53 protein-coding genes and 1 pseudogene (1 of these 54 running past the window's edge) are annotated in these 57,671 nt (G+C 65.8%); 25 read left to right on the top strand and 29 right to left on the bottom strand.

Features of this window, described 5'->3' with window-relative positions:
- Positions 1-90, top strand: partial view of an ABC transporter permease gene (locus DB30_RS21315; protein WP_338082204.1) — the final stretch only. It extends 642 nt beyond the left edge of the window; the window shows 90 of its 732 coding nt (coding positions 643-732); its start codon lies beyond the left edge, outside the window; the stop codon is at positions 88-90.
- A gap of 3 nt (positions 91-93) precedes the next feature.
- On the opposite strand, the gene DB30_RS42380 is transcribed toward DB30_RS21315, so the two are convergent.
- From DB30_RS42380 to DB30_RS21290, 5 genes are all read right to left on the bottom strand, one after another.
- A complete protein-coding gene (locus tag DB30_RS42380) occupies positions 94-1,158 on the bottom strand; it encodes a hypothetical protein (protein WP_240480295.1) in 1,065 nt (354 codons plus the stop codon).
- 114 nt (positions 1,159-1,272) lie between these two features.
- Positions 1,273-3,015, bottom strand: coding sequence for an ATP-binding protein (locus DB30_RS21305; RefSeq protein WP_146659948.1), 1,743 nt, complete (start codon positions 3,013-3,015; stop codon positions 1,273-1,275).
- A gap of 417 nt (positions 3,016-3,432) precedes the next feature.
- Positions 3,433-4,179: a lysoplasmalogenase gene (locus tag DB30_RS21300; protein WP_165703872.1), complete on the bottom strand. Its 747-nt coding sequence runs from the start codon at positions 4,177-4,179 to the stop codon at positions 3,433-3,435.
- A 13-nt stretch (positions 4,180-4,192) separates the two neighbouring features.
- Positions 4,193-4,936 carry a ketopantoate reductase family protein gene (locus tag DB30_RS21295; RefSeq protein ID WP_052551845.1) on the bottom strand — a complete coding sequence of 248 codons (744 nt, stop codon included), beginning with the start codon at positions 4,934-4,936 and terminating at the stop codon, positions 4,193-4,195.
- Positions 4,933-5,862: an alpha/beta fold hydrolase gene (locus DB30_RS21290; protein ID WP_052551844.1), complete on the bottom strand. Its 930-nt coding sequence runs from the start codon at positions 5,860-5,862 to the stop codon at positions 4,933-4,935. The genes DB30_RS21295 and DB30_RS21290 overlap by 4 nt, the downstream gene beginning before the upstream one ends.
- Before the next feature lie 101 nt (positions 5,863-5,963).
- On the opposite strand from DB30_RS21290, the gene DB30_RS21285 reads away from it, so the two are divergent.
- Both DB30_RS21285 and DB30_RS21280 read left to right on the top strand, forming a co-directional pair.
- Positions 5,964-6,530, top strand: coding sequence for a thioredoxin family protein (locus DB30_RS21285; protein ID WP_240480294.1), 567 nt, complete (start codon positions 5,964-5,966; stop codon positions 6,528-6,530).
- 97 nt (positions 6,531-6,627) lie between these two features.
- Complete coding sequence (locus DB30_RS21280) at positions 6,628-8,661, top strand: TonB-dependent receptor plug domain-containing protein (protein ID WP_052551842.1); 2,034 nt, start codon at positions 6,628-6,630, stop codon at positions 8,659-8,661.
- Here the strand turns inward: DB30_RS21280 and DB30_RS21275 are convergent.
- Together DB30_RS21275 and DB30_RS21270 are read right to left on the bottom strand one after the other, a co-directional pair.
- A complete protein-coding gene (locus DB30_RS21275; protein ID WP_052551841.1) occupies positions 8,655-9,221 on the bottom strand; it encodes an HmuY family protein in 567 nt (188 codons plus the stop codon). The two genes, DB30_RS21280 and DB30_RS21275, sit on opposite strands and share 7 nt — an antisense overlap.
- Positions 9,218-9,454 (bottom strand): hypothetical protein, encoded by a 237-nt coding sequence (locus DB30_RS21270; RefSeq protein ID WP_165703871.1) that lies wholly within the window; start codon positions 9,452-9,454, stop codon positions 9,218-9,220. Before DB30_RS21270 ends, DB30_RS21275 begins: the two co-directional genes overlap by 4 nt.
- Positions 9,455-9,607: 153 nt before the next feature.
- On the opposite strand from DB30_RS21270, the gene DB30_RS21265 reads away from it, so the two are divergent.
- The 3 genes from DB30_RS21265 (at position 9,608) to DB30_RS21255 (ending at position 12,096) form a co-directional block, all read left to right on the top strand.
- A complete protein-coding gene (locus DB30_RS21265; RefSeq protein ID WP_052551837.1) occupies positions 9,608-10,255 on the top strand; it encodes a DUF3501 family protein in 648 nt (215 codons plus the stop codon).
- Positions 10,240-10,842: a peroxiredoxin gene (locus DB30_RS21260; protein ID WP_052551835.1), complete on the top strand. Its 603-nt coding sequence runs from the start codon at positions 10,240-10,242 to the stop codon at positions 10,840-10,842. Before DB30_RS21265 ends, DB30_RS21260 begins: the two co-directional genes overlap by 16 nt.
- 144 nt (positions 10,843-10,986) lie before the next feature.
- Positions 10,987-12,096: a TFIIB-type zinc ribbon-containing protein gene (locus DB30_RS21255; RefSeq protein ID WP_052551833.1), complete on the top strand. Its 1,110-nt coding sequence runs from the start codon at positions 10,987-10,989 to the stop codon at positions 12,094-12,096.
- A 9-nt stretch (positions 12,097-12,105) separates the two neighbouring features.
- Here the strand turns inward: DB30_RS21255 and DB30_RS21250 are convergent, their stop codons facing one another.
- Positions 12,106-13,083, bottom strand: a complete 978-nt coding sequence (locus tag DB30_RS21250) for a hypothetical protein (RefSeq protein WP_052551831.1) — start codon at positions 13,081-13,083, stop codon at positions 12,106-12,108.
- A 150-nt stretch (positions 13,084-13,233) separates the two neighbouring features.
- Between DB30_RS21250 and DB30_RS21245 the strand changes: the two genes are divergently transcribed.
- On the top strand, positions 13,234-14,007 hold the full coding sequence (locus DB30_RS21245) for a lysophospholipid acyltransferase family protein (protein ID WP_052551829.1): 774 nt from the start codon (positions 13,234-13,236) through the stop codon (positions 14,005-14,007).
- Between the two features lie 42 nt (positions 14,008-14,049).
- On the top strand, positions 14,050-14,856 hold the full coding sequence (locus DB30_RS21240; RefSeq protein WP_052551828.1) for an SDR family NAD(P)-dependent oxidoreductase: 807 nt from the start codon (positions 14,050-14,052) through the stop codon (positions 14,854-14,856).
- A gap of 263 nt (positions 14,857-15,119) precedes the next feature.
- Here DB30_RS21240 and DB30_RS21235 read toward each other — a convergent pair whose 3' ends face one another.
- From DB30_RS21235 to DB30_RS21195, 9 genes are all read right to left on the bottom strand, one after another.
- Positions 15,120-15,587: a hypothetical protein gene (locus DB30_RS21235; protein WP_146659939.1), complete on the bottom strand. Its 468-nt coding sequence runs from the start codon at positions 15,585-15,587 to the stop codon at positions 15,120-15,122.
- Positions 15,588-15,675: 88 nt separating this feature from the next.
- Positions 15,676-16,608, bottom strand: coding sequence for a TerB family tellurite resistance protein (locus DB30_RS21230; RefSeq protein ID WP_146659937.1), 933 nt, complete (start codon positions 16,606-16,608; stop codon positions 15,676-15,678).
- 68 nt (positions 16,609-16,676) lie between these two features.
- Positions 16,677-17,510 carry a Smr/MutS family protein gene (locus DB30_RS42375; protein WP_240480293.1) on the bottom strand — a complete coding sequence of 278 codons (834 nt, stop codon included), beginning with the start codon at positions 17,508-17,510 and terminating at the stop codon, positions 16,677-16,679.
- Positions 17,507-17,731, bottom strand: coding sequence for a hypothetical protein (locus DB30_RS21220; protein ID WP_052551823.1), 225 nt, complete (start codon positions 17,729-17,731; stop codon positions 17,507-17,509). Before DB30_RS21220 ends, DB30_RS42375 begins: the two co-directional genes overlap by 4 nt.
- A gap of 48 nt (positions 17,732-17,779) precedes the next feature.
- On the bottom strand, positions 17,780-19,447 hold the full coding sequence (locus tag DB30_RS21215) for an FG-GAP-like repeat-containing protein (RefSeq protein WP_146659935.1): 1,668 nt from the start codon (positions 19,445-19,447) through the stop codon (positions 17,780-17,782).
- A 230-nt stretch (positions 19,448-19,677) separates the two neighbouring features.
- The gene (locus DB30_RS21210; RefSeq protein WP_052551819.1) at positions 19,678-21,168 is read right to left on the bottom strand and encodes an FG-GAP repeat protein; all 1,491 of its coding nucleotides are present in this window, start codon (positions 21,166-21,168) and stop codon (positions 19,678-19,680) included.
- Positions 21,169-21,448: 280 nt separating this feature from the next.
- Positions 21,449-23,353: a DUF3604 domain-containing protein gene (locus DB30_RS21205; protein ID WP_146659931.1), complete on the bottom strand. Its 1,905-nt coding sequence runs from the start codon at positions 23,351-23,353 to the stop codon at positions 21,449-21,451.
- A 26-nt stretch (positions 23,354-23,379) separates the two neighbouring features.
- Complete coding sequence (locus DB30_RS42820; RefSeq protein WP_052551814.1) at positions 23,380-24,522, bottom strand: HupE/UreJ family protein; 1,143 nt, start codon at positions 24,520-24,522, stop codon at positions 23,380-23,382.
- 7 nt (positions 24,523-24,529) lie between these two features.
- Positions 24,530-25,354: a peptidylprolyl isomerase gene (locus tag DB30_RS21195; RefSeq protein ID WP_052551812.1), complete on the bottom strand. Its 825-nt coding sequence runs from the start codon at positions 25,352-25,354 to the stop codon at positions 24,530-24,532.
- A gap of 670 nt (positions 25,355-26,024) precedes the next feature.
- On the opposite strand from DB30_RS21195, the pseudogene DB30_RS43430 reads away from it, so the two are divergent.
- Positions 26,025-26,177, top strand: a pseudogene (locus DB30_RS43430) (transposase zinc-binding domain-containing protein); the annotation flags it as partial.
- A 1-nt stretch (position 26,178) separates the two neighbouring features.
- Here DB30_RS43430 and DB30_RS21185 read toward each other — a convergent pair.
- Positions 26,179-26,700 carry a transposase gene (locus DB30_RS21185; protein ID WP_052551810.1) on the bottom strand — a complete coding sequence of 174 codons (522 nt, stop codon included), beginning with the start codon at positions 26,698-26,700 and terminating at the stop codon, positions 26,179-26,181.
- 877 nt (positions 26,701-27,577) lie between these two features.
- Here DB30_RS21185 and DB30_RS43140 point away from each other — a divergent pair.
- The gene (locus DB30_RS43140; protein WP_146659929.1) at positions 27,578-29,362 is read left to right on the top strand and encodes a reverse transcriptase domain-containing protein; all 1,785 of its coding nucleotides are present in this window, start codon (positions 27,578-27,580) and stop codon (positions 29,360-29,362) included.
- A 7-nt stretch (positions 29,363-29,369) separates the two neighbouring features.
- Here the strand turns inward: DB30_RS43140 and DB30_RS21175 are convergent, their stop codons facing one another.
- The 8 genes from DB30_RS21175 to DB30_RS43425 form a co-directional block, all read right to left on the bottom strand.
- Entirely contained in the window at positions 29,370-30,182 is an 813-nt protein-coding gene (locus tag DB30_RS21175) for a hypothetical protein (RefSeq protein ID WP_146659927.1), read from the bottom strand.
- 451 nt (positions 30,183-30,633) lie between these two features.
- Complete coding sequence (locus DB30_RS21170) at positions 30,634-31,653, bottom strand: serine/threonine-protein kinase (protein WP_052551807.1); 1,020 nt, start codon at positions 31,651-31,653, stop codon at positions 30,634-30,636.
- 139 nt (positions 31,654-31,792) lie between these two features.
- Positions 31,793-32,662, bottom strand: coding sequence for a hypothetical protein (locus DB30_RS21165; RefSeq protein WP_052551804.1), 870 nt, complete (start codon positions 32,660-32,662; stop codon positions 31,793-31,795).
- A 48-nt stretch (positions 32,663-32,710) separates the two neighbouring features.
- The gene (locus DB30_RS21160) at positions 32,711-33,289 is read right to left on the bottom strand and encodes an ExbD/TolR family protein (RefSeq protein WP_146659922.1); all 579 of its coding nucleotides are present in this window, start codon (positions 33,287-33,289) and stop codon (positions 32,711-32,713) included.
- A gap of 96 nt (positions 33,290-33,385) precedes the next feature.
- Positions 33,386-35,095, bottom strand: coding sequence for an FG-GAP repeat domain-containing protein (locus DB30_RS21155; RefSeq protein ID WP_052551799.1), 1,710 nt, complete (start codon positions 35,093-35,095; stop codon positions 33,386-33,388).
- A gap of 40 nt (positions 35,096-35,135) precedes the next feature.
- Positions 35,136-36,137 carry a HAMP domain-containing sensor histidine kinase gene (locus tag DB30_RS21150; RefSeq protein ID WP_165703869.1) on the bottom strand — a complete coding sequence of 334 codons (1,002 nt, stop codon included), beginning with the start codon at positions 36,135-36,137 and terminating at the stop codon, positions 35,136-35,138.
- A gap of 158 nt (positions 36,138-36,295) precedes the next feature.
- On the bottom strand, positions 36,296-36,967 hold the full coding sequence (locus DB30_RS21145; RefSeq protein ID WP_052551797.1) for a response regulator transcription factor: 672 nt from the start codon (positions 36,965-36,967) through the stop codon (positions 36,296-36,298).
- 6 nt (positions 36,968-36,973) lie between these two features.
- Positions 36,974-37,516 (bottom strand): periplasmic heavy metal sensor, encoded by a 543-nt coding sequence (locus DB30_RS43425; RefSeq protein ID WP_146659918.1) that lies wholly within the window; start codon positions 37,514-37,516, stop codon positions 36,974-36,976.
- A 247-nt stretch (positions 37,517-37,763) separates the two neighbouring features.
- Here DB30_RS43425 and DB30_RS21135 point away from each other — a divergent pair, with 247 nt between their 5' ends.
- The 3 genes from DB30_RS21135 (at position 37,764) to DB30_RS21125 (ending at position 41,650) form a co-directional block, all read left to right on the top strand.
- Positions 37,764-38,519, top strand: coding sequence for a GAF domain-containing protein (locus DB30_RS21135; protein WP_052551793.1), 756 nt, complete (start codon positions 37,764-37,766; stop codon positions 38,517-38,519).
- A gap of 241 nt (positions 38,520-38,760) precedes the next feature.
- Positions 38,761-40,383, top strand: coding sequence for a peptide MFS transporter (locus DB30_RS21130; protein ID WP_052551791.1), 1,623 nt, complete (start codon positions 38,761-38,763; stop codon positions 40,381-40,383).
- A 64-nt stretch (positions 40,384-40,447) separates the two neighbouring features.
- A complete protein-coding gene (locus DB30_RS21125) occupies positions 40,448-41,650 on the top strand; it encodes a peptide-N-glycosidase F-related protein (RefSeq protein ID WP_146659916.1) in 1,203 nt (400 codons plus the stop codon).
- A 16-nt stretch (positions 41,651-41,666) separates the two neighbouring features.
- Here DB30_RS21125 and DB30_RS21120 read toward each other — a convergent pair whose 3' ends face one another.
- Positions 41,667-42,620, bottom strand: a complete 954-nt coding sequence (locus tag DB30_RS21120; protein ID WP_052551789.1) for a DUF808 domain-containing protein — start codon at positions 42,618-42,620, stop codon at positions 41,667-41,669.
- A 138-nt stretch (positions 42,621-42,758) separates the two neighbouring features.
- On the opposite strand from DB30_RS21120, the gene DB30_RS21115 reads away from it, so the two are divergent.
- The 3 genes from DB30_RS21115 to DB30_RS21105 all read left to right on the top strand — a co-directional run bounded on the left by DB30_RS21115 (position 42,759) and on the right by DB30_RS21105 (position 44,935).
- The gene (locus tag DB30_RS21115; RefSeq protein WP_052551788.1) at positions 42,759-43,661 is read left to right on the top strand and encodes a DUF4349 domain-containing protein; all 903 of its coding nucleotides are present in this window, start codon (positions 42,759-42,761) and stop codon (positions 43,659-43,661) included.
- A 17-nt stretch (positions 43,662-43,678) separates the two neighbouring features.
- Positions 43,679-44,134 (top strand): serine/threonine protein kinase, encoded by a 456-nt coding sequence (locus DB30_RS21110; RefSeq protein ID WP_146659911.1) that lies wholly within the window; start codon positions 43,679-43,681, stop codon positions 44,132-44,134.
- Positions 44,135-44,212: 78 nt separating this feature from the next.
- Positions 44,213-44,935 carry a hypothetical protein gene (locus tag DB30_RS21105; RefSeq protein ID WP_052551784.1) on the top strand — a complete coding sequence of 241 codons (723 nt, stop codon included), beginning with the start codon at positions 44,213-44,215 and terminating at the stop codon, positions 44,933-44,935.
- 66 nt (positions 44,936-45,001) lie between these two features.
- On the opposite strand, the gene DB30_RS21100 is transcribed toward DB30_RS21105, so the two are convergent.
- Together DB30_RS21100 and DB30_RS21095 are read right to left on the bottom strand one after the other, a co-directional pair.
- Positions 45,002-45,181, bottom strand: coding sequence for a hypothetical protein (locus DB30_RS21100; RefSeq protein WP_052551782.1), 180 nt, complete (start codon positions 45,179-45,181; stop codon positions 45,002-45,004).
- The gene (locus DB30_RS21095; RefSeq protein WP_146659909.1) at positions 45,178-46,527 is read right to left on the bottom strand and encodes a hypothetical protein; all 1,350 of its coding nucleotides are present in this window, start codon (positions 46,525-46,527) and stop codon (positions 45,178-45,180) included. The genes DB30_RS21100 and DB30_RS21095 overlap by 4 nt, the downstream gene beginning before the upstream one ends.
- 435 nt (positions 46,528-46,962) lie before the next feature.
- On the opposite strand from DB30_RS21095, the gene DB30_RS21090 reads away from it, so the two are divergent.
- From DB30_RS21090 to DB30_RS21050, 9 genes are all read left to right on the top strand, one after another.
- The gene (locus DB30_RS21090; protein ID WP_052551778.1) at positions 46,963-47,457 is read left to right on the top strand and encodes a hypothetical protein; all 495 of its coding nucleotides are present in this window, start codon (positions 46,963-46,965) and stop codon (positions 47,455-47,457) included.
- Positions 47,432-48,322 (top strand): DNA topoisomerase IV subunit B family protein, encoded by an 891-nt coding sequence (locus DB30_RS42815; protein ID WP_146659907.1) that lies wholly within the window; start codon positions 47,432-47,434, stop codon positions 48,320-48,322. The genes DB30_RS21090 and DB30_RS42815 overlap by 26 nt, the downstream gene beginning before the upstream one ends.
- A 128-nt stretch (positions 48,323-48,450) precedes the next feature.
- Positions 48,451-50,052, top strand: coding sequence for a hypothetical protein (locus tag DB30_RS21080; protein ID WP_052551775.1), 1,602 nt, complete (start codon positions 48,451-48,453; stop codon positions 50,050-50,052).
- The gene (locus DB30_RS21075) at positions 50,049-52,187 is read left to right on the top strand and encodes a phospholipase D-like domain-containing protein (RefSeq protein WP_052551773.1); all 2,139 of its coding nucleotides are present in this window, start codon (positions 50,049-50,051) and stop codon (positions 52,185-52,187) included. The genes DB30_RS21080 and DB30_RS21075 overlap by 4 nt, the downstream gene beginning before the upstream one ends.
- Positions 52,184-54,646, top strand: a complete 2,463-nt coding sequence (locus DB30_RS21070) for a helicase-related protein (protein WP_052551771.1) — start codon at positions 52,184-52,186, stop codon at positions 54,644-54,646. Before DB30_RS21075 ends, DB30_RS21070 begins: the two co-directional genes overlap by 4 nt.
- The gene (locus DB30_RS21065) at positions 54,640-55,107 is read left to right on the top strand and encodes a hypothetical protein (protein ID WP_052551770.1); all 468 of its coding nucleotides are present in this window, start codon (positions 54,640-54,642) and stop codon (positions 55,105-55,107) included. Before DB30_RS21070 ends, DB30_RS21065 begins: the two co-directional genes overlap by 7 nt.
- Positions 55,108-55,413: 306 nt before the next feature.
- Entirely contained in the window at positions 55,414-56,133 is a 720-nt protein-coding gene (locus DB30_RS21060; RefSeq protein ID WP_165703865.1) for a DNA alkylation repair protein, read from the top strand.
- 143 nt (positions 56,134-56,276) lie between these two features.
- The gene (locus DB30_RS21055; RefSeq protein WP_146659904.1) at positions 56,277-57,041 is read left to right on the top strand and encodes a hypothetical protein; all 765 of its coding nucleotides are present in this window, start codon (positions 56,277-56,279) and stop codon (positions 57,039-57,041) included.
- A gap of 21 nt (positions 57,042-57,062) precedes the next feature.
- Positions 57,063-57,227 carry a hypothetical protein gene (locus DB30_RS21050; protein ID WP_153258380.1) on the top strand — a complete coding sequence of 55 codons (165 nt, stop codon included), beginning with the start codon at positions 57,063-57,065 and terminating at the stop codon, positions 57,225-57,227.
- Positions 57,228-57,671: the final 444 nt, after the last annotated feature.

Raw genomic sequence — 57,671 nt, 5'->3', positions numbered from 1 at the left:
CTCGCCGAGATCGCCCCCGCCTGCGCCGGCTTGCTCGCGCTGGGCGGCGTGTCGCTGGGCGTGGGCGCCCGCGCCGTGAAAGATCTCTGAGGGTCACGGGAGGACGTTGTAGTTGGGCACGGAGATCCCGATGTTCGACGGCATCGCGTCCGCGACCCGGGCACCAAACCGAAACCGAACGGCGCCCACATAGAACGGGGTGTCGGTCTGAAATTCCAGGTCCCACGCCGCGGCGTCCGGCGAGCTCTCGAAGTAGAGCTGCCCGCCCTGCTCGCGCAGCTGCCAATAGCGTGGTCCGGGTACGTACATGGTCGTGCTCGAGAAGATCGTAGCGTTGCCCTCGAGGATCTCCGCGAAGAACACGTTGGCGCCATCAAACCCATACTCGATCGCGTCGCCATCCGCGTTGCTGACCGACATGAAGAACCGAATCGGCGGGTGAAAGTTGGTGATCGCCGGCACATCGAGGACCACCCGCGTGTCGATCAACGAGTAGACGTCACCGGTCGTGAGCGTGCACGCGCACGCTTGGTCCCCGCTCAGGCCAAAGCGCATCGCGCCGCCGGACTCCTCGATCGTACAGCCAGCGCTGCACGCAGGCGCGGACCACTCTGGGCCGATCTCGCCATCCTCGAAGTCATCGACGAACGAGTCGATCGGCGGGCCGGCGGGCCCATCTTCGCCGGTCTCCGTCTCCGTCCCATCGCCGCTGTCCGCCTCCATCCCATCGCCGCTGCCCGTCGCCATTCCATCGCCGCTGCCCGTCGCCATTCCATCGCCGCTGCCCGTCGCCATTCCATCGCCGCTGCCCGTCGCCATTCCATCGCCGCTGCCCGTCGCCATTCCATCGCCGCTGCCCGTCGCCATTCCATCGCCGCTGCCCGTCGCCATTCCATCGCCGCTGCCCGTCGCCATTCCATCGCCGCTGCCCGTCGCCATTCCATCGCCGCTGCCCGTCGCCATTCCATCGCCGCTGCCCGTCGCCATTCCATCGCCGCTGCCGGTCCCCTTTCCATCGCCGCTGCCCGCCACCGAGGTCCCATCGTCGCCGGCCTCGAACAGTGGATTGATCGCGAAACACCCGGCCAGCACCCCGGCCAGCACGGGAGCGAGCAGACCCAGCGACCGTCGCTCACGCCATCGTGTCGTGCCGGGCATCGAGTCCAGAGTAGCGAATCGGCAGATCGCGGACGTGGCCAGCGTGGACCAGAACCGAGCGGCGCAAAGATTTCGGCGAGGCGGACGAGCCACCCCCTTCGCCCGCGCAGATCGTCAGGACCCCGAGCGCGAGAGCAGCTGCTGCATCTCGGTGGCGAGCTCTTCATCGACCTCGCGCGCGGCAGCCTGCTCGAGGAGCGCGCGGCCACCTCGTGACTCACCACCCTCCGCGGGGACGGCCTCGAGCTCACCTTCATCCGCCCACGCGATCAGCACGCGCAGCGCCCCGCGACGCACCCGCGTGACGGGCGATCGCAGGGCCGTGTCGAGCAGCTCGAGCCCGCGACCTGGCTTGTCGACCAAGCTCTGCACGACCATGAGCAGCGTGTCGTGCACATCGAACTCGCGGCTGAGCCCGACCTCTTCGGCCGGACCCGTGGCGATCTCGTGCAGCGGCAACAGCTGCTGGGCGAGCTGCAGCGCCTGCGTGTAGCGGCCCTCGTCTTCGGTCTGCACCAGGCGAAACCACGACGGCGAGCTGCGCGGGCTGGCCTGGACGCGCCGCAAGTGGTGCGACCACGCGTCGATGCCCAGCAGCTGCGCGGCCGCGTCGGCCTGGTGAAAACGCTCGAGCGACTCGGTCTCGAGCCCCTCGAGGACCAGGCGCGGCCACTCGGGTCGGGCGACCACGCGCGCGCACATGTCCAGCACGACGCGGCGGATCTCCAGGGTCCAGCCGAGCTCGCGCAGGGTCTCGTCGTCCTCGAGCTCGTCGCCGACTGGCCCGATGAACTCGCGCAGCTGCTCGACGACCAACAGGTGGGCGAGATCGAGGGTGCGGTGCTCGGGCCGCCGGGCGAGGTGGCGCAGGTAGGCCGCGGCCGCGCGCGGCGCTTGTTCATAGTCCTCGATGTCCTCCGCGGGCCCGCCGTTGAGCAGCGCGGCGAGGATCCCCGCCGCGCCATCGAGCAGCGGGTCATCGACGATGTCGGCCTCGAGCGCGCCGGCGAGATCACCCGCGATCGCGCAGGTGTGGGCCAGGTACTCGTCCATCACTTGGTTGCGGAACCCCTCGCGGACCAACCACGCCCGGATCTCTGGATCGCCGGTCTGGGCCAGGCGCTCGACCGCGTGGATCCGACCCCACCCGCGCACCCCCTTGGCGAGCTGCCACAGCTCGTGGTCGGCGTCCTCCAACGTGCTGGCCAGCGCGACCACGCAAAACAGCGTGAATTCTTCGTGGTGCCCGATCGTGAGCAGCGTGTCCCGCTCGTCGCAGCCGACCAGCACGCCGAGCATGCTGATCCCCAGCTTCACGACTTCACGATCGGGCGCGCCGCGGACCAAGAACAGCGCGAGCGCGTGAAAGCGATCGGGATCGAGCTCGCCGTTGCCGACCAGCTCGCCGAGCACGTCGTCGAGCACACCCAGCACCGGCGCGCGCGTGAGCAGCCGGGTCAGGTGCTCGAGGTGCGCGGGCCTGGCCGCCCCGAGCAAGTCGCGGACCGCCTTGACGATCTGCTTGGCACGCAGGCGCTCGTCTTCGACCTGCGCGTGGCGACCCATCACCCCATCGAGCGCACCCGCGGCCCAGCGCAGCCCGCCCCGTTCGTGCTGCTCGTCGTCGGGCAGCGCGAGCTCGAGGCCGTCGTGATCCGATTGATCTAGTTGGTCAGGTTGGTCAGGTTGGTCAGGCTGCGCGAGCCCGTCAGCGCTTGGCTCGGGCGCGTTGGCCTGGATCTGGCGCAACGCCGCGAGCTCGCGCTCTACATGCTCGAAGATCGACGGCCGCCCGGCCCACACGCGCGGGGCGTCTAGCTTGTCGACAGACCAGAGCTGAAGTTGAGACGAATGCATCCGCGCTTGCGAGTCCGGGATCCGCGGTCGTCGCGGTAGCCCGAATCGTTCACTAGGCCGCTTAGGGTGCGGGTTTTCGCGAGGCCAAGCAAGCCACGCGCAACGACTTCACACGAGAAAGCCCACGCGCGCGCGAACGCGGCGCTGTTCAGCCGGCACGTCCGTACAGATCAACGCACCCGATCCACGAGCGAGTACCCTGCCGCAGTGAATTTGATGGTTTGAGGCTAGTTCCTGACGCCCCTGGCTTTGTCGCTCGTCAGTCGAGTGTGCCCGACACACTCCTTCCTCGCTTCGCGCCAGGGACGCCAGGCCCGGCGCCTCAAACCATCAAATTCACTGCGGCAGGGTACTAGGGGCGCGGCGCAGGTGGCAACGCACCCGCCGTACGTGCAGGCTGAACGAAGAGCCGGCCCGTCACCCGTGCGGGAGCACCGACAACGCGAGACACAGCTGACCTAGGTAGTAGGCGGGCAGACCCCACAGCCGGTTGAGAAAGTCGCGGCGCACGAACCGATCGCTCGCGACCGAGAGGTCAGACAAGTAGAACGACACGGCGCCGAGCAACAGCAAGTGCGATCCGCCCCCCCGCCACGCGGCGATCGCCAGCGTCAGCATGATCGAGATCACCACGATGTACGCCCGGACCGGCAGCCGCATGCCCGCCTGCACGTGATCGCGGAGCCAGCGATCGACGACCAGCGCCGCGATCAGCACGACCGGCGCGACCGCCAGCGCGACGCGGGTGTCAAAGCCGTGGGTGACGAAGGCCACGCAATAGCCGACGTGTCCCAGCAAGAACGCGACCAGGCCAGCGAGGAACATCGACCGCGCGCGGGCCAGCAAGAACGCGTCGCCGCACCACGAGAGCACCAGGCCAACGAAGATCCAGCGCCCCCACTCGGACCCGAGCGCGCCCGCGTGGATCGCCGTGAACAGGAACCCGGTCGACGCGATCAGCTTGGTGATCGCGAGAGACGCGGGCCGGCTGGGCGTTGCGTCATCGTCCTCAGCCCGCCCCCTCCCGGACCCAAATGAGCTGCGATACTCGACGAACAAGTGCAGGCCGAGCGCCGCGATGGTGACGGCAACCCACACGCTCGCGAGTTGGGTCCCCCCGGACAGCTCGGGCCCACTCCGACCCAGGACATCGGCGACTGACATCGCCAGCATCGTCTCAGCTCCGACCGACGGCTGCCAGCAGTCGATCGTGCGTGGGCGTGGCCACGCCCCGCTCGCGGGCGGTCAACACGAACCAGCCGTTGCGCCACGGCCACTCTTTGACCGCGCCTTGGTAGCTGGGGATCGAGCGCGAGTAGGCGCACAGCCGATCCACCAAGGGCTCGAGCTCCACGTCCAACGCCGGGCCGCCAACCGCGAGCAGCTCGGCCACCAGCGCGCGCAGCTGCTGGGCGTGATCCAAGACGACCGTGCCCACGTCGCAGTTGAACGCCTCGCAGCACAGCCCAAACGCACAGTTCCAGATCAGCTTCTCGAGCTCGATCCCCGCGAAGTCCTGCGCGCTCACGACCGCCGCTGGCAACCCCACCCGGGTGAACGCCCGGACCATCGCCTCTGCGTGGGGCCCGAAGAACGGGCTCTCACCACCCGGCTCGATCGCGGCGCCGCGGGTCGGCACGGCCATGAACAGCAGGCCGCGCGTCACCTGGGTCAGCCCGTGCTCGCGCAGCCACGGTCGCAGCATGCCGTTTTGCGCGATCACCAGATCCGCGCGACGCCGGGCCGGCACCCGCTCGAGGACCGCGAGCAGATCATCGTTGCGGACCGCCAGCAGGATCGGCGAGCCGGGCTCGGCCTCGAGCAGCTCCCAGCCATGATGGCGATCGACGAGCGCGAACTGATCGGGATCGCGCTGGTGCAGCGCCCCGCCGATCCGCCCGGCCCCCACCACCACGATCATGACGCCGCCCCCCCACCAAAGTGCTCGCGCAGCGCCTGGTTGACCCGCGTCGGCGCCTCTTGCCCGGGGTAGTGGCCAACGTCCTCGAGCAGCACACGATCGAAGCGCTCGACCCAGTCTTCGTAGAGGCTGGGCTCGGCGAACCACGGGCCCAAGGCCGGATCGCGCAAGCCCCAGATCAACCGGGTCGGCGTGGTGATCGGCGCGAGTCGACGCAGCAGGTGCAGCGGCGCGGCGCGATAGTAGTTGATGCCTGGCATGCCGCGCTCGCGCAGCTGGCGAAGATAGGGCTCGAGTCGCTCGCGCGAGAACGGCTCTTGGTTGACGGCGTTGGCCCTGAAGCCCTTGGCCACCATCAGCTCCGGGTTGCTGCGCAAGCGCTGCTCGGGCAACCACGGCAGCTGGAAGAAAAAGAAGTACCAGCTGCGGCGCAGCTGATCGAGGTTCCGCAGCTGCCGAACCATGATCTGGACCGGCGGGCAGTTGATCACGCTCAGCGTGTGCAGGCGATCGGCGTAGCGCTGGGCCACCTCCCACGCGACCGCCCCACCCCAGTCGTGGCCAACGAGGTGGACCCGGTCGACCCCAAGCGCATCGATGAGCTCGACCACGTCCCGCGCCAGAACATCGACGCTGTAGTCACGGACCCGGCGTGGCGCGTCGGTGCCACCGTAGCCGCGCATGTCTGGGGCGACCACGCGAAAGCTGTCGGACAAGCCCGCGATCTGCTCGCGCCAGCTCACCGCCAGCTCGGGGAACCCGTGCAGGCACAGCACCGTGGGGCGGGCGCGGCGGGAGCTCTCGCTGGCGTCGTCATCGTCGAAGCCTTCGGCCGGTCCGCGCTCGTACCAGCGCACCCGCAGACCCGAGCCCAGACACCCCACGAAGGTCTGGGTCCCAGGTGGAAAATACGCGAGGTCATCCATGCCTGCTACGAGTACCCCGAGCCACGGGCTCGGTCCACACAGCCTGGACGCAGACCCAACGGACGCAACGCGTGCCGCGAGCAACGTATGCTGCGGCGGTCGTGACCACTCGCTCGACCTCACCGTCATCGTTCGTCCGTCCGCCCCGTGGCTTGCTCGCGCTGTGGACGTTCACGCTGCTCACCGCGTGCCCCGCGACGCCCGCCCCCCCCACTGACACGGGAGCGCCTGCGTTGGCATCCGGTCCCGCACCTGCGCTCGCTGGAGTCGGCCCAGAGTTCATCCTCGCCCCGGAACAGGGCGACGTGATCGAGCTCGTGAATGCCGAGCGGGCTCGCGCCCAGACCGACGATCGTCAGCTCTTGGTCTACGTCGGCGCCAGCTGGTGCGAGCCGTGCCAGTACTTCCACGACGCCGTCGACGGCGGCTCGCTCGACCAGGTGTTTCCCAACTTGCGACTGCTCGAGTTCGACCTCGACCGCGATCGTGATCGGCTCGCCGCCGCCGGCTACAGCTCCCAGATGATCCCGCTGTTCGTGGCGCCGGGGCCAGACGGACGCGCGGGCCCTCGCCGGACCGAAGGCGGGATCAAAGGTCCGGGGGCCGTCGACAACTTGCGACCGCGGCTCGAAGCGCTGCTGGCTGCTGCGCGGGCGGATCAGAACTGACCGAGGTTGGCTCACGCGGACGCCGCCGGACCCAACTTGAAAATGACTCTCATTTTCTAGAAAGTCCAGTGCCCCGCCGCAGGTGTGTCCCCCTCTCGTGTCTCTATTCGGTTGGTATCTCCTCGGCCTGACGCTCCACGCCCCCGCGAGCGACTCGACGGCACCCGACGCCTCGGTCATCGACGACGACGATCACGACGATGATCACGACGATGTTGGCGACGACGAGCCGCCCGGGCGAGCCGAAGGGCCGACACGACGCGCCCGCCGACCACCGCGCGGCGAGGCTCCGGTCGCGGCGCAGACGATCATCGTTTCGACCGGAACGCGAACCGCCCATGACGCTAGCACCGCCCCCGTGGCCACGACCTTGGTGACCCGGCAGGACATCGTCGACTCCGGAGCCGAGACCTTGGCCGAGGCCCTCGAGCACCAAGACTCCAGCATCAGCTTGACCGAGGGCGTCGGCGGGACCGAGCTGTCGCTGCGCGGCTTCGATCCCGAGCAGGTCTTGGTCCTCATCGACGGCCAGCGCGCGACCGGACGCATCGACGGGACCATCGATCTGAGCCGATTCACGGTCGAGAACGTCGAGCGGGTCGAGATCGTCCACGGCGCGGGCTCGGTCGTGTACGGCTCGGACGCGGTCGGCGGCGTCATCAACATCATCACCCGCGATCCAGATCCGGGCGTCCAGTCCGACGCGCGCGTGGTCTACGCCAGCCGCAACACCGTCGACGCCAGCGGGCGCGTCGCCGGAGGCATGCGTCGCTGGCAACTCGCTGGCTTTGGCGGCTACCACCGAACCGACGGCTGGGACGCCACGCCGTTTGACGAGGCCACGACCGGCGACCGCGTTGATCAGTGGAACGTTGGCGCGGGCGCCAAGCTCCAGCTGCCGAGCGAGGTCCGCATGAGCCTCGACGGCAACGTCCAGCAGCGCCTGTCGCAGGGCGTCGATCGAGCCGACGACGGCTCGCTCGTCGATCGGGCCAACTCGACCTACACCGGCGACCTGACCTATGCCGCGACCTGGGTGGGCGACAGCAGTCAGCTGCGCGGCACGGCCCACTACAACGTGTTCAAGGATCTGTTCGTCCAGGATCAGCGCGAGGGCGAGGCCTTCGATCAGCGCCAGCCAACCTGGGACCACATCGGCCAGTTCAGCGTCCAGCTCGACCAGCTCGCCGGTCGCCACCTCGTGACCAGCGGCGCCGACGTGCAGCTCGAGTGGCTGGTCAGCGAGCGCGTCGTCGCCGAGTCCGGGGCCAATCGCAGCGACCGCCAGCGAGTCGCGCTGTTCATGCAAGACGAGTGGACCCCGACCACGAGCCCGCGGGTCACCGTGCTCCCGGCCCTGCGCGTCGACTACGACTCACGCTTCGGTCTGTACCCGACCGGTCGCCTGGCCCTGCTCGTCGCCCCGATCGAGTCGCTGACCTTGCGCGCAGCCTACGGCCGCGGCTACCGGGCGCCAAGCTTCCGCGAGATGCACCTGGCCTTCGTCAACGCTGGCGTCGGCTATCGCGTCACGGGCAACCCCTCGCTGGCGCCCGAGCAAGCCTGGACCGGTGACCTTGGCCTGACCTGGACCCCGAGCAAGAACTATCGCGTCGAGCTCGGGCTGTTCGACAACCAGCTGCGCGACCTGATCACCGTTGACGTCGTGGCGAACGCCAACGAGCTCGGACTCGACACCTTCAGCTACGTCAACGTCGGCTCGGCCTTCGTCCGCGGGGTCGAGGCCTCGGGCTTCGTCGGCTTCCTGCGCCACTTCGAGGCCGAGGCCGGCTATACCTTCTTGCACGCCCGCAACAAGCTCACCCGCCAGCCGCTGCCCGGCCGCGCTGCCCACCAAGCGACCTTGGCCCTGCGCTTTCACCAGCGCAGCTGGGGCACGCGAGCCGTCGTTCGCGGGCGCGTGACCGGACGCCGAGCGTTCTCGGTCAGCCCCGATCTGCCCGTCAGCTTCGCCGTGCCCTTCGCGTCGATCGACGTCCGCGTGAGCCAGAGCTTCCTTCGCTACTTTGGCGCCTTCGTTGGCGTCGAGAACCTCCTCGACGCTGGCGACGCCACGACCAACCCGATCGCGCCGCGCTCGTTCTACGGCGGTCTGAGCTTTCGCTACTGAGACATCTCGACCCAGCGAAAGGTCGGGTGGCGCGACGCCCCGGTGTAGTCGTAGTAGCTGATGAACTGCATGCCGTAGGTCGTGCCGTCGGCGAGGCGAACGAAGTAGACGCGCGGGCGAATCTCGATGACGTGGCGGCCGATGTCGTAGGCGTACCACTTGTTCTCACGCTCGAACGCGAGCTGTGCGTCCTCGTCGGTGAACCACCCGTCAACCGGGACGTCCTCGGCCTCGAGCTCGACGAGGCTGGCGCCGTCGAGCATCGCTACTTCGACGCCCGCGTCGCCACTCACGCCGCCGTTGACGGTGATCGTCGTGCGCGCGAAGCCAAGGATCCACGCGTCGGTCTCGACCGGGTCATCTGGACTCGAGAACGCGTAGAGGGTCGAGACGTCCTTGTCCGGGGCGTTCACCACGCTGATGAACATCCCGGTCTGCTCCTCGACGACCGTGCACACGGTCTGGCCCGGACACTGCGGGAGCTCCGGGTTCGACCCCGGACCACAGCCCGCAGCGAGCACGGCCAGCACGGCCACCGCGGCCAGCGAGCGCCGCTTCAATTCACCAGCCCCGTCGGCTCGCCGTCGAGCTCGGCCGTGCCCAGGTTGGACTCCCGCGTCTGAAGCTGGCGGCTCGCGTGGTCGAGCACCTCGGCGAGGTGAGCGAGCGCGCCCGGTCGGAGTCGCAAGGTCACCGGACCCACCTCGACGTGGACGATGTCGCAGCAATCGCAGATCAAGACGCGGTAGCCACGCTTGGTCGCCAGGAGCTCGTGGGTGTGACTCGTCTTCACGCCCAAGCTCTTGCCAAATTTGAAACTTATTTTCAATATCAATTTTTGACACTCGCTGAGGCATCCCCGGCCCCATGTGGACCACTGGGTGGGCGTGAGCATCACGTCTCCGACCGACTTGAAAATGAACATGACTTTCACTATTATTTTTCCATGTCTCCCACCCGCGGCTCTCGACCTGCGATCGATCTCAGCGACCTGCGCCCCCGCGAACTCCACGAGCAGGCTCGGGAGTCCTGGGGGGCGAAGCTGCGGCGCGACAAGCGGGCGCGCCGCGTCGAGATCGGCCACCTGTGTCTGCTGTTCGAGAGCCGCGAGACGGTCCTGTGGCAGATCCAGGAGGTCCTGCGCGTCGAGTCGCGCTCGAGCGCCGCCCACATCCAGCGCGAGATCGACGAGTACACCTGCCTCGTCCCCCAACCCGGGCGACTGACCGCGACCTTGATGATTCAGTCGGGTGGCGCCGAGGTCGGCGCGCGGCTGTCGAGGCAGATCGATCGTGGCCTGCTGAGCCTCGAGATCGGGGCCTGGCGCTGCCCGTGCCAGCAGCTGCAACCGCGCGACGATGAACCGGCCGCCGTCCACTACGTGGGATTTTCGATCCCGGAGCCGGCGATTCGAGCGATGTCCACGGCTGCGGTCTGGCTGCGCGTCGACTCGACCCTCGACCACCATCGCGTGGCCCTACCGCCGACGACGCGCGCGTCGCTGATCGCTACCCTCGCCGAAGCCGAAGCGAACCAATCCGCTGCTTTCATCCACTCCAACCAAGCAAGGAAATCGACATGTCTATCCTGGTAGGAAAACCCGCCCCCAACTTCCGCTGCTCCGCGGTCCTCGCAGACGGCAGCATCGATGAGGAATTCGAGCTCGCGTCCACGACCAAGGGCAAGTACGCGCTCGTGTTCTTCTATCCCCTCGACTTCACATTCGTGTGCCCCTCGGAGCTGGTCGCGCTCGACCACCGCATGCCGCAGCTTCGCGAGCGCAACGTCGAGGTCATCGCCGTCTCGATCGACTCCGCGCACACCCACGCTGCGTGGCGCAACACCACGCTCGCCGACGGTGGCATCGGCGAGGTCTCGTACGCCCTCGCGGGCGACATCAAGCACGAGATCGTCCAGGCCTACGGCGTTGAAACACCGGACGGTGTCGCGCTCCGGGCCGCCTTCATCATCGATCGCGAGGGGATCGTCCGCTCGCAGATCGTGAACGATCTCCCGCTCGGTCGAAACATCGACGAGCTGCTGCGCCTGATCGACGCGCTGCAGTTCCATGAGCAGCACGGCGAGGTCTGCCCAGCAGGGTGGCGCGCGGGCGACCCGGGCATGACGGCGACGGCGAAGGGCGTGTCGAGCTACCTGTCGGAGCACGGTCAGGATCTGTGATCAGCTGGCCCTCGTCGGATCAGCTCAGCGCGCGCGCGTGAGCTGGTGCCGAGCGACGATCGGCTGCCTTCTCAATGACGGGTCGTGAACCCGGCCCCGAAAATGGGTTCGTGGGACCCCGAGTTTTAGTAGAGTCCCCGCAGTATGACCGAGCCGCACACGCAGACCGGCACCCATGAAGAATTCCCGTGCCAGCAGTGCGGCGCCAAGCTCGAGTTCGCGCCGGGCAGCACCAGCCTGCAGTGCCCCTACTGCGGCCACAGCCAACAGATCGCCGCGCCAGCCGCAGCCGCGCCCGTGGTCGAGCGCTCGTTCGAGGAGGCCCTGCGCGCGCTCCGGCAGCAGCCGGTCAGCGCCCTCGCCGAGAACGGTCACGAGATCCAGTGCAACGGCTGCGGCGCGATCACAATGATCACCGCGCAGGCCAGCGCGTGTCCGTTTTGCGACTCGCCGGTGGTCGTGCCGATCACCGAAGATCGGGCAACGATCGTGCCCGAGAGCGTGCTGCCCTTCGCGATCGACGAGCGCACCGCGGGCGGCAAGTTCAAGGACTGGGTCACGAGTCGGTGGTTCGCCCCCAGCGATCTCGCCGCCAAGGCCAGGCGCGTGCGCATGGACGGGGTCTACCTGCCCTACTACACCTACGACGCCCTCGCCCACGCTTCGTATCGGGGCCAGCGCGGCACCTACTACTACGTGACGGAGACCTACCAAGACTCCGAGGGCAAGACCCAGACGCGGCAGGTTCGAAAGACCCGATGGAGCCCGGTCAGCGGTCACATCCAGCGCCACTTCGACGACCTGCTGATCTGCGCGTCCACGTCGCTGCCCGACAAGCTGATCGCCGATCTCGAGCCTTGGGACCTCGGCGCGCTCACGGCCTTCGACTCTCGCTACCTCAGCGGGTTCATGGCCGAGCGAGCGGCGCTCGGGCTCGAAGATGGGTTCGGGGTCGCCAAGAAAAAGATGGTGCCCGGGATCGAGAGCACGATCCGCTCGGACATCGGCGGCGACACCCAGTCGATCGACAGCTACTCGACCAACCACACCAGCGTGACCTTCAAGCTGTTCTTGCTGCCGCTATGGCTGTCCAGCTTTCGCTACGACAACACGGTCTATCGCTTCGTGGTCAACGCCCGCACGGGCGAGGCGGTCGGCGAGCGGCCCTACAGCAAGATCAAGATCGCAATGGCGGTGCTCGGCGCGATCGCGGTGATCGTGCTGATCGTGCTGCTGGTCCACAAGTTCGGGTAACCCCAGATCCTAAGCTGAAAGGCCAAGCTCGCGGCGGACCTCGTCGAGGTCTCGCTCGAGCAGCGCGTTCCAGTCTGCGTGATGCAGGTCGACCCGGGTCGCGTGCCCGCGCGCGTAGGCCCGAAACAGATCGTCCGGCACCAACAGCCCGCGCGTGGGCGCGTCGTCGAGCCGGATCCCGTGGTGATATTGCAGCAGCGCGCGCAGCAGCAGCTCGATCGCCAGCGCGGGGGTGTTGCCCGCGTGAAACGCCGCGAGCAGCATCTCGCCGTAGGGATGTGGGGGGTAGTCCGTCAGCACGTGGGCGAGCTCGTGGGCGACGAACTTGTCGGACACGCCCCTGCCCTCGCCTGGGACCGCCAGGCCGTGCACGCGATAGTGCCGATGCAGCGCCCAGCCAACGGTTGACGGCGGCAGCAGACCCAGGCCGACGAAGCGCGAAGCGACGGCCCGCTCGGCGCTCGAGCTGGTGAACACGGTGCCGACCAGCTGCCACCACAGCTCGCGCTTGGAGTCCGAGCGCTCCCCCCACAAGGTGTTGACGCTGTGGTCCAGCATGCGCCAGCGCAGCTGCCCGAGCTTGCCCGCCGTCAGCAGCGAGAGCTGCTCGAGCCCCTCGTCCGTGGCCGACACACCAAGCTGCTCTGCGAGCGCGCGGACACCAGCGGTCCGGGCCGGATCCCGACGCTGGTCGGCGAGCGACACGACCATCGCGGCGCGGACCAGCTCGCAGCGTGCGTCCATGTCAAAGCCATCGAGCATGCCGAGCTCGTCGGCCCCGAACCGCGACCCGAGCAACGCCGCCTCGACCTCCTCTAGCTCGAGCGTGCGCCCAAATACCCAGCGCAGCGCCGCGACGATCGACTTTGGGATCAGCGGATCGACGATCGAGCCCAGCGCCCGGGGACACAGCGCGGCGACCAGCGCGGCCGCGTTCGCCTGCACCCTCACCACCGCGGGCGGATCGGGCTCTTGGCGGGGCAACATCGGCGAGACGAATGACCGTTCTTGTCTCCGCTGGCAACCTGAACATCACAACTATATGAATTTACTTATATTTTTCCCGCCTAACTGACCACGCAGCAAACGACGAGCCAGACGAGATCCGTCGAGCGCGGCTCCGGTATAACGCTGGCGATGGCCAACGCGCTGCGCAACCTGCTCGCGCCCACGCGGGGCGCCACGTTGGCGGGTTGGACCGCGGTGATGCTCGCGGCCGCCGAGTCGCACAAGCTCGTCGATCGCAAGCTGCGAGCCGGCGCCGAGCAAGACCCGATCTTTCAGCGCTACATGAGGGCCTGGACCGCGGGGATCTTGCGGGTGCTGTCAGTCGACCTGCGGATCCTCGGCGAGCTCCCCCCCCCGCCAACCGGCCCGCGCCTGGTCGTCAGCAACCACCGCACCGCCGTCGACATCCCGCTGCTGCTGACCCACTTCGGCGGCTCGGTGCTCAGCCGCGCCGACCTCGAGACCTGGCCGCTGCTTGGGCTCGCCGCCCAAAAAGCCCAGACGATCTTCGTTGACCGCGAGTCCAAGCACAGCGGGGCCGCGGCGATCCGCTCGATCCGGGCCCACCTGCAGCGAGGCCGCACGATCTGCGTGTTCCCGGAAGGCACGACCTTCGCGGGCGACGAGGTCCGGCCGTTCAACGCCGGCGCGCTCGCGGCCTGTCGCGGACTCGACGTCGAGTTCGTGCCAGTCGGCGTCGCCTATCCGCCCGGCTGCGAGTACGTCGACGACAGCTTCTTGGCCCACGCCCAGGCGTTTGGTTCACGTCGACGAACGCCGGTTGCGATGGCCGTTGGCCAGCCGATCCGGCTGCAAGGCCGCACGACCGCGATCACCGAGCAGCTCCACGCGAGCGTCCAGGCGCTGGTTCACCAGGCCCGCGCGGGCTTAGACGCGGCTTGAACGGCGCTTGACCCGTTGCTGGCCGCGGCGTAGTCGATTGACATGCGCAGCCTCGACAAACGCGTCGCCGTCGTCACCGGAGCCTCGAGCGGGATCGGTCGCGCCACCGCCAAGGCCCTCGCTGCCAAGGGCTGCACGCTGGCGATCGCCGACATCGATGAGACCGGCCTGGCCCAGACCGCCAACGAGCTGCCGGGCACCCAGCACAGCACCCACCTCGTCGACGTCAGCGACAAGCAGCGCATGCAAGCCTTCGCCAGCGAGGTCGAGCAGGCCCACGGACCCGCGCACATCGTCATCAACAACGCGGGCGTGACCGTGACCGACAAGCTCGAAGATCACAGCCTCGAAGACTTCGAGTGGATCGTTGGCATCAATTTCTGGGGCGTCGTCTACGGCTGCAAATTCTTCCTTCCGCAGCTGCAGGCCAACGGCTGGGGCGCCTTCGTCAACCTCTCGAGCATGTTTGGCCTGACCGGCGTGCCCAAGCAGAGCTCGTACTGCGCCACCAAGTTCGCGGTGCGTGGGTTCTCGGAGTCGCTTTCGATCGAGCTGGCCAACGAGAACATCGATGTGATCAGCGTGCACCCTGGGGGGATCCGCACCAACATCGTCCGCAACAGCCGCGGCGCCGACGATGGCAAGCGCCAGCGGATCATCGACTGGTTCGACACCCAGGGCATGAAGCCAGAGAAGGCCGCTAGCAAGATCGTCGCCGCGGTCGAGCATCGGAAACAGCGCGTGGTGATCACCCCCGAGGCGTGGGCGACCGACATCATCAAGCGGCTGTACCCGTCGATCCCCCGGCGCTTGGCGGGCTGGGCCGTCCGCAAGAGCGAGCTGGTGTAGCCGTCGTCGCGGCACCGTTCACGACGCCACGCACAGCTGGGGCCGCTCCTGCCGTTGTCGCTCGGACGTTGACGCGGCGCTCGAGCATGGCGAGCAACCTCGCTTGCGGATCGTGCTCAGCTGACTTGGCGACGAGCATGCCCAGCTCGAGGACCACGGCGGGTCGGTGGCGACATGGCGGGAGCTTTGGGCCGCCGTTTGGACTGAGGGCCGCGCGACGGGTCTTCGCCGGGTGGCCCCTGGGCGGGCTTTCCACACCAGGTTCACTCGTTGGTACAGAGGGGAGACTCTCCGAAGTCCATTGCGCGTGCACGAATGGCCTCACAATCGTCATCTTTCAGAGCGTGTGCTGCCTGCCGGATTAATCGAGCCCTACGCACTTTGTCAGACACCTCGAGGGCCTCGTCGAATGCGGAATCGCGGACGTCTGGATCGTCATCCATGGTGAGGGCAAGATGAATGATGTCGCCGATGTGTTCATCGCGTACGATCAGAGCGTGTCGAGCCGCCGCTCGAACGTCCTCCTCCTCGTCGAGGAACGCGGCGCGCAAGAGCGCCGCCATGAGCTCGGGAGATAGGTCCGAGACTTTGGCGGCCTCCAGAGCTGCACTCTCGCGTGCGTACTTCGCGGCCAGAAACGACGGAAAAACGCCATCTCGCTCCATTTCCTCGAGTCGTCGCGTCCGGCGGCCTAGCAGCAAGGCTACATTTTCCTTCTCGTCTGTATTCATGGATGGTGTCCCTGCGAAGTAGATCGCAGTTGCGCTGGCGTGGCGGCGGAGACACACCTGACGATGCGGCTCCAAACTGTTCGGCGCTCTAACGCACCCCGACCCCGAGCTCCGCGCGCAGCTGCTCGAGGTTTCGCGGAAACAGCTGCCACGGATCAAACCCCTTCGCGCTGAGGTCCAGGTTCATCGCGGCCCCGCGCTCGAACGCCCGCAGCACCGCGGGCGGATCGAACAGCCCCGTCTTCGGCGGGCTGTAGGGCGACATCGAGATCCCCAGGTGGAATTGCAGCGTGATCGTGAACAGCCAAAAGAACGGATCTTGGCGAGAGAAGCCCGCGACGAACGAGACCAGCAGAATCTCCTCGCTGGGCTCGATCCCGTAGCCACCCAGCACGTGGGCGCAGTCGTGCCACACGCCCGACTCTGCGACGCCGTGGCCCTCGCCGGGGAACGGCAGGTCGTTGCTCGTCACGAAGTGAAAGTACGCGTACCCCATCGTGTCTCGCGGCAGCTCGCCTGTGGCGATGTAGCGCGCCGCGAGCTCGGGGTCCTTGGCCCGCCCAAGCAGCGGCCCGACGATCTTCCACACACCGCGGGGACCCTGGGTCTTCAGCGCGTCCACGAACACGTCGCGCGCCCACGAGCGTCGCGCCAGATCCACCCACATTGCGCGGACCCGCCCGGTCGCCAGCTGCTCGAGGTTCTTGACGCGTGGCTCGTCCACGTCGAGCGCCGTAGCGATCGCGCGGACGATCGTCAGCTCGCTCGGGCTCACCTCACCGTCCATCAACGCGGTCAGGATCGCGGCCTGCACGACGCGCTCGGCCTCGGCCGGGTCGAGCTTCGCCTGATTGAGTTCGCCGGGCTCGACCGGGTCCACATCGGCGCTCGCGCCCAGCAGCTGCGCGGCCGCGATGACCAGCTCCGACTCTTTGTGCGTCTCGCCGTCACACCGCGCGACCGTCCGCATCACGCGTAGGGCGAGGGTCGCCGCGGTCGAGCTCATGTCCATGAGGTGCACGCCGCAAGCGTCGCATCACTCGCGCACGGACGCGACCGCGAACTGGCCTGTCCTGGCAGTCCATGGCGCTAGTCAGGGCGCAGCCGCACGATCGTGGCACCCCAGCTGCCCTCGCCGTGCCCCCCGAGCCGATAGTCCTCGACCAGCGGGTGGCCCTCGAGCAGCGAGTGCACCGTCCGCCGCAGCACGCCCTTGCCCTTGCCATGCACGATCCGCAGGTCCCGGATCCCGCGCGCGCGACAGACCTCGATGTACTCCCGGACCAAGGGCGCTACCTCTTTTGGCGAAAAATTGTGCAGGTCGAGCTCGCCATCAACGGCGACCTCGGCGGCCGCTGGCTCGCTGCCCGCAGACGCCCCAGCCCACGGCGCATCGGGCAGCCCGCGCGGACCTGCAGCGCGCAGCGACTTGGGCCGACGCACCCGCCCCTCGTTGCTTCGCACGCGCCGCTCGAGGCCCCGACGCAGCCACGCGCGAACACCCGCCAAGCCCAGCGATCCAGTCTTGGCGTGCCGCCGCCACGTGCCCGCGACGCAGACCTCGAGACACCGCTGCAGCACCTCGCCGCGCAGGCGGACCTCAATCACCCGCAGCTCGCCAAACATTGCCGCGGCCACGAAGTCCAGGGCCAGCTCGCGCGCCTCCTCGATCTGCTCGGCGTCGTGGGACGCGGGATCGACCTCGATGCCCTCGACCCATCCGCCAAACCGCAGCCGGATCAGCTTCGCGCCAACACCGACCTCGATCCACTCGCCCCCGCCTGGACCGAGCTCGACGACGGCCAGCCGCTGGCCCGCGTCGGTCCGCAGCTGACCGCGGGGCGTGAGCGTGAGCTCGGACTCACTGGCCGCGACGAGGCGATCGAGCTTGTCGATCAGGCCGTCCTGATCACCATCGCTCACGAGCGTCGCTCGGCCAGCACCGCGATCAACACCGCCCGCGCGCCGGCCTCGTCGAGCCCGCGCAAGCTCTGCATCAGCTCCTCGCTGCGATGCTGCAGCCCGACGAGCGCGAGCTCGACCGGCGTCAGCGGTGGCGTGATGTGCTTGCGATGTACGAGCCGCAGCAGCTGCTCGAGCTCTTCGGTCGGCACTCCCGTCAGGGCCATCGGAACCTGCGCCATCGTGGGACACTTAGCCCAGCCGCCGCCGCGATGCCAGGCCACTACCAACTATCGGACGGACGCACCGAACCGGTCGCCGGGTTCGCCCGCCCCGATCATCCCGGAGCTGTCCTGATGCCAGATCTGGCTGTCGATCGCAGTCAGCCCGCCGATCGCCCCATACAACACGTTGGCCGCGCCCGCGTTCACCAGGGGCCCGAGATCCTCGAGGGGTACCCCGATCACCAGGTCCATGCGGCCATCCGCGTCAAAATCGCCCGCCGTCAACGAGCTGCCGAACGCGTCAAAGCCCTCGGTCGCCCCCGGGATCCCGCCGCTATTTTGGTGCCACAGCTGGTTGTCGACCGCCGCCAGCCCGCCGTCCGAGCCATAGATCAAGTTGAGCGCGCCAGCGTCGACCTCGACCGCCGTGCCTTCTAGATCTTCGCCCGGCACACCGATCGCCAGATCGTCGCGCCCGTCGTCATCGAAGTCACCCGCAGCCAGCGACCGCCCAAAGTGGTCCGACGCCTCGGCCACGCCCAAGATGCCCAGGCTGTCTTGATGCCAGAGCTGGTCGGCGGCCACAGACAGACCCACGGCGGATCCGTAGATGACGTTGAGGGCCCCGGCTTCGCTCGTCAGCCCGACCCCCTCATTGGGGACGCCGATCGCTAGATCAGGGTACCCATCATTGTCAAAGTCGCCCGCCGCCAGCGCGCGGCCAAAGTTGTCATTGGGCTCCGCGGCCCCAAGGATCCCAAGGCTGTTCTGATGCCAAATCTGATCGCCGTCCGCCGAGAGCCCCACGCTGCTGCCGTAGAACACGTTGACCATGCCAGCCCTGGCGATCAGCGCCACGTCCTCGTCCGGCACACCAATCGCCAGATCCACGTGGCCGTCACTGTTGAAGTCTCCGGCCGCCAGCGCGCTCCCGAACGAGTCGCCCGTCTCGGCGACACCGCCGACCCCAGCCACGTCTTGATGCCAGATCTGATTGCTGGTCGCGCTCAGCCCCGCCGCAGATCCGTAGATGACATTGACCGCTCCGGCGTCCGCGACTCCCCCGACATCCTCGCCTGGCACCCCAACCGCCAGATCCTGGTAGCCGTCCTTGTTGAAGTCGCCGCTCGTCAGCGCCCAGCCAAACAGATCGCTGGGCTCGGCTGCGCCAATGAGCCCAGCACTATTTTGGTGCCAGATCTGATTGCCGGCCGCCGTCAAGCCCTTCGCAGATCCATACAGTACATTCACGGCTCCGCCATCGGCGACCGCGCCGATGCTCTCGAACGGGACACCGATCGCCAGATCAGCGAATCCATCGCCGTCAAAGTCCCCGGCCGCGACCGACGCGCCAAAGCTATCACCTGGCTCCGCGGCCCCAAGGATGCCGGCGCTGTTTTGATGCCACAGCTGATTGCCGGTCGCGCTCAACCCCAGCGCCGATCCGTACAGTACGTTGACGGCGCCAACCGACGGGAGGTTGCTGCCAACGCCCTCGCCCGGCACCCCGATCGCCAGATCGTCGTAGCCGTCTCCGTTGAAGTCAGCCCTGCCGCCGCCGCCCCCCGGCCCCGCCCGGCCCCCTGCCCCTTCCGCGAGGCCGCCAAGGTCGAGACCCACGCCCTGATGGTCGTCGCTCGGATCGGCAAACTCGGTCGTACATGCACAAACGCCAATTAGCATGATCGCGGCCACGCCCGAGCGAGCGCTGATAATTTGAACTGGGTGGTACACGGCGACACTCCTGCTCTGGGCGCGCTGTGTTGTCCGCCCCCGATCTTTCAGGCTGGCACGACTCGCAACAATTCCCACGCGAGCGAATTGCAGCGTGCCGACGCTGATGTCGGTATTGCGTCGCCCTCCCACGACGACGAGGCACCCACGCCAAAGCTTGGGTACCTTCGCGCAGACCGGGGCGAATCGCCTCAGCGAATCGCCTCAGCCGATCGACTCAGCGGGTCGACTCAGCGAACTGTCGCGCCAAAGTGATCATGCTGGTCGGCCACCCCCTCGATCCCGGGGCTGTCTTGATGCCAGACCTGATCGCCCTTGGCCTTCAGGCCCGAGCCCGACCCGTAGATGACGTGGACCGCCCCCGCGTCGGCCTCGCCCTCGACGTCCTCATAGGGCACGCCAATCGCCAGATCCACCCGCTCGTCACCGTCGAAGTCACCCGTGGTGAGCGCCGACCCAAACCCGTCAAACTTGGCAGCAGCCCCCCCGATCCCGGAGGTGTCCAGGCTGAACAGTCGGTTGTCCTTGGTCGAGACCCCGCTGTTGGCTCCGTACACCACGTTGACGGCGCCAGCGTCCAGGATGATCGTGGACTCGTCGCTCAGATCCTCGCCGGGTACGCCGATCGCAAGATCCCCGTGGCCGTCGCCGTCAAAGTCTCCGCTGGCCAGGGTCATGCCGAACTGGTCGAATGACTCGGCGACGCCCTCGATCCCCGCTACGGCCTGATTCAACAGTTGATCATTGGCCGAATCCAGCCCATTCGCGCCGCCAAAGATCACGTTCACGGCGCCTGCGTCCTGGGCCGAGTCGACATCGTCGTAGGGCACGCCAACTGCCAGATCGTCGCGTCCATCGTCGTCGAAGTCACCCACAGCCAAGGCCGCGCCAAACTCGTCGAACGCCTCCGCGACGCCCTGGATGCCGTTGCTGTTCTGATGCCAGGTCTGATCGCCAGTGACGCCCAGCCCGCTGTTGGTGCCATACAGCACGTGGACCAAGCCAGCGTCCACGATCTCGCTGATGTCCTCGAGCGGTACGCCGACCGCGAGATCCGACTTGCCGTCGTCGTCGAAGTCGCCAGCGGCCAACGCCGAGCCAAACCGGTCGTCGCTCTCCAGCGTACCGGTGACCCCTGGGACGCCCTGATGCCAGAACTGGTCGTTGGCGGCCGCCAACCCACTCGATGATCCGTAGATGACATGGACCGCGCCCGCGTCGACCCGGCCATTGATGTCTTCGTAGGGGACGCCGATCGCAAGATCGACGTAGCCATCATCATCGAAGTCGCCGGTTGTCAGCGAAGCGCCAAACTTGTCGTTGAATTCCGCGTGGTCCGCGATGCCGGAGATATTCTGACTCCAAAGCTGGCTCCCCAAGGGTTTGAGTCCGCTCGGCGAGCCGTAGAGCACGTTGACGGCGCCCGCCCGGTAGGTGTCGCCAATCCCTTCATGCGGCACGCCGATCGCCAGATCCGCGTATCCGTCATCGTTGAAATCACCGGCCGCGAGGGTTGTACCAAAATTGTCGTTGGCCTCGGCGATACCTTCGACACCCGGGGTGTCCTGCGTCCACAGTTGGTTGCCATCCGCGTCCAAGCCGTCGGATGAGCCGTAGATCACGTTGACGGCGCCGGCCGACGGGAGCGAGCTGCCCAGACCCTCACCCGGCACCCCGATCGCCAGATCCGCGTAGCCGTCACCGTTGAAGTCGGCCTGCAAGCTCGCGCTTGACGACGGCGGAGGCGTGGAGCCTTCGCGGTATGTGCTGATTGATTCAGGTGCCTCCAGATCGCATGCGGTGATCCCGACAAGCGCAATTGCAACCAGGCTCGAAAACCCTACCACCATCCGTATTTGTTTGTTCATGGATAACATTCCAATCTGGCGTGTGCGAACCGCACCGCCTCACGCCTTAACTGACATGACAGGTGATCGGCGTCAGCCCGAATTCATTGCACGTGGCCAGCGGCGATGCGTTGATTCACGCCGTCTTCGCCAGCTAATTCCAAATCGGGCTGGTCCAGGCGCGCTCTTGGATCACGTCGATCGCGGTATCACAGGCGCCCGGCAGCTCTTCGCCCGCGGCCTCGAGCGCGTTGCAGTCGCGCGTGGTCCACCGGCACACTGGGTTCTCGACCACCCGCGCGTAGTACCAAGCCCGCTCCGCTGGATCGTAGGACGGGTCGACCCAGTATCCACACAATTGCGGGCTCCCGGCCCCTTGCGTCTCGCAGGTGCTGATATCGACGCTCGCGCCATTTGGCCCACCCGCGATCTCGAACACCTCGACGTGCGGCTCACCGCTGGCGTCGACCCAGCCCTTGATCATCTGGATACGCTCGAGGTCCGTCCCGGGCGCCGCCGCGGTCCCAGGATCTTTGAGCGCCTGGACCACAAAGCCCGGCGCCGAGGCCGAGGCGGGCTGCGCGGGTAGATCGCCGCCCATTGGCACGCCCCGCTCATAGCCAAGCTCGACCAGATCCGCCCGCGAGCAGATGTCGCTTGGCAGGTCCCAGCCCCCAAACATCCGCACGGCCATGCGCGGCCCAGAGGTCCCGTAGGTCTCGCGGCGGCGCATGGCGTCGAAGATCGACTCGCGGTTGTTCTGCTCGGCCCACACCGCGATCAACCCGCCGGGCGAGTCCTGCGGGCCGCCCGGCAACGTCCCCGTGAGACGCTGCGCGCTCGAGCCCTCGGCCGCGCCGAAGTGGCCGGGATAGTTGTACTCCTCGACCGCGCCGGGCGTGCCATTGTGGGTGTCGGTGCTGGCCATCAGCCCGAGCTTGTATGGATTGACGCCCAGCCGCGCTTGCTCGCGCAGGCCCTCGGTCAAGATCCCCCGGGCAAAGTCCACGCGCGAGACACAGCCGCCGTTGATCATGCCCTGCATGCCCGTACCGTCGCCGCAGTCCTCGAAGTCGTCCGTCCGCAGCTTCTCGAAGTCACACAGCTCGTCCGGGGCCCCGAGCGGATTGGCCAGGCCATTGGTGCACTCGCTGTCGCCCTTGTGCTGGTAGACCTCCAGCAGCGGCTCGAGCCGCGCGCGCAAGCTAGCGAGCTCGGCCTGGTCACCCTCGGGGTATTCGGCCACGAACATGTTGCCGTTTGACCAGTTACTATTGTGCGGGATCGCCAGTACATCGCAGCCGTTGAGGCCCTCGATGCAGTCCCGATCCAGCGCGCGCCACAACCCCCAATAGTCGGGCTCTTCAAAGTGGGTCGCCGGGATCGCCGGGACCCGCTCACTGCGAAAGATCACGTTGCGATGCAGGTTTGACAGGGTCTTGGCCCCGGACCACTCGTAGGCGACGAAGCTGGTGAAGCTACAGGCGGCGCTGCGATCATAGGCCGCCTCGGCTGCCTCTTGGGTGCGGACCCACGCGTCACTCAGCTCGACGGGGCAGTCCGCGACCTCGCAGATCGCCTTGGGCCGCACCGGTGTTTGGGCGCCAAGCCCCAGGCCCCACTGGACCAGCACCGATGGGTCACCCTCGCGCAGGCCAATGCACAGATCGCTCGAGTACGCCGGTGAGTCCGGGTCTTTGCAGGCCGACACCTCGCCAAGGTACTCGCCGTGATCCGTGACGGCCGCGAAGTCCAGCGGCCGCTCGAGCTGGTGAGTCCGTACGCCGCCAGCATCATCGGGGAGCTCGACAGCCTGGCCTTGGGCGAACTCGTAGGCGGCGAAGGGATCCACGTCGACCCGGTTGATGTACGCGTCGAACGAGTAGCTGGTGTGCACGTGGAGATCGCCAAAGTACACGTTGCGCAGCGGGTTGTTGTCGCTGCACGGCTCGCGCTCCTCGACGAAGGGCGGCTCCTCGGCGGGCTTGCACGCGCTCAGCGAGGACGCGAGCGCCAGCGCAGTCAGGGACAGCCGCGAACAGCGAGCGAGCGGGGTCATCGCCGCAAGCTTGCCACCTTGTGACGCTAGCCCCAAAACCCCAGCACCCGATCCAGCGTCCACGCGAACGCGAGCCCGCCCATCGCCCAGATCGGCGCCCGCGTGGCCAAGCGCGCGGTTTTCTCGCTCAGCCCGACCGCGCCCGCCAGGGCCCGTCCGCCCGCGAGCAGCACCAACAACAGCGCCACCACCCCCAGCTGGCCCAGCTCGACCCCCACGTTGAAGCCCAGCAGCGCCAAGGGGATCTGGCCCTGCGGCAGCCCGACCTCGCTCAGCGCGCCCGCGAAGCCAAACCCGTGCAGCAACCCAAACCCGAACGCGACCACCCACGGATAGCGCCAGCTCCAACTGTTTTCAGCTCGGGCGAGGGCTTCTCGCCCGCTTGCGGACACCTTCGTAGACTCGTTCACCGAAAGCAGCGGGCTGTCGCGCGCGGTCTCATCTGTCTGGCCGCACGCGAGCTCGCGCGCGAGCAGCAAGATCGACAGCGCGATCCCAGCCTCGACCGGCGGCCCAGGCACGTGGACAAGCTCGAGGGTCGCGGCCGCCAAGGTGATGCTGTGCGCCAGCGTGAACGCGGTCACCGTCCACAGCAGCGTCCGCGTGTTGCGGCCTGCCGCGCGCACCAACAACACCAGGCCAAACACGAACAGCAGGTGATCCGGGCCGAGCAGGATGTGCTCGATGCCCAGCGCCACGTAGTCCGCGAACACGCCGTCGTTGTCGGCCCCGCCCGACGTCCCGTCCGACGTTCCATCCAACGTCATCGTCGGTTGATCGGGCCCGAGCACCGCGGTCACCTGCGTGCCGTCGACGAAGCGGAGCTCGACGATCACATCGACCGGGTGGCGGTCGAGACCCGCGACCCCGAGCTCGCCGATCAGCCCCTGCGACCCGCAGTCGAGCCGGAGCTGGCCAAGCTCGCAGTGCGCGGGCACGATCGGGGTCAGGTCCCCCTCGCCGATCGCCCCGGCCGTGCTGAGCGCGGGTGCAACCAGGCGAAGATCGAAGCGGCCGCCGCCCTGCCCGCTGGCGTCGGCCAACTCGGTCAGCCGCAGCAGCGCGGGTCGAAACTCGTGCGCGCGGGCCGGGCCGCTCACCAGCATGATCGCGAGCAACACCAGCAGCATCGACGCCCGCGTCAGCCAGACCGTGGGCGGGCGACTCATCAGCGGACTACTCACCGGCGCCCTCGATCTCGAGCGCGTAGCGATCGCGCAGCTCCTGCATCGCCCGCTCGCGCGCCTGCTCCCGGGCGTCGTTCAGCAGCCCCTGCCGAGCCTGGCCGCGGACCTCGTCGACGCTGGCCAGGCGCCCCGGCAGACGCTCCTCGACATGGACGAGGTGCCAGCCATACAGCGAGCGCACGCGATGCCAGCCGACTTCTGGCAGCGCCGCGACGCTGTCGCCAAACGCCGGTCCAAAGCTGCGGTTGAGCTCGACGACGGTCTTGGGCTGCAGGACTTGACCCAGGGCAAAGCCCTCGCCGAGCGTCGCCGGGTCGGCGCCGTTGGCCAGCGCCTGCTCGAGTTCCATCAATTTGGCCTCGGGCACCACGCGCGAGGAGCTTGGCACGAACACGTGGACGATCCCGAAGCGCGGAGCCTGCTCGAAGCGATCCGCGTGCTCACCGATCCACTGCTCGAGCTGTTCGTCGCTCGGCTCGGGCGGGTCGTCGACCTCCTCGAACAAGAACGCCAGCTTCTGAATGAGTCGGCGCCGAACGATCGGATCGCCACGATCGAGACCCAGCGCCCGCGCCTCGCGATACAGCATCTCGGCGTCGGCCCACTCACGGATCGCCGCCTCGCGCTCCTCCGCGGTCGGCTCCCGCCCCAGCCGACGCGCCTGCTGGGACTGGATCCGCGCCAGCGTGTCCGCCGACACCACGATCGTCTCGCCCGCCGGGGCCGGCCGCACCTGCTCGTACAGGCCGAACAGCGCGGCGCCAGCGACCGCGAAGTGCAGCAGCGGCTCACGGTACCAAGGGCGGGCGCTCACGGGGCGATGATCACCAGCGCGGGGCCCAAGATCAAACCCCTGGATCCCACAAACGATCAGCCCTTCCTAGCCCGTCGGCGCCCGACTGCATGCACTTTGCAAATATTGGTCCCTCCCCCCGAACATGGCCGTCTGCGCGGACATGTGCCGGGAATCTGGAGCATTCCCATGACCGTATGACCGTGACGATCACGCAGTTTGGAGGGCACACCGGCAGTTTCGCCGGCGATTGCGCAGTCGTCGAGGTCGACGACGAGAGCGGCAAGCACGTGGTCATCATCGACACGGGCGACAGCGTGATCTGGGACAGCAACGCGAGTCTGGCCAACTACGTCCGCGCGCCCGCCTCGTCGAAGGGCGCGCAGGTCATCCTGGTCACCACGTACTTTCACCGGGATCATTTCAACACAGATGTCGTTGGCCAGTTCAGGAATGGAGAGCTGTCCTCGCACTACTTCTCCAAGCAAGCGGCGACATCGGCGAACTTCACGAGGCTCAGCAACGGGGGCAAGTGGAATTCCCTCGGTAAGGGCACGACGTCGATCCAACTTGGTCCGACTGCCCAAATGACCTTCTATGTTCCACCGCCAACCCTCAAGGTCGATGATCAGAACGATCAAAGCATGGCCTCGGCCACTTTGCTTGCCGCCGCTGCGGCGAGTCGACGGTCGTGGCGCATTCGTGCAAAAAACGCGGACTCTGCCCGTCATGCACGGGCCGGCGCATGGCTGACGTCGCGGCCCACCTCGGCGCGAGGTGTTCCCGGCGGCACCAGTTCGGCAGAGGGTGTGCTCGCTGCCGTGGCGGCTGCGCTACGCGATGGGCTACGACCGGAACCTGTGCGCCGACGTGCTCGACGCGTTCATCGTTTCGTTGCGTCGCTCGCTTCGTCTCCGGGCAAAGGCAAAGCTCGGTCTGGGCTCGGTCGAGGACGCGCGGTTCGGTGCGGTCACCTTTATCCAGTGTTCGCGGTTGACAACATGACCTGCCCCCGGTGCCGCGGTGCGATGCGCTTGGTCATGATCGCCAACAAGCACACGGCCGAGTCGCGCGTGGGTCCACCTCGCAACCTCGGTGACCTCTTGGCTGGTGGGGGCGCCGAGCGAGTGGAAACGCAGCTCGCCCTCGTCGTCCCTCACGTACACGCCGTCAAGTACGAGGCAATGAAAGTGCACGTTGAGCCGCAGCGAGGAGTCGGCGCGCTGGACGAAGGTGACCGCACCGAACCGCGCGTCTTCGACCGGACGCAGGCCAAGTTGCGCCTTCGCTCGGCGACGAAGCGAGCGACGCAACGAGACGATGAACGCGTCGAGCACGTCAGCGCACAGCTTTCGGTCGTAGCCCATCGCGTAGGGCAGCCGCCATGGCAGCGAGCACGACGTTCACGCAACCCCGCCCCCCCATCGTATGTCCTATCCGCCGTCCAGAAGTCTCATAGCAGGCGATCTGTTGATTCCAGTCGAGGTAGCTACGACGCGGACCTCTCGTCATAGGGAGGTACTGAAAACGAATTTCGGAGGTACGATAGTCATCAAGGCGTGAATTGGTCTTGATAGCAATGGCTATGTGGATCGGGTTACTTGATCCCTCCGAGATCCTAACTCGGTCGCACCTGGATCGGGTCACTTGACACGAGGCCACCGCCGGGACCGCGATACCCGCCAGGCCAACTCGTGCTCGTCCCCGTCGACAGCCTGCGCGATGGGACCCCACCCGGCCGCGATGGCACCTTCGTGCCGACCACACGAAGTTGGGTGCCGTGCCGGTTCGTCGCCAAACGTGGCGGATTTGAGCACGAACTCGGGCAAGCCTACGCCGGGCCTCGCCGTCTGCGGCCTCGCGGAGAGCCTCTCACGCGTGACAAAGCTCGCCGAAGTCGCTGCGCCATGTGCGCGGCGCCCAATTGGTGCATCGGCTGCCTTAGGCGCCGCTGATCCAAAATCCAGGTGTGTTCAACTGTACAGCCATGGCTCCGTTGACAATCCCGTGCCAACTCTACTAAGTTGTCTCTGGAGCCGAGCATCGAACCGCGTCAGGAACCGCCCTGATTACATCTCTGGACCAAACACTGAGCATGCTGGGGGTAGCCGCTTGCGGTGAGCATGAGGAAAAACCAAGAGTCTCCTATCAGTTCCAGCTAACCACCCTCGGGCTTTCCAGCCCACTGGCTTAAACAGCTATTCCGCAGTAAAGCGAGGCTCCGTTTACACATCGCCAAGTGCCATGCTACCACTCGATCGAGCATTTAGTCCTGGACGAATCGTCAACTTGCTAGTTCGACAACGACTGAGGACCGCTCGAAAACGTCGAAATAGCGCCTTCATTCTTGGCCTTGGCGGAGAGTCGCTGAAGTTAAACAGCAAGTTCACGCGGCTAGAAGACTTGCTTCCGCCCCGAAACAAGTGGTCGAAGTATAGGCCTCACAAGCATGAGCGTATCAACAACACGACCCAGTCGGGACCTGACCTAGTTGCTCATTGTCTTGCCCGTGGAGTGATCGCTGAACTCAAGCGCCCCAGGTACAGGTGGGCGCACCGGCTAGCCAAATACATTAACGACATACGTCACCGAGCCCTCAACTGGTCTAGGCTTGATCCATTTGCGCCAGAGTCAATTCACTGCCTACCCAAAAACAAGCCTGGAAACGGACAGAAATACCGGGTAGTAGCAAGCTACTCTTTAGACGATACAATCATAGCCAGTGGCTACGCCGCCCACATACGCAGCCTACTGGACCAAGAGCTGTCGCCAGCCTGCTTGGCCTTCCGAGGTCGTCGCTCAAATTTCATAACTTCGAGCACCACTGACAGCCGATACGTGACCTCATCGATGTCCATGGACTCGGCGCCAACGCATCACGATGCGGTCGAACTCATCGATAAATATCGAAAACAACAACATGCTTATGCGAAAATATGGGTATCGGAATGTGATATCCGCGGATTTTTTGACTCTGTATCGCACAGCATTGCTCATAAATCCATAAATGACATGTTCCAACGGGCTGACGTCGTTGTCGATCCTCGAGCAGAGAACTTCCTCATGTCATTCTTCGCCGGCTACAATTTTGACAACCTGGCCAAACCGATCGCAGTAAATCAACTCCGACAGCAGGGCATTACCAAGCCGGTCCTTGCCGACCCAACGTCGTGGATCAGGGCGCACGGCATCACCGCGACCAAGTCTGACAGGGGTGTACCTCAAGGCTCTGCAATATCCTGCCTCATAGCCAACGCTGTTCTTTCGGAGGCAGATTCTGTGGTTATGAGTATTATTTCTCAGCAGGGGCTGTACCTTCGGTATTGTGACGACATAGTAATACTCGAAACACAACGAGCAACGTGTGCCCATGCACTCGATGCCTATCTGTCTGTGCTAGACAAGCTGGAACTTCCCTATCATCTCCCGGAAACCGTAACACGCTACGACCGTTCTTTCTGGAGGGGAAAGTCTAAGAAACCCTATGTTTGGGCATCCAAAAGCGATGGAAGGGCTGTCCCATGGTTTGCATTTGTGGGGTACGAAATGCGCCGAAGCGGGCGTATCCGGCCGCGGCGGTCTTCTGTCGAAAAAGAACTATCCTCTCAGTTCTCCAGTTCGTCCCGATTCTTCGCTCGGATAGAGTCGAAAAAACAGACAACCACTGCGTGTGTCGTCAGGCCTCTTCACGAAATCGAAGAGAGGGTGCGAGATCACCTCGCCGCGCACGGTGTTGGATATCCTCGAGTCGGTACAGTTCGTCCAGCTCCTGATGGAGTGAGCTGGAGTGCGGGGTTTCGTGCTCTACGTGGCCGGACTCTCGACGACTCGGGGTTGCGCAAACTTGATGCTGGACGAACAAAGACCATGAAAGCCCTACGGAAGCGTCTATACAAAATGGAATCCTCGGGGCGTATCCAGTTTGCTGAGAACATACGCAAGCGTGGCCCTGCATTGACTCGGTCACAAAAAAGGCTCTGGCGGATTCGGTATCTTGGGCCGAACTTCTCATACCGCAACCAGTATTAGATGAAATCTAGCTGAGCCAATTAGACTTCGGAGACTCCACACTCAAGAAGTGTTTCAGATCATCCAGGATTTCAGCATCGACATCTGGAGCCAAGAGACTCCGAACCCCTGCTTCAAGTCGCCTATTTGCCTCCTTTACTACCTTGTGAAATCGACGCGACAGTGCATTGACAAACATATGATCAAAAGCAACCCCCTCATCTCCCTTTTCTTTCAGCGCTGGCACTTTTTGGGCATCTGGCTTCGTCAGCCAAGCCCCTGTATGGACGATGGAATGCCTCAGTTGCCAGAGAACCCTCAGTGTCGCCACATCATCATTAGAGAAAAAATCCATTTTCATGCCAAATGCCTTAAACCTTGAGTTGACCGCATCGGGATCATGCCATGACGGCAATGCGTCTGCAACTGAAAGGCCAACCGGAGCCTGCGCACCGCGATACGCACACAGCCGCTCTAGGCTCAAAGAAGGATTGTTTAGCTTTTTGGATATTGCCAATGGTGTCATCTGTACGAAATGGCGGCTTCGCTCGAACACACCAGCAAATAGCCCCTTCTGGTATGTCTCGAAGTGCCCCATCGTAGTCGCCAGGACAGCTATTCCAATGTAGCGCAGACTATCGTCGCTGTCCTTATTGTACTGCCCATTCTTCTTCTTAACGAATCGATTTCGGCATAACTCGAAGGCATCGAACGCCTCGCATACTGACCTCAAGAATGCTGATGCGGGGGTGCTCATGTAATCGTCGAGCGACGTTGCCTTGGCCGCGGGAGGAACCAGATAATCTTCGACCTTTTTCTGTGGGGCACCGCGCTTCGGCATCCCATATAATTGCGACCAGATGCAAAACGATCAAGGAGTATACTCACAACAACCGTCCCTTTCGAACAAAAAGCTGAGAGTCTCACTCAAGTCCTGACCTAGGTTCGGAGTCTTGGGTCGATGTGAAACTGGCTGCGGTCGCTGGGGGATCCGGCCGCGACGAGCAACGAGCACGGAGTCATCTGCGGAGCCGCGCACGCTCGCTGAGGCCCATCATGACCATGTAGGAGCCCACGAAGTCGCCCACCATCGCCGCTGCCTCCCGCACCGCCCAGGCCACCGGTCTGCTCGTCCAACACTGCCCATTGGGCCCATAGGCCGTCTCGTACCCCGCGCCTCGGGTGCCAACGAGGCCGCGCACTCGATGAGCACGTCACTAACAGCGGGGATGATCGACGTCAACGAGCGGTGACGGCGAGCTCCACAAAGCGGAGCAGACCCGAAGGGGCTGCTAGCCTCGCAGCACGTCGGCGAGGGTCTCTTGCATGGCCCGCGCGCTCTCGAACCGCTTGTCGGGATCCTTGGCCGTGGCCTTGCTGATCACCACGTCCAGCCCACACACCAAGGTCGCGGGGTAGCTGTCCGGCAGGTACGTGCTCGGCGGCGCGGGCACGCGCTCGCGCTGGGCCGCGAGCAAGCCTTGGAACGGCCCGCTCATCAGATCCGCAAAGGGATGCCGGTTGGTCAGCGCCTCGTACAGCGCCATGCCGGTCGCGTAGACGTCTGCGCGCGCGTCGACCTGGCGGCCGTGCTGGGTCTGCTCCGGGGCGATGTAGCGCGGGTCGCCCACCAGGTGCTGCTCGGTGCGCGGCTTCGAGAGATCCAGCGCGACCCCAAAGTCCAGCAGCTTGCTGGTCACGAAGTTGGTGTTGGGATCGCGGGTCACGAACAAATTCTCGGGCTTGACGTCGCGATGGATCACGTTGCAGTCGTGGCTGTACTGCAGGGCCCCCAAGATCTGGCGAAACACGTCGGCGAGCAGGCGCAGCGGGATCTGCTGCTCGCGCCGCCGCGCGCGACCGATCAGCGTGCCCAGGTCTCGGCCCGGCAAGAACTCCATCACGAACCACGAGAAGCCCTGCCCCGGGACCCCAACCAGATCGAACACCCGGGCGATCGAGGGGTGACAAAAGCGTGCGCCCCAGATCGCCTCGCGGCGGAATCGATCGCGCTCCGACTCGGGCACGTCCGGCTTCATGACCTTGAGCGCGACCGCCCGCTCGAGCACCGGGTCCCAGGCCCGATACACCCAGCCCATGCCGCCCTCACCGATCAGCCCTTCAATTTGGTACTGCTTGGTGTGCGCGAGCATGGTCCCGGCCATGAGCTGCTCTTGATCGGGATCCAGCAACCACGACGGCGTCACCAGCTCCCGCTGGGGCCGCGCGCGATCGGCTCGGGCGCGCTGGCTCGGCGGCTTCGCGGGCTTGGTGGTCGTGCGAAGCAGCGAGGCCGGGATCACCGTGGTCATGGCCCAAAAGTACGGACATGAGCCGCGATCCGCGAAAAACTGGCGAAAACAACCGGCGTGTGGGATCGGCTGACATACGTCCCTTCCACGACCGGGCGTCTCGAGCCCCCCCGTGCGTTGCGGTGCGCCGTGGTGTGGATCAAGCGGCTGGCACGGAGAGTTCGTGCACGCCAGCCACGATTGTCTCTGGAAGATCGATCGGGCCTGCGGATGTCTCGATGCGGGTTGGGCCTGCGGGGAGCGGCTTCCATCCCTCCGCCCAGATTGTCCGCTCGCTAGCCCGGACGACCACGATCTCCGGCCTGGCAGCGTAGAAAAGCGCGGGTGATCCATCGACTCCCAGATGGACCTCCGAGACCGGCCCCGATGCGCTCGTCAGCACGAACACCGCGAGCCGATCGAGCGCCGCCTCTAGCGGATGGAGGCTGTGCCCTCGCTCCCGAAGCCAGCGCTCGACCTCGTCCGCGTCGCCGCCGTGGTAGAAGCTCTCGACCCGTTGGTTGACGTCCACTGCGGCCCAGGCGAGCTCGCGATCGCTGGCGACCAGCTCGCACAGCAAGCCCAGGAGATCGAGCGCGTCGTCCCAGTCGGCGTGCGCCTCGGGTTCCTCGACGGCGTCCCAGAACTCGCCAAGGTCACCGCGGTGGGCGGCGAAGAACCAAGTGAGTTGAACCTCGCGACCCGCCGCGGGCTGGCCCGTCAGCGCTGGCGGGAGCGCTTCGGGGCGACACCACACCACAGGGCCGCGGATGGTCTGATGGAGGGGGGTAGCCGGCCAGATCTCGGCAGCGGCGGCGCAGCGGCAGGGCCCCGGGGCGAGCTCCCGCATGGCTTCATAAAGTTTGGACGCCTGAGCCACGTCGACGTCATGGGCGGCGAGCCAGGGCTCGTAGGACGACGCGTCGTGCTCGCAGGGCTCTTCCGCGGCCTCCAGCCAGTCGGTGAACGAGGCCCACTGCTCGGCCGGGATGATCTCGCAAACAGTGAGCCGTGCCTCGAGTCGCTGCATGGCGCGGAGTGTACCGATTCGCCGGGCGACAACAAGCTGCACGTACACCTACCCCGCGCCAGCTTCAATCACCGGACGAAAGAACATGCACGCCTCTGGCATTTCCTCGTCCGCCTTCACCTGGCCAAGCTTGCAATCCCACCCGCGCAGCGCGTCCATGGTCTCGATCAAGACCTGCGCAGGCACATCGTTCTCGGCGCTGATCGTGACCACGGTCTCGCTTGGGTAGGCGCTCTTGAAGTCCAGCGCGATCGCCCCGAGCGCGGCGTAGTCGTAGCGATCGTAGTCGTCCGCGGCCGCGTTCGGCTTGGCCAGCGGGATCGTCGGCGCGCTGCTGTCGAGGGCCTTGCCCGCGTCCGCGCCCTGTTGCTGGGCCGCGCTGCTGACCCGAAACCCATCGGAGAGGATGAAGACCTTCAGCTCGAGCTTCTTGGTGTCGTCGGGCGGCTTGGGCTCGGTCGTTGGCGCGTCCGTGTGCTTGGGGGGAGAGATCGCGACAGCGGCCATGCTCGCGACTTCCATCGCTAGGAGCAGGGCCGGTATCAACAAGAACATGATGTTCATGACGGGAAGGACGTTCGCTTCGCTGATCGCTACTTCCTCGGAGTTTCGTGGACGGCGTGGCATCGCGGGCTGGGTCAACTCAGCCCGGCGTTGGTTCCACCGCTGGACACATTCAGTGGTCCCCGCTCAGCCCCCGCTCAGCCCCCGCTCAGCCCCCGCTCAGCCCTGTGGGTCGGGCAGGCACAGCCCCCCACCCTCGATCTGGGCGTTGGTGCGGTAGGTGTTGAGCGTCTCCCAGTTGTCGATCGGCTGGACGGGGATGGTCCCGTCCTCGCGCACGTTGGTCACGTAGTAGGCGTGCTGATTCCAGATCCGGCGGGCTTGGATCCACCGATCTTCGACGTCGCGGATCACCTGCAGGGCCGGCTGCGCCGACATCGAGACCACCAGGATCTCTGCCGAGCCGTCATTGTCGACGTCGGCCACGGTGGGGTACTCGGAGATCGTCGCGCTGCCCCGCGCCTGCTGCAACAACACGGCGCCGGTCTGCCCGTCGTAGATCCGCATGAATTGCTCGTCGGCGTACATCGCCTCGGCCACCCCGTCGCCCAAGAAGTCGAAGGCCGTGCCCCCCGCCGCGCCAGAGTTGTCCGAGACCATCGCCTGCCACAGCACGTCGGCGTTGAGCGGACCCTGGTAGACGGAGTAGAACTGCCGCGAAGAGCTGGCCATCTCCGCGATCCCATCACCGTCGAAGTCGTGGATCGTGCCCGGCCGCTGCCACACCAAGTACGCGCCCGCGGCGACCCCGGTGGGCGTGACCGGGCCCCACTTGATCGTCCCGTCGTGCTCGACCAAGAACAAGCCCTGGCCCGAGGTCACGAAGATCTCGGGCTCGGGGTCGTCATCGAGGTTGCCGATCTGCGGGATCGACTGGCCCGTGATGGTTGGATAGTTCTCGAAGTACACGCTGCCATCAAAGTGGTAGGCCGAGTGCCCGGTGACGACCTCCATCAGCCCGTCGCCGTCTAGGTCGACGCCCACGCTGGCCTCGAGCTCGCCGGGCGCGGGGTTAATGTGCTCCCACAGCAAGAACCCGTCGCTGTCGTAGACCTCGTGGTTGAAGATGATCTCGGGATCGCCGTCGGCGTCGAGATCGTGAATCGCAATCGCCCCCGACTGCCGATAAAACTGATTGGCCGCGCCGCCGTCGGTCGTGTTGGTCCACTTGACCGTGCCGTCGTGCTCGAAGGCCTTGAGCCGAAACACGCCGCCGGGGCTGTTCCAGACCGTGACGAGCTCCGGCAGCCCGTCATTGTCAATGTCGCCAAACGCCGGGGTCGCCACGCACGACACGTGCTCACTGGGCGGAATGTTGAAGTGCTCGACCCCCGTCTCGCCATCTAGAAAGTGCACATAGCAGTCGGTGCCATAGCTAATCGAGGTATTCGAGACCAAGATCGCGTCGGGGACGTCGCACAGATCGATCTCGCCGTCGTCGTTGTCGTCTGTGAAGTTGCCGACCAAGGGCGTGACCCAGCTCTTCTCGTTGGCGCCAAAGGTCCACTGAATGTCGGGCTCGAAGCTGTCGGGTGGCGCCGACTCCTCGCACTCGCCGACGGCGTTCATGTTGTCGGCGACCTTGCACTCGTCCACGAAACCGCCAGTGTCGTCGGCGTCGGGGATCGTCATGTCGAACTTGATCGGCCCGGTGTCGCCGTCGCCAGGATCACCGTCGCCGTCGCCATCACCGTCGCCGTCGCCGTCACCGTCACCATCCCCCTGGTCGCCGCCGGTCGTCTCTGCGCTCGTGATCACGATGTCCTCACCGCTGTCGCCGTCGGCCTCGGACTGCTGACCACCGCCACAGGCGGCGAGCGAGAGCGCGGCGACGATCAGGGTCGAGCGAGCAGGCGATGACGTATCCATGCGCGCACGCTAACACCTGCGCGACCCGTGTCGCAGCTCATTACTGCAGATCGCCAAGCGCCACGCAAAACCCCACGCTAGCTCCGCCATCCGCCAGGTTTTTTGCCCACGCGCGGCCGCCATGGGCCACCGCCACGCGCTCGACCAGCGACAGCCCCAACCCCAGCGAGCCACCCCGTCGCTCGCGTCCCTGCACGAACGAAGCGAACACCCGCTCGGGCTCGCCCTCGGCGAAGCCGGGCCCGCGATCCTCGGCGCAAAAGCACAGCTCCCCCGGCTCGCCGTCGTAGACCCGCAGGGCGACCAAACCACGACCGTGCGCGCGAGCGTTCGTCAGCAGGTTGGCCAGCGCGCGACCGAGCAGCGTGGGATCGCCCGACACCTGCTCGACCTCGGACTCGACCTCAATCTTGCTGGCGTCCTCACCCACGCGCTCGAGCGCACGCACGGCCAGCTCGACCGGATCGAGCGGCCGCCGCTCGACACGAGCGAACTCGAGCCGGGAATGCGCGAGCAGCTGGTCCACGAGGGCGTCGAGCTCGATGACCTCGCGCTCGAGCTCGTCGAGCATGCCCGAAGGCGCCGCCTCGCCAGCTTCGCGCGCGGTGTCGATCAGCACCCGCAAGTGCCCCAGCGGCGTCCGCAGCTCGTGCGAGACCCCGGCCAGCAGCTCGCGTTGATCCGCGAGTTGCTGCTCGATCCGAGCAGCCATGGTGTTGACCGCCTCGGCCAAGACCGCGACCTCGCCCCCGTGGCCGCGCCCCCTGCCCCGTCGTCCCAACCGTCCCAAGCGCATCCGACGATCCAGCTTGCCCTCGCCGATGTCGCGGGCGACCGACACCAACTCGACCAAGGGCCGCGTGACCGCCCACGCGATCCCGCCCGACGCGATCCACAACACCATCGCCCCGCCACCCAGCGCCAGCGGCAGCGCGAGGCTGGATGGCTCGACCAGCCCATGAATGGCGTAGCCAAGGCCAACGCTGATCAGGATCGCAAACCCAAACCAGCCAAACAGGCGGCGGCGCAGGCTGTGGTGCACCCACCACACGAAGCGCGACGGCCGGGCTCGCCGGCGACGGTGGCCATGCGCACGTCCAGGTCGCCCAGCTCGACCAGCTCGACCAGCTCGACCAGCTCGACCAGCTCGACCAGCTCGACCCCGCGGATCGCAGTGATCGGGCTCGCGCTCGGCCGACGTCACCCCTCACCTCGCCCGAGCACGTAGCCAACCCCGCGGACCGTCTTGATCTTGTCGTGACCGCCCAGCTTCTTGCGCAGCTTCGACACGTGCACATCAACGGTCCGCTCGCCCACGCTGGTGTCGTCGCGGCCGGCCTCGCGCAGCAACGCCGCGCGCGGCACGACCCGCCCAGCCCGGCGCAGCAACGCGACCAGCAGATCGAACTCGAGCCCCGTCAGCTCGACGAGCTCGCCCTCGACCCGGACCTCACGGGTACCGAGCTCGGCCACGACGCCATTGGCCGACAACCGCTCGCTCCCGACCAACGGCGCCATCCTGCGCAGCACCGCCCGCAACCGCGCAAGCAGCTCGCGCGACGAGAACGGCTTTGAGATGTAGTCGTCGGCCCCGAGCTCGAGACCGACGACCCGATCCGCCTCGTCCCCGCGCGCCGTCAGCATCAACACCGGGATCGCGCTGCGCTCGCGAATCCGACGCAGGACCTCGAGCCCGTCCATGCCCGGCATCATGCCGTCGAGCAGCACGGCGTCGTGGGTCTCTTCGCCCAGGGCTCGCAGACCCGTCGCGCCGTCGCGCGCGTGCTCGAGATCGACGCCGTTTTGCGTGAGGTAGCCCGACAGCAGCTCGAACAGCCGGGCGTCGTCGTCGATCAGGAGCACGCGGACCATTGCGGCTCACATCCTATAGGGTCCGAACCCGCCGCGGTCGCCGAGCCAGCGCGACAGCTGCTCGCGCTGGTTGGGATCGAGGACATCGTGGATCTTGGCGAGCGCCCCCACGACGGCCTTGCGGGCGCTGGCCAGCAGCTCGTCGTGGCGCGCGAACAGCTCGCCCATCCGCTCCTCGTCGAGGCGCTCGGTGCCGAACGCCGCGCCAAGATCGCCGCGTGATCGTTTGGCCTCGTCCTTCAGCGATCGCAGCTCGCGGAACAATTCCCGCGTGGCGTCGTGCATGACCTCCTCCTGCGCCGGGCTAGCCGCGACCCGATCAGCAAACATAGCGACCCAGCGGGCCGCGCCTCGTGATCCAAAGCCCGAACGCCCCCCACCCCAGTACGGCCCGTGCGCTCCCCACCCACCGCGGCGATGACGACCGCCATGCTGATCACGCGACCCGCAGTGTCCTGCATGGCGTCCGTGACGGCCGTGACGGCCGTGACGGCGAAAGTACGCGCAAATTCCAAATGCTGCTGCTGCTCCGATGATGATTCCGATCATGTGTTCATGTCTCCTGGACCGCAGCTTGAACAGCGAGTGTTAAGTCCAAAGACCCGAGAACATGAAGAAGTGTGAAGCGCGCTCGTGCATGAACTGGCTGTCACTCCTGGCCCGAAGATCGTCCAACGGGTCGAAAGACAGTAGGGTCGAAGGACCGTTGAATGGTCGAGAGATCGATTGATGATCGCGGGTGGTCCGAGCCCGGTAGCCTCGCGTATGCTCTGGGCATGGTTCGTCGGGGGGCAGCGTGAGCGAAGGCGTAGCGATTGAAGGTCGCAACGCACGCGCCAACCATGGCGACGCGGGCGTCAACGAAGACAACGCGCGCGTCGACACCCTGCACGGGTACGCAATCCTCGACAGCGAGCCAGAGCCGCGCTTCGACGCGCTCACCAAGATCTCATCGCTCGCGCTCGATCTGCCCGTCACGTTGATCACGCTGGTTGACGCCGCGCGCGAGTGGACCAAATCGGCATACGGTGTCGAGCTCGCGTCGCTTCCGACTCAGCTGGGTTTTGGGTCCGCCGCGATCGCAGCCAGGCAGCTGCTGGTGATCGAAGACATCAGCACCGACCCGCGCTTCGCCGCTCACCCCCTCGTCACGGGGCCGCTGCAGCTTCGGTTCTTCGCGGGTGTGCCGCTCGAGGTCCGCTGCGGTCACCAGATCGGAAGCCTGTGCGTGTTCGGGCAGACACCGCACGCGGTGACCCCACGCGAGACCGAGCTGCTGCTCGCGCTCGCCGGCCAGGTCGTGCAGATGCTCGAGCTGCGTCGCACGGAATCGGAGCTCGAGGGCGCCGTCCAGAGCATCCGCACGCTGGCCACGCTCATCCCGATCTGCTCGCACTGCCGCAAGGTCCGCGACGACGAGAACCACTGGTCAACGCTCGAGCGCCTGGTCCAGGCCAAGACCGGCAGTCGCTTCACCCATGGCATCTGCCCCGACTGCGTCCGCGAGCACTACCCCGACGCCGCCGACGAGCTCCTGCGCCTGGGCAAGTGAGCTCAGCTCGGGCGAGGCCCAGGGCGCGCAACTCGCTGCGCGCGGCCCAGTGTCGGTGATCTCGATGACCTCGATGATCTCGGTCTGTTTTCAGCTCGGGCGAGGGCTTCTCGCCCGCTTGCGGACAGCTTCGTAGACTGGTTCACCGCGGGCAGCGAAGTGTTTCGGGCGCTGACGTGCATTCGCTCATTGCAGCGCACGGCTCACCCTGTCAGCATCCCCCGTCCCTCGGAGCACGACCTTGAGCAATTCGACCGCCGTACCCAGCCAGCAAAAAGGCCACCCGCCCGGCCTCTACGTCCTGTTCTTCGCCGAGATGTGGGAGCGCTTTTGCTACTACGGCATGCGGACGCTGCTGGTCCTGTATCTGACCAAGGAGCTGCTGATGGCCGACAAGCCGGCCTACGGCATCTACGGCGCCTACACGGCGCTGGTCTACGCGGCCCCGGTGCTCGGCGGCAAGCTGGCCGACGAGCTGCTTGGCTATCGCCGCGCGGTCGTGATGGGCGGCATTCTCATGGCGATCGGCGAGTTCATGCTGGTCTTCAACGGCCAGATGCCCGACAGCAACATGCTGCTGTTCCTGGGCATGGGCACGATCATCGTTGGCAACGGCTACTTCAAGGCCAACATCTCGTCGATCGTTGGCAAGCTCTACGCAGACGGTGACGCCCGCCGCGACTCTGGCTTCACGATCTTCTACATGGGCATCAACATCGGCGCCGTGCTCGCGACCACGGTCGTCGGCTACGTCGGCGAGGTCTACGGCTACGTGTGGGGCTTCGGCCTCGCTGGCGTCGGCATGCTGGTGGGCATCGGCATCTTCATGGGCGGCCAGGGCAAGCTGCAGGGCCTTGGCCACCCGCCCGACGCCAAGAAGCTCATGGAGCCGTGGAAGGGCCCGCTCAGCCGCTGGCACGTGACCGTGCTGGGCTCGCTGGGGATCATCCCGATCTTGTACTTCCTGCTGGTCAGCGAGGGCGCGGTCGCGGCTGCAGGTGACAACGCCGCCGGTTGGGTCAACGCGGTCGCCACCATCCAGCAAAAGGTGTTCTTCGGGTTCAGCTTCGTCGACGTGCTGCTCGCGGTCACGATGACGATCGTGGTCATCAACCTGCTGCGCGGCGCGAGCGAGGCCGGCAAGAACGCCCCGCCCGAAAAGCGCACCGTTCAGCGCGACCGCATGATCGTGCTGTTCATCCTGATGGTGTTCAACATCATGTTCTGGGCCCTGTTCGAGCAGGCCGGGACCTCGCTGACGCTGTTTGCCGACCGCGCCGTGGACCGCCAGATCGATCTGATCAACTGGGAGCTGCCCACCACCAACACCCAGGCATTCAACCCAGCGTTCATCATCATCTTCGGCAGCGTGTTCTCGTGGATGTGGGTCAAGCTCGACAAGAAAAACATCAACCCCAACATCCCGCTCAAGTTCGCGTTTGGCCTGATCCAGCTTGGCTGCGGCTTCCTGGTCTTGCTGGTTGGCGCGGCCATGGTCGGGCCCGACTACAAGGTCGCGCTGGTGTTCTTGGTGCTCATGTACCTGCTGCACACCACCGGTGAGCTGTTCATCTCACCGATCGGCCTGTCGATGGTCACCAAGCTCGCGCCCGCGCACCTCACCGGTACCGTGATGGGCGCGTGGTTCCTGAGCTTCGCGTTCGCCAACAAGGTCGCCGCCGGGCTGGCCAAGCTGACGGGCGCCGAAGAGGGTGCCGGTGATGGCGCAGAGATGGCCGCCCAGGAGGTCATGAACACCTACGTCGGCACCTACCAGACGTTTGGGATCGTGATCGTCAGCGTGGGCGTGGTGCTGATCTTGTTGTCGCGCTGGCTCAACAAGATGATGCACGGCGTCAAGTAGCGTGGGTTCAGCGCGGGCGAGGTTTCTCGCCCGCTCGCGAGCGCCTCACTGCTACCCTGCGAGCATGCTGTTGACCGTGCTCCGCTCGATCCCCTGTGTCTGCTTGGCCACCGCGCTCGCCGCTTGCGGGAGCCCGCCGGGCGAGGACGTGGGTGACGGCGAGACCGCGGGGACCGAGGACAGCACTGACAGCAGCGGTGACGGTGACGGTGACGGCGATGGCGACGGCGATCCACCCGACCCAAATCCCGAGATCATCTGGCTCATGGAGGACGTCGTGTTCTACGACGGCTACGCGGCGACCGTCGACGAGCCCGTACCCGAGGGCGTACTGCGGCACAGCAACTCGCTGCACGCGATCAAGCTCAGCGACGAGCAGCTCGCGTCAATCCAGAAGACCCTGAAGATCGGCGTGATCGTTGGCGCGCTGTGCGACAACTACGACCGGATCGGCGCCGTGCACCTGGCCCTGGTCCCCAAGGGCGCGCAGACGTATGTGCCCGCGGATGTGCAGCGCCTGGAGGTGGCGCGCTTCATCACGCCGTTCATGAACATGAACAAGTCGCCCAAAGAGGTCCCCTATGAGTTCGAGGTCGACAGCGTCGTGCCGATCTTGAAGAGCCCGGAGCTGCTCGCTGCGTACGACCTGTGGTTCGAGCTGAGCATCTTTGGGGTCCCCTACGCCGCCAACAACGAGGTCCCCGGGTGCGAAGGCCGGATCGACACGCAGCTTGGCTCGCTGCTGCTCTACACGGACAGCATGGAAGAGCCCGAAGACTTCAATGTGTTGCTGCCACTGGCAAACAGCGAGTCCTTCAACAACTACGCCGAGGGTGCCAGCGACGCGATCGGGACCACGCGCAAGACCGTCAACTTCGAGCTCCCAGCGGACACGGCCAACGCACAGCTCGTGCTGATCACCTCGAACCACGGCGCGAACGCCGGGGGCGAAGAGTACAATCGCCGCGAGCACTACGCATACATCGACGGTGAGCTGGCGCTGCAGTACAAGCCAGGGCGCGACACCTGTGAGCCCTTCCGCATCTACAATACCCAGGGCAACGGCATCTACGGGCAATTCCCCAAGTCTGACGCCGAGTGGCAGTCGTTCAGCAATTGGTGCCCCGGTGACGTGATCGACATTCGGATCATCCCGTGGGGCCCCGCTGACGCTGGCGCCCATGAGTTCGTGATCGACGTCCCGGACGCGGTGTTCGTGGACGGCCAGGGCAACATCCCGTTCTCGCTCTACGTCCAGGCCCAATAGCCCGGCCGGGTGTGGCTCAGGCGGGCGACTGCGCGGCCTTGCGCGGCCACAGCTTGGTCACCAGCGTCACCAACGCGAGCACGATCGCCCCCGCCAGCACCCCAGCCAGCGCGTTGAACAGCTGCGGCACGATCCAGCCCGCGAAGCCGCCGAGCCCAGCCGCCCACGTGGTGACGGACTCGAGCAAGTGGTGCAGCGGCGGGATGCCGTGGGTGAGGATGCCGCCGCCGACCAGGAACATCGCCGCGGTCCCGGCGATCGACAAGAACTTCATCAAGTACGGCGCCGCGTTGACCAAGAACCGACCCGTGCGATTGGCGAGCCCGACCAGCCGGCCCTCACCCTCGCGCCGGGTCAGGTACAGGCCAACGTCATCGAGCTTCACGATCCCCGCGACCAGTCCGTACACGCCCACCGTCATCAGCACGGCGATCCCAACGAGCACGCCGACCCGAACCGGAAACGCCTCGGCCGACACGGTCCCCAGCGCGATCACGATGATCTCGGCCGAGAGGATGAAGTCGGTCTTCACCGCGCCCTTGATCTTGTCGCGCTCGAGCGCGACCAGATCCACGTTGGGATCCACGACAGCTTTGGCGAGCTCGGCCTTGTGTGCCTCGCGTTCGGGCTTGGGGTGCAGGAGCTTGTGCGCGAGCTTTTCGACGCCCTCGTAGCAGAGAAACAGCCCGCCCAGCACCAGCAGCGGCGTGATCCCCCACGGCGCCACCGCGCTGATCAGCAACGCCGCCGGCACCAAGATCGCCTTGTTGACCATCGACCCCTTGGCGACCGCCCACACCACCGGCAGCTCGCGGTTGGCCTTGACCCCCACGACCTGTTGCGCGTTGAGGGCCAGGTCGTCACCTAGCACCCCCGCCGTCTTCTGCGTCGCAACCTTGGTCAGGGCGGCGACGTCGTCGAGGATCGTCGTGATGTCGTCGAGCAGGGCGAGGAGGCTGGATCCGGGCATGGCGTTCCGTGCGGACCGCGATAGTAGCGGATGCCTCGCCGCCGTACAGCGCTCGGGGTCCTTCGTGGTGTGCGCTCCGATGTAAGCGGGCCCAGCTCTGCCTGCGTTGGGCCGCGGCGAACCCCAGGAGCATCCAACATGCGCGCCCCGATCCCCCTCTTGTGTCTGATCTTCGCTTCAACTAGCGCCTGCGCTGCCAAACACAGCGCGCCCAACTCCCCCGACTACTACGATTCGTATCCAGGCGACGCCGCCATGCGTGCCGATGACGGCAGCCTCGCTGGCCCGGCCCCCACAGCTGGTGGCGCCCCCAGCGTGGAGATGGCGCCCGCGTCCACCGGCGCCCTGCCAAGCTCCGTGTTTGGGGCGCCAGCGCCCACCCAGATCACCGCCGCCCCCGATCAGGCCGAGCCCGCGATCGAGCCGCTCGACACCGTTGGGGCCGACGCCGTCGATCAGATGCTGATCTTCACCGGTCAGCTGGCGATCAAGGTCGACTTTTCTGTCACCGCCAAGACCATTGACACCGCCGTGGGTCTCGCCGTTTCCTCGGGCGGCTACGTCGCCCAGATGACCGACACCACCTTGACCTTGCGGGTCCCGTCCAAGCGCTTTCGCAAGGTCATGTCGCAGCTCGAGGGCCTTGGCGACGTGTTGTCGCGCGCCGTTCAGGCCCTCGATGTGTCCGAGGAATACCACGATCTGCAGGTCCAGCTCGACAACCTCAAGGCCACGCGCGGCCGGATCGAGAAGCTGCTGGCCCAGTCCAAGGACCTGGCGCAGATCCTGACGGTTGAAAAAGAGCTGCAGCGGGTGACCGCCGAGATCGACCACATTGAAGGCCGGATTCGGTTGTTGTCCTCGCAGGCCGCGTTCTCGACCATCTCGATCGCGTTCAGCGAGCGGCCCGAGCAGCGCGAGGTCAAGATCGCCGCTGATGACGGCGCGTCGACACCCGCCAGCCCGCCGCGCACCCTGTCCACCTCTGCCGACTGGATCTCCAACGTTGGCGTCAACAGCCTGATGAACTTTGGCAACTAGCCGCAAGGATCACGACAATGAAACGCTCCCTATTGATTGTCACTGCGATCGTCTGTCTGCTTGGCGGCTGCGCCACCACGACCCTCGCCACCCCAACTGGATTCGCCGCCCACGACGAGGGCAAGACCTACGACTTTCGGGCAAGCGACGGCGAAGGTGTGGTGATCGCCGTGCGGACCGAGAAGAACCGGCCCAGCGGCGACCTGCTCTATTGGTCCGCAACCTTGGACGTACAGCTACGCAAGACCGGCTATGAGCCGCTGGACCGGGTTGACGTGAAATCGGCCGATGGTCACGCGGGCAAGCAGCTGCGCTATGTGCTCCACGATGGCGGCCGCGAGATGGTGTATTGGCTGTCGGTGTTCGTGACGGACGCTCGGGTGGTTGTGGTCGAAGCTGGCGGTGATGCAGCGTTCTTCGAGCCCAAGGCCGCGCAGGTCGAGGCGGCGATCGGGTCGCTGAACGTGGGCTGACAAGCGCGCAGCGTGGCTCGGGGCGGCTCGGGGACCGTCATCCTTGCAACACTGCGCCGTATCCGAGATCATCGCGCGATGATCGACGCTGCGGACGACACAAAATTCCAGCGAGCCGGGCTCAGGCTGCCAAGAACCAAGCTCATCGGTGTCATCGCAACATCGATCGCGCTCACAATCGCGGCCTGCGCAGGCCACCGCCCAGACGCTTCAGGCCCGGAGCAGGCCGCAGCCCCCCCACCCCGCTCCAACGATCCGTGGGTCGCCGCGCCCGAGCTCGAGTCTTCCGCCCAGCATGACGTCTCGCTCTCGCTCCTCGCGCTGTGCGATCACGTCATTCAATTGATGAAGCGAGAATTGGGTGACGAGTTCACCGCGATCCCGGTTAGCGAGATCGAGGAGATTCGAGCTTCATGCGTGAACGAAGCAGGCGTGGAACGGGCGCAGGTCGGTGAGGCCAAGTTCCGTCAGCAAGCGGACTGCGTCCTCGCCGCTCGCACATTCGCCCAATTGGAGGCGTGTGATGATGAGCCTGACGACGGTACGCCGACCAACACAGAGGTTTGCGTCCATCTCATGGAGATCCTGAAGCACGAGATGGGCCCTCCCAAGCCCGGCGCCCGGCAGCCAACGCAAGAGGAGATGCAAATGCACACGGACAAGTGTGTGGTCGACCTCGAAGCAGAGAGGGAAAAGCGCGGCGCGGCTGCGTTCTCGAGGCAGATGAGGTGCATCATGGAGGGGTCGACTTTGGATGAGCTGATGACCTGCGACGAGCAGACTCGGTCGCCCTCCGAGTAGCGCCCCGCGTGCTGGGGGCGTGCTCGCGGGCCGACCGCTCGGTTGGTCACCTCGAGGCGCCAGCGCTCACTCGCACGGCCCCACATGCTCGAACGGCTCGCTGACCTGCCCGCAGCCCTCCACGGTCTCCCCCGCGCAGCTGCAGTACTCCTCGGCACACGGCGGCGGGGTGCCCAAGCACTCGACGAAGGGCGGCGGCTCGCCGCAGCCCGGCGTCCACGGGGTAAACGGGAGTAGCGGGCTCACCGCGCCGGGCGACCCCGTTGAAAATCCAGGCCTGCAAAGTCGGGGTGCTGTGCAAGCCTGGCAAGCTGCTGATGCTGAACACAGGCCAACGCACGCGTGGCGACATGCAGCGTTGAGTTGCTGCGGGCTTCGAGCTCGAACGCGAGGGCGTGCCGACGTCGAAGCGGCGCGTGGTGAAGGGCCTGCTCGAGCACGGCCGCGTCCAGCACACGGCCACCCAAATAGCGCAGACTTGGATCGAATTGCGTCTCGCGGCCTCGCCACCAGTCCGCGATCGCCTGGGGGTCTGGCACGGGCAACAGCGCCTCCGGAGAGAGCGTGAGGTCCATGTCGAGGTTCTCCGCTTGCAGTGGGGGAAGCCCAATCTCGGGGTCGTCTGTTGGCGCCGGGTCACGCCAAAACTGCTCGTCGTCCGTCGGGAGCCCCGCGATCGCGCACACCACTTCAGCCGCGAGCGGGCCCCATTCGTCGTCCTCGAGCAAGGGCATGCATTGATGAACCGCGGCGAGCGACCCCGTGAAGCCTGCGGCCCACAGGGCGTCCGCGCGGTGGGTGGGGTCCTCCACGAGCGCGACCACGCGGGCTCGTGCTGCGTCATCTCCCAGGCACGCGACCCGGACGAGCGCCTGCCGCCGAGCAGCGGACTCGTGGTCGGTGAATGCCCAGTACACGCTCGACTCCCACGCTCCGGTCACGCCACGCAGCAGCGCGGTCTGAAGCGCCGCGTCTCGCACAGACGCGTCTTCGTGTTGCGCGAGCGCGCCGATGATCGAGAGCGCGCGCGGGTCAGGGCTGAAGCGGGCCAGTCGCGCCACCGCAAGGGCGGTCTGCTCGTCTTCCGAATTGCCCAAATTTCCAAGTTCGCCCCACGGCTGCACAGCGACCCGCCGCCGCGCGAGCAGCTTCAGCAACCCCGCCCGCGCGCGGCCAGGATCGCTGCGTAGCACTCGGACCAACGCGGCGTCGAGATCGTCGTTGTCGCGCAGCTCGAGCCCGCGAACGAGGCCGAGCACCTGGTCCTGTGCCTCCGCGATACCCAGCGCTTCGAGCGTTGGAGCCAGGTCCTGACAGGACAACACCGCAACCGCGACGCGCTCGGTCGAGCCGTTGGGGTCTCGAGTCGCAGGCACCAGCAACTGTTGGGCAACCGCAGGGCCCCCGATCGCGAGCGCGTCGACGTGGGCGAGCAAGCGCTGCTCGGGCCCGGCAGCGAGGTCGCCAAGGGTGAAGTCCGGCGAGTCGAGGGCGTCTTCCCACATCTCGAAGGCAAACTGGGCCTCGTCGAGATGCGTGGACTCGATCTCCCACAAGATCTCGGACGCTCCTGGGATGAACTCGCTCGGCACGGCCACGACCCTAGCAGATCCAGGATGGTCAGGTGCTCACGAATCGCGAAGCGCTCCGGGCTGGTGCGGCTTGGATGGACGCCCGCTTTTGGTTCGCGGGTGACGATCATTGCGCCGAATGGAGCGCGCACGCGTCCATTCACTTGTCGTCGATCCGCCCACACAGCGGACATTCAACCGTGGGTTCCAAAACAGGGAGCGCTTGGGTCGAGCAAACCCGCTCCCCAGTGTGGCCGGATGGCGTCCGATAACGAGCACCCGTCGCGCTTCGATCGAGCCGACGATCCATCACGTTTGAAACGCCCTGCTCTGCTGCCACATTTCGTGTATGCTCGAGTCTAGCTGTTTGTCCACCCAAGCTGAATACCGCCAGGAGAACCCACAATGTATCTACTCAATCTAATGTTCTCGGTTGCCTACGCTACCTTGGGGTGGATGGGCGTCCCCGCCGTCCCCGCCCAGTCAACGGTGACCAGTAACTGTGCCTACGTCGACTTCGGCCCAACTCACCAGTGCGAAGGCGTCGTCGAAGATTGGCGATCGTATCGGGCGCTGCAAGACGAGCACATCCTCGAAGGAACCTTCACCCTGCCCGAAGTCTGGCAGGAGTTCTTCGCGGCCGATGTCGATCAGATCTCGTTCAGCCCGGGGGATGCACCGGCTCTCACGCAGGGCAGCGAGGCGGTTCGGCTCGCTTCCGAGCAACTGGGCCAAGTCCCCGTCGTGGATGTGATCGACCACTTCACCCACGTGCACGTCATCGACAAGCACACCCTCGCGGAGACCTTCGACTCGACGCTGGTCACCGAGGATTCGTTTCCGTTCAATGTGAGGATGAGCGGCACCGAGATCGCCCATCGCAAAGGTGGACAGGAGGATTGGAAAGAGGACCTGATCGCGGTCAATGTGGCCTTTGTGCCGAAGGAGTAGTATCGAGGGCGTTCGACGCGAGCCAGGCACGCCCTCCCAACCGGGTCGTCGACGGGCCCCCACCGGACGGTCTGGTGGAGTATCCTCTGCCCGTGAGGCCCCTCATCGTCTTTCGACGACCGTCGCCACTCCCCATTTTCGACAGCCAAGTTCCGCGAGTTGGCAGAACAGCTCTCTCCCGTGCAGCCACCCCTTCGGGGACTTCGCGGTACCCAATGCGCTGTCCGAGCGGTTCGAACTCGATCTCTGGTTCGAGGGGGAAGGCTGGACTGCCGAGTACGAGCGCGGGCGGCCGGTGAGGGGTGCATTCGCCACTTCTGGTCATCCTGGGAGCGGAACCCGTGTCCGCTTCACGCCGGATCCCACGATCTTCTCGAGTGTCGACTTCGACGTAGAGCGACTCGCGGCGCGATTGGACGAGCTGGCGGCTCTGCACGCGGGTATCGCCGTTGGCATAAACGCTGACGGCCTGTCCCGTAGCTGGCGGCGTCCGGGAGGTCTCGGCGACTGGATCTCCGAGTGGGACCCCACGCCAACGGAGGGAACATGTGTCTTTCACGGGGTGCTGAACACGGGAGCGATCGGCTGTGAGGTCGCCTGGCGTTGGGCCGACCGGGGGGAATCAAGGGTCCGCTCGTGGGTGAACGCGGTCGAGACCAAAGATGGCGGCTCACACGCGAAGGCATTTCTGAGGAACGTTCGGGTTCGGGCGGCCGGCGAAGGCAAGGTGCTTGTCGGCGCAGTGCACGTGGAGCTGCGGCATCCGCGCCCCGCGTCCCCCATCAAGTCGGAGCTGGATGTGCCCGAGGTCGGCGAGTTCGTGAAGGCGGCGGTTCACGCTGCGCGCCTGGACTTGCCCGGCTAGGGTGTCGGTGGTGGTGTCTGCGGTGCCAGGCACCGCTGAATTCCCTCGCCGCAAAAAGCCGCGAACATGTCGTGACAGTGGCCGCACCGGACCCTGCCAACGCTCGCGCGGGTGTATGCTGTCCACCGATGGCCTACGACTTCTTCTTCACCTTGCCCAGCCAGCTCGGCCGCCGGCTGTCGATGATCGACCCGCTCGGTTTTCGCGGAGCAGCAAGTCACTACCTGCAGCGCCTCGCGCCCGGCTTCACGGGCCGGGTCCGCGGGCGCACATGGTTCCCGATCTTGTGTTGGGCTGCAAAGATCGTGGAAGACGACGAGGTCCAGGGGCGGACCGCGAGCGCCGAAGATCCGCGCACACGGGTGAGGGCCCGGCGTGCGGCGATAGGCAGCCTCGAGCGCGCGATGAGAGTCGGCGCGATGCTCAGCGCGACGATCGAGGACGCCCCATATTGGCGCTACGGGAACCGCCCGCAATGGTTCGAGCGCCACCGACGTCAGCAGCTTGGGACCAAGTACGCGTCGCCCGAGCCGCCCTTCTTTGCCTCGCGCGCCTCGGAGCTGGCCAACAACGCGCTTGGCTGCCTGCGTCGTTCGCTCGAGCGACACGCGTTGATGACCCCAAGTGAGGGGCGGCTCAGTGGCACTCATACGCAGATCATCCCCACGGATCGCTACCGCCTGACCGATCGTGGACGCCTCCTCGCCGACGCCTACGAGGCCGACCTCAAGCGCAACAAGATCACGCTCGGCACCTTGAAAGACTGGGGCCTGTTCCCCGATCGGCTCGGGCGCAGGTTCAACAACGACAGCAACCGCGAGGCAGCCGCCCGGCGGATCGCCGAGGCGATCCCGGTCACTAACACAGGCGCGTTTGATAGCGATCGATTCGCGTCCAGCGCGACGATCATGGACACACTGTTTCAGGTGGACGCCGATCCGCTATTCTTTGGTCACAGGAGCTCTGGTCCCCTCCCGGCAGTGGTCCGTGCGTTCTCCGAGCACCCCGAAACTCACCCTCTAGACGCCCTCGCCTCGACCACGGTCACGGGCGACTTTTGGGATCAACGGCGCGGCGCGGCGGCCCACGCTGCGTCGGTGCTGATGGGGCGCCCAACCCCCGAGCGCCCGGCGCTGTTCGAGATCCTGGGTTCGTGTTTTGTCGAGGGGATGCGCGCAGCGTTTCCAAATCAGCAACTCGACGCCCCCCGCTTCACCGAGCAATTCGGCAAGTTCGCTCCACCGGGGATGGCGCGACAGTACGAGCGAGGGCGCTCGGATTACCTGACCGCGCTCGAGCGGCTCGCCATACTCGAGCAGCAGCCTGAGAACGGCTACAGCCCTCGGGTCGAGCAGCTGCCTGGCTCGGGCGTGTCGCACTTCGACGGATGGATCAAACAAACGACTCGGCTCGATCTTGGTGCGCTGCTCGAGCTGCACGAGACCTTGCCGCGCTTTGGCGGCGGCCGCGTACTGCCGCTCGTCGAACGGGACGCGGGAGCGGCCTACCTCGAAGGTCCGTTCGCGTGGGGTGCGGTCGCGTGCCCGATGGGGGACGAACTGGCCGAGAACGAGTCCGACATCAGCGACACGCAAGACGCATTGGCGAGCGCCGACCAAGTCGACGCCGAGGCTGAGGAGACCGAGGAGACGGCTGGTCGCATGCTGATCACCGACTACTGGTGGGCCGCCAAGATCGCGGGTGATGTAATCCTCGGGAGGCCGCGATGACGGGCTACGCCAACCTCGGAAAAGCTCGGGATCTACGTGAGGTCATCCGCCTCGACGATGTTCGTGAGGACGAGGGACATGTGCAAGTGGAGGCGGTCGTGTTCACGACTCACGACTTGAATCTTCGCTTCGTGCTGACCGAGCTCCTGCCGGGCTTCTTGTCAGTCCCCGACGCCGTGCCCCCAGGGCTCGGGCCCGGCCATCGGAGCTACCGCGCCGCGATGATCGACCTCCCACACACGGCGCTGGTGTACGCCCCAGAGGCATCGCACGATTGCGCCACGCCATGGCGGCCCACATCATTGCACGTTTGCCCCTACCACGGCTCACGGCGCCAACACACCAAGCTCGCGGTGCTTCTCTATGTCGTCAATGGCCATTCTCGAGTTCGTTTGGTCGCGTCATCGGCGAACCTTACCCGCCGAGGCTTTGCCACCAACCTCGAAGCCGCGGCGTACGAGGACTACGATGTCCGTGGACCGCACACCAACTTTCCATCGCTCGTCGAACTGCGAGAGCTACTGACCACGATCGCCGCTGATTCGAACCTCGAACGCAGCCGCGCATACAAGGCGATGCTCGACGTACTGCCCACGCGCCGCAGTCACAAAACACAGCAGGATCTCCACTTCGTGCACACGGCCGATCCCGACCAGTTTCAGCGTAAGGTCGGCTCCTGGTTCCAAGGGAAGCCAGACAACGCTCGAGAGTTGGTCCGCAGGCTGGTCGTGTCCCCATTTTTCTCTGCGCGAGGACCGAAGCTGCGCAAATTCGCCGAGCGCAAGTTGGGCTGGGCACGCGAGCACCTGCGGCCGATCGACTTGATCCTCGATGGTCGGCAGCAGGGCAACGAGCACGATCTCCAAAGCGGCGCTTCGTTCTCGACGCCCCCGCGCTGGCTGCATGAATTGCGAGCGGAGGGCTCGGGCAGCTTCCGTCCGGCCGTCATCACGCGGACTGGCACCGAACACACGCCGCGCGGCTCGGGTCAGCATGGTCGGCCGTTGCACGCAAAGATCATCGGCGCCGCTTGGCGACGAAAGCGGGCGAAGATCCCAAGGCATATATGGCGACTGTTGATCGGCAGCTCGAACTTCAGCGAGGGCGGACTCGGCCTCGCCGGGGCACAGTCGAGCCTCGAGGCCGGGTTCCTCATCGAGTACGAGGAGCAGGTCGAGCATGATATTTTTGGGCCTCGAAAACCCCTCGCGGCAGCGCTATGCGTACCGTGTTCGGTCGTCGAGGCCCCCGCAGATCGGCTCGGTGCTGATCTCAGCAAGGAGTTCGGGCTCACGGCATTGGCCAAGCGCTGGCTGAAAGCGCTCGATCACGCGAAGGTGCAGGTCGAGCGCGCCGATGGACGCTTCGTGGTCAGCATCCAATTCGACTCGGCCCCAGACGGACCCGTGTCGTTGCGTCTGGCAGACGAGGTATTCGCCCTCGCTGGCGTGGCCGGGAACTACCAAGTCACCGTCGACACATTGAGTCCATACTTCATCGCGGTCGAGCTCGAGCAGCGCAGCTTCGCGTGGCCGCTCCCGGGGGACATCGCCGGGGTCTGGTCAGAGCTGCTGGCGTCCGCGGCGGGGCGGCGCCGCGTCGATCGCTTGCTCGAGTTCTGGCTCGCGGCGAGCAGCAGCCGCGAAGACCCGGATGACGAGGATCTCGACGACGGCCTGACCGCCGCAGGGACCACGCCCGACTCGGACACCGAGGCGCCGCTCGGATCGTGGCGGCTCAATCGGCTCATGCTTGGTCTTCGGCGCCGCCTCGCAGAGTCGGTCGAGGGCATTCCACCGCGCTTGCCCAGCGCCCACGCCTTGCTCGGTAGCGTGCGCGTCCAAGAGCTGTTGCAGCTCGCTGTGGAGATCACTGCGGACGCAGATCTCCTGTACTTCGGGACCATGGTGCGGGCCGCGTTGCTCGGCTACCACGCCGCCAGCGTCAAGGGCAGGGTCAAGTGGGCGGAGCTGTCGTCGCCGCCGGTCGGGGTCTGGGAGGACGAGGCGTGGCAGGCCTTCGAGACCCGACTCGCGGCGTGCCGGAAGTCCTCCGCTCACCCAACGTTGGAGGCCCTCGACGACGCCGCGAGTGTCATCTTCGAATCAGTCCGGGAAGGCGATCTCGTCGAATGACAGACCAAAGCGCGAATCCATGGCGCGAGCTGACCGTGGCCGCACGCGAGCGACTCGATCAACACATTCGAGTCGAAACCCCCAGCCAGCCGGGGCTGCGCGAGTTTCAGCGCGACATCGTGCTCCACCTGCTCTCGCAGCTAGCGACCAGCCCCGGCGCGATCGTTGCCGAACGTACGGGGCGTGGCAAGTCGCAGATCGCCATGGCGTTGATGGCCGTGCTCGCCGGGGCCAAGGCCCACGCCGGTCGCGGGCCACTCAACGTCGGGCTGCTGGCCCCAAATGCCACGGTGCTACACAACTGGATGAGTCCCGAACGAGGTCTCATCCATCGCGCCTTCAGCTCCAACCCCAAGGAACCAACTTACCTGTGGTCGAGCCCCGAACACGCGCTCTCGCACAGTGCGTGGAGCCGCGGCGCGGAGGTGCACCGCGCCGAGGCACAACTGGCCCTGCAGATCTTTGCGACTCACTACACACGCGGCATCACCAACGGGTTTGGTGAGTGGGGCAGCCCCGAGGGCAATCCAACGAAGAAGCGCCGGGATCACGCCAATGCATTCCTTGGCCGGACCCGAATCGAGAGCATCGATCTGCTCATCATCGACGAGGCTCACCAGCTTCGCGGCAGTCACAACACCCGCGCCAGGGCGATCGAGGCCCTGTTCGGTAAACCCGGCGCGCCGCTCCCCGTCCAGCGTGTGCTGATGCTGACCGCTACGCCCTTTCAGCTGCACGCGGCCCCCGAGCTGGCGCGGCTGACTCGCATCCTCCGCTACCCGGCGCAACACGGCGGTATCGACTTCCCTACTGAGCTACTTGCTCAGCTCTCACCCACGGCGATCCAGCGTCGCTTTGACCAGTACGAGGGCGCGCTGAAGAACTGGTTGCGTGAGCGGCTCACCCAGCGCGAGGCTCACGACGCTTTCACGCGCGTGCGAGAGGCCAAGGCGCTGATCGAGGCGCTGCTCAAACCGATCATTGTCCGCGCGGACGATCCAAAGCGCAGGGACTGGCTCCATACACGCTATGGAAAACCGAGTATCAGCGAAGGCACGGCCTTCCCAGATCCATCGCGCGGGCTGATGCTCGACGAGCCAACCGAGCGCTTGCTGTTCCTCGCCTGGGATGGGTCAATCGCGTCCCGCACGACCTTCGTGGCGACCGAACAACAGACCCTGACCTCCTCCGCGAAGGCGCTGCGCAATCGACAGGAACGAGTCGGCAGCTCCGCCGCCGAGAGAGTGCGCACCCCGCTGGCGCCTCAGCGGGTTCAAGCTGCGCTTGCCAAACTGGCGGTGGGCCTGACTCCGGGCGTCGACCTCGACCACGTCAAGGTCCGCGCAACCGCCGACGCCGTGGTCGCGCGCCTATCTGGACCCACGCCCAAGCCAGTGCTGGTGTTTGTAGAGCGTACCGCCACGCTCGACGAATTGTCTGCGCAGATCGAGGCCAAGCTCGATGGTCGAGGCCAAGTGAAGGTCATCGACGGAGGCACGGACCAAAACCAACGAGACGAGCACGTCCGCGGTTTCCAAACCAACCTCGTCCACGCGCTGCTTGTATCGAAGGTCGCCGAGATGGGGCTCGACATCGACGGCCCCGAGGACAAAGACGACATCTGGCTCATCCATCATGACTTCCCTTGGAATCCAGCGATGGTCGAACAGCGCAATGGACGAGTCGCCCGACCGGCCAAGGGCGCGCAATCTAATGTTTGGATATTCTATCCCTTCATTCGAGATACCGTTGACGAGCGAATCTTCAAGCGCATGCTGATGCGGCAGGCTTTGGCCGAGGTGTTGCTTGGCACCGACGACATCGCGCGCGCACTTCGGATCGCCGATCACGACACGCTCGCTGGGCTCGACACCAGCCTGCTCGACCCAGAGCTTCTGCGTGAGGTGACGCCTAACCTCGCCCCGGGTCGCTCGCGTTCAGCGCCCGCGCCTGCGCCTGCGCCTCCGCCTGCGCCTCCGAGGATCGATATTGCCGCCGACTCGAACACAGCGCGCCCCCCTTGGTGTGCTCTCGAGTTGTGCGAACTCGTGCAGGCCAGCGGCCCAGTCGTGGACGCACATCTCGATCAACGCCTGGCACGGATCGCACCCGACCTGCCGATTTGGAGCGAAATGGGCGCTTGCTATATTAAGGTTGACTTGCTCGGCCGCAGCCAAACGGTCGCTCTATTCAGGATGATGAATCGTGTGGTCTCACTCTCCCTTGCCGACGCCCGCTTTGCACCCGAAAAGGGGATCGATGTGTTGCGTTGGAACGCCGTACCGGGGGTCGCCGGATTGGCGACCCTCCCGGGCCGTGACGGGGCGCTCGCTCTCGTCGCGCGTGCTGCCAATCTCGCATCATCAATGAGCGACGGCGAACTGCGACGGCTGTTGTTGGAGACCGCAAGGCGGGCGGATGCTTGGGAGCGCACGAGCTACGAGGAGGACCGATGGTGATGATCCCCGACATCGATGCCCCTATCGATGAGCTCGAACGCGCCATCGACCAGCGGCTGCGAGAGTGGGTCGGCCCACAGATCGAGCACAACCGCTTTCGTTGGTCGTGGTCAACGCCGCAGGGGTTGCTGTTCGCGGTGCTCGAGGTCCCCGCTGCATCCGAGCAGCAGCCCGACGCAGAGCCGACCCTCGAGTTGCTCCGCGTACTTCGAGATCTGGGGCATAGCGGCACGCTCGCGCCTGACGACGCGATCACGGTGCTAGCCGCCGGCGCCACGCTGTTCCACGCGCGGATCTGCATCGGGCCGGACCCAGGCGGGAGCCGGCGTATCGCGCTGCTCTTGCAGGGCACGCTGTACCTCGGGGATCTCCAACGCGAAGAGTTTGACGCGCTCGTCCGGGAACTCAGCGATGGTCTGCACTCTCTCAGTCCGCGCCGCCGTACAACCTCAGCACGATAGGACGCCGCTGCAGCCGATCCCCCGCTCGAGTTTGATCGGGTGTTGAGCCTCCGCGCCCTCTGTCCTCGATGCTGGAGGGTCCCGTGGCAAGGGTGTCGTCGCCGTGGCACTGCCTGCGCGTCAGACCAGGCGGATGTTGAGCCCACGCCTGAATCGAACGACTGCGGGGCTGCCGGTTACGACGCTGGCGGCGAGACCGAATCGATAGGATTGCCCTCCCGACCGCGAAGGGGATAAAGTAGCGCCTCTCAGGGGTCTCGAGCGATGAAATCAAAGAACGCAAAGCGCTACAGCTATGCCGCGGTCATGAAGGAGCTCGAGGCGGGCGGGTCGGCCGCGCGCATCGCTCTCTGTAAACGCCTTGGACTCGACGGACCTACCTTCGGCACGAGCTACGCGGCGCTCAAGGCCCTCGACAAGAAGGTCGCGGACGATACTGAGCTCGCGCTGAAGCTGTGGGCCTCCGGCAATCACGATGCTCGTGTGTTCGCCTGCTGGATCGTCGAGGAGAAGTCGATCACCATGAAGCTGCTCGACACCTGGGCAAAGGACACCTCCTCTCGGGCCCTGGGCCTCGAACTCGCCACGCTCACCGCCTTCAGCCGCCACGCGTCACGCCAATCCAGGAAGTGGCGCAAGGCGAAGGACGACGTGCGCTGCGGCATGGGCTGGATCGTCGTTGGCCTCCTCGCCACGCAGCCGGACCGGTCCGCCGAGGAGGGCGGAATCACCGACGACGAGCTGCGGGTCTGCCTCGAGGAGATCGAGGCCAAGATCCACAGCGCCCAAAACGGGACCAAGTCGAACATGAACAGTGCGCTCATCGGCATCGGCTGCCGCATGAGCACCTCGAAGGCGGCGCTCGCTGTGGCCAAGCGGGTTGGCAAGGTCGATGTCGACCAGGGTAATCGCTCATGCAAGACGCGAGTGCCCCTCGACGAGATCAAGAAGACGATTGCGCACTATGAGAAGAAGGGCAAAACGCCGGCCGAGGGTGCCGCGGGTCTGCGACGTCGTCACTGCTAGGCTGTTGACGGGATCGGCGAGACCGACCTCTGCGGCGTCTGGCGCAAGCACCTCGGCCGCAGGACGACGAAGACCGAGACCGGTGACCCGACCGTGCCCGCTGGCGAGGCTCGCCAGCACATCCAGCAACACCGAGAAGAATGATGTCCGATTATCTGAAGACTGCAATCGTCACCGCCAGCGTCCCCATGAACGACGGTCGCACCATGCTGGCTGACGCCATCGATCTGCTCACTGAGCGGTACGAGTTTGGCTTTCGGGGCTACGGCGGCGCGGCGCGACTCTGCTTTGATGGCGACAAACTCGTTGACGAGTTGTGTCTCGATGGATTTCCGACAATCGATAGCCTCGGGCGAGCGACTCTCGAACAGCTCGTGAATCAACACCGCTGGTTGAGCTTGACGGGGAGCTTTCGGTTCGAGGGAGCCCGGCGTCTGTTCGACATCAACCTCGCGCTCTACCCCACCTTTGACCCCGAACGACCCGTTTGCCTGATTAGCCACTTGGATGCCTCGCTCTACAAGGACCTCCGGGATGATGATTGGCACCGCCTCAACCACGACGCGGCTGATCGAATGCGGAGTTTGGGCATTTCACTGGGTGGGCACGATCTCACGGACGGGTTCAATGCCCAAAACCTCGAGTCGTTCCACGACGTCGTCACGTTCGATGGGGCCGCTCTGAAGGAGGCGCTCCTGCATCCTGCCTCGGTCCGCGCGGCCTACAAGGGGGGTGTCATCACGCCGGGCACCATTTGTGGCATCAAGAAGGCGTTGCTGACGCTGGATCAACTGCGCCCGATCTGGGGCCCCGCAGAGTATTTCGAGACGATCAGAGGACATTCGATACTCAGCAGTATGATAGACTACGAGTTCGACGACGACGACGACGACGACGCGGTCTCGTAGTCCCGGGCTCCATCTCGGTACGTGACGATCAGCCGCGCCGACGGGACCTACGTCAACAAGCTCACCCGTCTGGCCAACCTCGACGTGCTGGTGCTCGACGACTTCTTGATCTCACCGCTGAAGGATGTCGAGTGTCCCGGAATGGTCTCCGTTCCTCCAAGCGTGGGAGCTCACCCATGGTACTGAGGACCGAGAAGCCAGTGACGGTCTCCAGCACGGGGAGGTTCCACACCTTTCGGATCTCGGTTGGCGAGGCAAGCTCGCGCTTGATGCCGGTGACGAGACCTGCGAACGGAGCCGCGAGCACCGCGTCGAGGGTCGAGACCGGCTCAGGGTGCAACAACAAGGCACGAAGTTGAGCCGCCTCCAGGATTGGAACCTCGTCGAGAGACGGCAAGCGGTCAGTGATGAAGCCGTCGACAAGATCGTTAGCACCCAAGGCGACGGACAGCGCAACTAGACGCTCCGCTGCGTGGGCGTAAAATCGGTTGAACTGGCGACCGTACACATCCTCGAGAAACCCAGAGTCGAGGTGAAACAGCACACACGCTGGCTGGGCAGGATCAAAGGTCGGGTGTTCGACGTCAATTAAATTTGCCGGTCAGCGACATTTACTTTTGCCGGTGCGGG

This window comes from Enhygromyxa salina (assembly GCF_000737335.2).
In the GTDB taxonomy this organism is placed as follows: Bacteria; Myxococcota_A; Polyangia; order Nannocystales; family Nannocystaceae; genus Plesiocystis; species Plesiocystis salina_C.
Note: the sequence above shows the minus strand (reverse complement) of the source record. Positions and strands in the feature narration are given on the sequence as shown.

Bases quoted from the DNA above. Each gene is read 5' to 3' on its own strand.
- DB30_RS42380 (WP_240480295.1), bottom strand. From the start codon at position 1,158: ATGCCCGGCACGACACGATGGCGTGAGCGACGGTCGCTGGGTCTGCTC.
- DB30_RS21245 (WP_052551829.1), top strand. From the start codon at position 13,234: ATGGCCAACGCGCTGCGCAACCTGCTCGCGCCCACGCGGGGCGCCACG.
- DB30_RS21160 (WP_146659922.1), bottom strand. From the start codon at position 33,289: ATGCCACGCCGTCCACGAAACTCCGAGGAAGTAGCGATCAGCGAAGCG.
- DB30_RS21175 (WP_146659927.1), bottom strand. From the start codon at position 30,182: ATGCCGAAGCGCGGTGCCCCACAGAAAAAGGTCGAAGATTATCTGGTT.
- DB30_RS21165 (WP_052551804.1), bottom strand. From the start codon at position 32,662: ATGCAGCGACTCGAGGCACGGCTCACTGTTTGCGAGATCATCCCGGCC.
- DB30_RS21240 (WP_052551828.1), top strand. From the start codon at position 14,050: ATGCGCAGCCTCGACAAACGCGTCGCCGTCGTCACCGGAGCCTCGAGC.
- DB30_RS21250 (WP_052551831.1), bottom strand. From the start codon at position 13,083: ATGTTGCCCCGCCAAGAGCCCGATCCGCCCGCGGTGGTGAGGGTGCAG.
- DB30_RS42820 (WP_052551814.1), bottom strand. From the start codon at position 24,522: ATGAGTCGCCCGCCCACGGTCTGGCTGACGCGGGCGTCGATGCTGCTG.
- DB30_RS21220 (WP_052551823.1), bottom strand. From the start codon at position 17,731: ATGGCGCAGGTTCCGATGGCCCTGACGGGAGTGCCGACCGAAGAGCTC.
- DB30_RS43140 (WP_146659929.1), top strand. From the start codon at position 27,578: ATGCTACCACTCGATCGAGCATTTAGTCCTGGACGAATCGTCAACTTG.
- DB30_RS42815 (WP_146659907.1), top strand. From the start codon at position 47,432: ATGTGGCCTTTGTGCCGAAGGAGTAGTATCGAGGGCGTTCGACGCGAG.
- DB30_RS21110 (WP_146659911.1), top strand. From the start codon at position 43,679: ATGAAACGCTCCCTATTGATTGTCACTGCGATCGTCTGTCTGCTTGGC.
- DB30_RS21295 (WP_052551845.1), bottom strand. From the start codon at position 4,936: ATGATCGTGGTGGTGGGGGCCGGGCGGATCGGCGGGGCGCTGCACCAG.
- DB30_RS43425 (WP_146659918.1), bottom strand. From the start codon at position 37,516: ATGATCGGAATCATCATCGGAGCAGCAGCAGCATTTGGAATTTGCGCG.
- DB30_RS21075 (WP_052551773.1), top strand. From the start codon at position 50,049: ATGACGGGCTACGCCAACCTCGGAAAAGCTCGGGATCTACGTGAGGTC.
- DB30_RS21080 (WP_052551775.1), top strand. From the start codon at position 48,451: ATGGCCTACGACTTCTTCTTCACCTTGCCCAGCCAGCTCGGCCGCCGG.
- DB30_RS21205 (WP_146659931.1), bottom strand. From the start codon at position 23,353: ATGACCCCGCTCGCTCGCTGTTCGCGGCTGTCCCTGACTGCGCTGGCG.
- DB30_RS21090 (WP_052551778.1), top strand. From the start codon at position 46,963: ATGGGCGTCCCCGCCGTCCCCGCCCAGTCAACGGTGACCAGTAACTGT.
- DB30_RS21265 (WP_052551837.1), top strand. From the start codon at position 9,608: ATGTCTCCCACCCGCGGCTCTCGACCTGCGATCGATCTCAGCGACCTG.
- DB30_RS21120 (WP_052551789.1), bottom strand. From the start codon at position 42,620: ATGCCCGGATCCAGCCTCCTCGCCCTGCTCGACGACATCACGACGATC.
- DB30_RS21185 (WP_052551810.1), bottom strand. From the start codon at position 26,700: ATGGGCTACGACCGAAAGCTGTGCGCTGACGTGCTCGACGCGTTCATC.
- DB30_RS21300 (WP_165703872.1), bottom strand. From the start codon at position 4,179: ATGTCAGTCGCCGATGTCCTGGGTCGGAGTGGGCCCGAGCTGTCCGGG.
- DB30_RS21055 (WP_146659904.1), top strand. From the start codon at position 56,277: ATGTCCGATTATCTGAAGACTGCAATCGTCACCGCCAGCGTCCCCATG.
- DB30_RS21145 (WP_052551797.1), bottom strand. From the start codon at position 36,967: ATGGTCCGCGTGCTCCTGATCGACGACGACGCCCGGCTGTTCGAGCTG.
- DB30_RS21290 (WP_052551844.1), bottom strand. From the start codon at position 5,862: ATGGATGACCTCGCGTATTTTCCACCTGGGACCCAGACCTTCGTGGGG.
- DB30_RS21170 (WP_052551807.1), bottom strand. From the start codon at position 31,653: ATGACCACGGTGATCCCGGCCTCGCTGCTTCGCACGACCACCAAGCCC.
- DB30_RS21255 (WP_052551833.1), top strand. From the start codon at position 10,987: ATGACCGAGCCGCACACGCAGACCGGCACCCATGAAGAATTCCCGTGC.
- DB30_RS21125 (WP_146659916.1), top strand. From the start codon at position 40,448: ATGCTGTTGACCGTGCTCCGCTCGATCCCCTGTGTCTGCTTGGCCACC.
- DB30_RS21070 (WP_052551771.1), top strand. From the start codon at position 52,184: ATGACAGACCAAAGCGCGAATCCATGGCGCGAGCTGACCGTGGCCGCA.
- DB30_RS21065 (WP_052551770.1), top strand. From the start codon at position 54,640: ATGGTGATGATCCCCGACATCGATGCCCCTATCGATGAGCTCGAACGC.
- DB30_RS21305 (WP_146659948.1), bottom strand. From the start codon at position 3,015: ATGCATTCGTCTCAACTTCAGCTCTGGTCTGTCGACAAGCTAGACGCC.
- DB30_RS21235 (WP_146659939.1), bottom strand. From the start codon at position 15,587: ATGAATACAGACGAGAAGGAAAATGTAGCCTTGCTGCTAGGCCGCCGG.
- DB30_RS21105 (WP_052551784.1), top strand. From the start codon at position 44,213: ATGATCGACGCTGCGGACGACACAAAATTCCAGCGAGCCGGGCTCAGG.
- DB30_RS21115 (WP_052551788.1), top strand. From the start codon at position 42,759: ATGCGCGCCCCGATCCCCCTCTTGTGTCTGATCTTCGCTTCAACTAGC.
- DB30_RS21260 (WP_052551835.1), top strand. From the start codon at position 10,240: ATGTCTATCCTGGTAGGAAAACCCGCCCCCAACTTCCGCTGCTCCGCG.
- DB30_RS21155 (WP_052551799.1), bottom strand. From the start codon at position 35,095: ATGGATACGTCATCGCCTGCTCGCTCGACCCTGATCGTCGCCGCGCTC.
- DB30_RS21060 (WP_165703865.1), top strand. From the start codon at position 55,414: ATGAAGGAGCTCGAGGCGGGCGGGTCGGCCGCGCGCATCGCTCTCTGT.